The 57,671-nt window shown below is 41.5% G+C and carries 47 protein-coding genes (2 of these 47 running past the window's edge); 24 read left to right on the forward strand and 23 right to left on the reverse strand.

From position 1 onward, the window contains the following. The 3 genes from ACFOSV_RS09310 to ACFOSV_RS09320 all read right to left on the reverse strand — a co-directional run. Positions 1 to 604: the 5' end (the start) of an MBL fold metallo-hydrolase RNA specificity domain-containing protein gene (locus ACFOSV_RS09310; protein WP_377905720.1), read on the reverse strand. 797 nt of this gene lie to the left of the window's left edge; the window shows 604 of its 1,401 coding nt (coding positions 1-604); it begins with the start codon at positions 602 to 604; the stop codon falls past the left edge of the window. Positions 605 to 679: 75 nt separating this feature from the next. Next, the gene (locus ACFOSV_RS09315; RefSeq protein WP_377905722.1) at positions 680 to 2,683 is read right to left on the reverse strand and encodes a PspC domain-containing protein; all 2,004 of its coding nucleotides are present in this window, start codon (positions 2,681 to 2,683) and stop codon (positions 680 to 682) included. Further along, positions 2,680 to 3,009 (reverse strand): PadR family transcriptional regulator, encoded by a 330-nt coding sequence (locus ACFOSV_RS09320; protein ID WP_377905724.1) that lies wholly within the window; start codon positions 3,007 to 3,009, stop codon positions 2,680 to 2,682. The genes ACFOSV_RS09315 and ACFOSV_RS09320 overlap by 4 nt, the downstream gene beginning before the upstream one ends. Before the next feature lie 354 nt (positions 3,010 to 3,363). Here ACFOSV_RS09320 and ACFOSV_RS09325 point away from each other — a divergent pair, with 354 nt between their 5' ends. From ACFOSV_RS09325 to ACFOSV_RS09335, 3 genes are all read left to right on the forward strand, one after another. Next, positions 3,364 to 4,476 carry a putative type IX sorting system protein PorV2 gene (locus tag ACFOSV_RS09325; RefSeq protein ID WP_377905726.1) on the forward strand — a complete coding sequence of 371 codons (1,113 nt, stop codon included), beginning with the start codon at positions 3,364 to 3,366 and terminating at the stop codon, positions 4,474 to 4,476. 2 nt (positions 4,477 to 4,478) lie between these two features. Continuing rightward, on the forward strand, positions 4,479 to 9,491 hold the full coding sequence (gene porU2 / locus ACFOSV_RS09330; protein ID WP_377905728.1) for a putative type IX secretion system sortase PorU2: 5,013 nt from the start codon (positions 4,479 to 4,481) through the stop codon (positions 9,489 to 9,491). Positions 9,492 to 9,647: 156 nt separating this feature from the next. Next, complete coding sequence (locus ACFOSV_RS09335; protein ID WP_377905730.1) at positions 9,648 to 10,793, forward strand: cystathionine gamma-synthase; 1,146 nt, start codon at positions 9,648 to 9,650, stop codon at positions 10,791 to 10,793. Here the strand turns inward: ACFOSV_RS09335 and ACFOSV_RS09340 are convergent, their stop codons facing one another. Genes ACFOSV_RS09340 through ACFOSV_RS09355 form a run of 4 tightly spaced genes read right to left on the reverse strand, consistent with a single transcriptional unit; the run spans position 10,794 to position 18,514 of the window. Then, positions 10,794 to 11,627: a hypothetical protein gene (locus tag ACFOSV_RS09340; protein ID WP_377905732.1), complete on the reverse strand. Its 834-nt coding sequence runs from the start codon at positions 11,625 to 11,627 to the stop codon at positions 10,794 to 10,796. A 3-nt stretch (positions 11,628 to 11,630) separates the two neighbouring features. After that, positions 11,631 to 12,578 carry a Smr/MutS family protein gene (locus ACFOSV_RS09345; protein ID WP_377905734.1) on the reverse strand — a complete coding sequence of 316 codons (948 nt, stop codon included), beginning with the start codon at positions 12,576 to 12,578 and terminating at the stop codon, positions 11,631 to 11,633. Then, a complete protein-coding gene (locus tag ACFOSV_RS09350; protein WP_377905736.1) occupies positions 12,575 to 13,876 on the reverse strand; it encodes a cryptochrome/photolyase family protein in 1,302 nt (433 codons plus the stop codon). Before ACFOSV_RS09350 ends, ACFOSV_RS09345 begins: the two co-directional genes overlap by 4 nt. Before the next feature lie 42 nt (positions 13,877 to 13,918). Further along, positions 13,919 to 18,514, reverse strand: coding sequence for a translocation/assembly module TamB domain-containing protein (locus ACFOSV_RS09355; protein WP_377905738.1), 4,596 nt, complete (start codon positions 18,512 to 18,514; stop codon positions 13,919 to 13,921). Here ACFOSV_RS09355 and tsaD point away from each other — a divergent pair. The 5 genes from tsaD (at position 18,514) to ACFOSV_RS09380 (ending at position 21,825) form a co-directional block, all read left to right on the forward strand. Next, positions 18,514 to 19,527 (forward strand): tRNA (adenosine(37)-N6)-threonylcarbamoyltransferase complex transferase subunit TsaD, encoded by a 1,014-nt coding sequence (gene tsaD / locus ACFOSV_RS09360; protein WP_377905740.1) that lies wholly within the window; start codon positions 18,514 to 18,516, stop codon positions 19,525 to 19,527. The two genes, ACFOSV_RS09355 and tsaD, sit on opposite strands and share 1 nt — an antisense overlap. A gap of 4 nt (positions 19,528 to 19,531) precedes the next feature. Next, the gene (smpB, locus tag ACFOSV_RS09365) at positions 19,532 to 19,999 is read left to right on the forward strand and encodes an SsrA-binding protein (protein ID WP_377905742.1); all 468 of its coding nucleotides are present in this window, start codon (positions 19,532 to 19,534) and stop codon (positions 19,997 to 19,999) included. After that, the gene (locus tag ACFOSV_RS09370; RefSeq protein WP_377905744.1) at positions 19,962 to 20,759 is read left to right on the forward strand and encodes a hypothetical protein; all 798 of its coding nucleotides are present in this window, start codon (positions 19,962 to 19,964) and stop codon (positions 20,757 to 20,759) included. The genes smpB and ACFOSV_RS09370 overlap by 38 nt, the downstream gene beginning before the upstream one ends. A 1-nt stretch (position 20,760) precedes the next feature. Next, positions 20,761 to 21,270 (forward strand): HNH endonuclease, encoded by a 510-nt coding sequence (locus ACFOSV_RS09375; protein ID WP_377905745.1) that lies wholly within the window; start codon positions 20,761 to 20,763, stop codon positions 21,268 to 21,270. Positions 21,271 to 21,390: 120 nt separating this feature from the next. Further along, positions 21,391 to 21,825 carry a hypothetical protein gene (locus ACFOSV_RS09380; protein ID WP_377905746.1) on the forward strand — a complete coding sequence of 145 codons (435 nt, stop codon included), beginning with the start codon at positions 21,391 to 21,393 and terminating at the stop codon, positions 21,823 to 21,825. 52 nt (positions 21,826 to 21,877) lie between these two features. On the opposite strand, the gene ACFOSV_RS09385 is transcribed toward ACFOSV_RS09380, so the two are convergent. Then, positions 21,878 to 22,480 (reverse strand): ribonuclease HII, encoded by a 603-nt coding sequence (locus ACFOSV_RS09385; protein ID WP_377905747.1) that lies wholly within the window; start codon positions 22,478 to 22,480, stop codon positions 21,878 to 21,880. Continuing rightward, positions 22,452 to 25,127 (reverse strand): MGH1-like glycoside hydrolase domain-containing protein, encoded by a 2,676-nt coding sequence (locus ACFOSV_RS09390; protein WP_377905748.1) that lies wholly within the window; start codon positions 25,125 to 25,127, stop codon positions 22,452 to 22,454. Before ACFOSV_RS09390 ends, ACFOSV_RS09385 begins: the two co-directional genes overlap by 29 nt. Before the next feature lie 170 nt (positions 25,128 to 25,297). On the opposite strand from ACFOSV_RS09390, the gene ACFOSV_RS09395 reads away from it, so the two are divergent. From ACFOSV_RS09395 to ACFOSV_RS09405, 3 genes are all read left to right on the forward strand, one after another. Further along, complete coding sequence (locus ACFOSV_RS09395) at positions 25,298 to 26,257, forward strand: glycosyltransferase family A protein (protein WP_377905749.1); 960 nt, start codon at positions 25,298 to 25,300, stop codon at positions 26,255 to 26,257. Positions 26,258 to 26,831: 574 nt separating this feature from the next. Continuing rightward, positions 26,832 to 29,318, forward strand: a complete 2,487-nt coding sequence (locus ACFOSV_RS09400; RefSeq protein ID WP_377905750.1) for a S9 family peptidase — start codon at positions 26,832 to 26,834, stop codon at positions 29,316 to 29,318. Between the two features lie 170 nt (positions 29,319 to 29,488). Then, the gene (locus tag ACFOSV_RS09405) at positions 29,489 to 30,742 is read left to right on the forward strand and encodes a glycosyltransferase (RefSeq protein WP_377905751.1); all 1,254 of its coding nucleotides are present in this window, start codon (positions 29,489 to 29,491) and stop codon (positions 30,740 to 30,742) included. 7 nt (positions 30,743 to 30,749) lie between these two features. On the opposite strand, the gene ACFOSV_RS09410 is transcribed toward ACFOSV_RS09405, so the two are convergent. The 3 genes from ACFOSV_RS09410 to ACFOSV_RS09420 all read right to left on the reverse strand — a co-directional run bounded on the left by ACFOSV_RS09410 (position 30,750) and on the right by ACFOSV_RS09420 (position 34,304). Next, positions 30,750 to 31,511: a class I SAM-dependent methyltransferase gene (locus ACFOSV_RS09410; RefSeq protein ID WP_377905752.1), complete on the reverse strand. Its 762-nt coding sequence runs from the start codon at positions 31,509 to 31,511 to the stop codon at positions 30,750 to 30,752. A gap of 77 nt (positions 31,512 to 31,588) precedes the next feature. Beyond that, positions 31,589 to 32,932 (reverse strand): sensor histidine kinase, encoded by a 1,344-nt coding sequence (locus ACFOSV_RS09415; RefSeq protein ID WP_377905753.1) that lies wholly within the window; start codon positions 32,930 to 32,932, stop codon positions 31,589 to 31,591. Further along, positions 32,922 to 34,304 carry a sigma-54-dependent transcriptional regulator gene (locus tag ACFOSV_RS09420; RefSeq protein WP_377905754.1) on the reverse strand — a complete coding sequence of 461 codons (1,383 nt, stop codon included), beginning with the start codon at positions 34,302 to 34,304 and terminating at the stop codon, positions 32,922 to 32,924. Before ACFOSV_RS09420 ends, ACFOSV_RS09415 begins: the two co-directional genes overlap by 11 nt. A gap of 187 nt (positions 34,305 to 34,491) precedes the next feature. Between ACFOSV_RS09420 and ACFOSV_RS09425 the strand changes: the two genes are divergently transcribed. Beyond that, on the forward strand, positions 34,492 to 34,917 hold the full coding sequence (locus ACFOSV_RS09425; protein ID WP_377905755.1) for an FKBP-type peptidyl-prolyl cis-trans isomerase: 426 nt from the start codon (positions 34,492 to 34,494) through the stop codon (positions 34,915 to 34,917). Between the two features lie 55 nt (positions 34,918 to 34,972). Here the strand turns inward: ACFOSV_RS09425 and ACFOSV_RS09430 are convergent, their stop codons facing one another. From ACFOSV_RS09430 to rsfS, 4 genes are read right to left on the reverse strand one after another with little or no spacing between them, the layout of a single operon-like run. Continuing rightward, positions 34,973 to 35,803, reverse strand: coding sequence for a hypothetical protein (locus ACFOSV_RS09430; protein ID WP_377905756.1), 831 nt, complete (start codon positions 35,801 to 35,803; stop codon positions 34,973 to 34,975). Further along, a complete protein-coding gene (locus ACFOSV_RS09435) occupies positions 35,800 to 36,576 on the reverse strand; it encodes a UDP-2,3-diacylglucosamine diphosphatase (RefSeq protein ID WP_377905757.1) in 777 nt (258 codons plus the stop codon). The genes ACFOSV_RS09430 and ACFOSV_RS09435 overlap by 4 nt, the downstream gene beginning before the upstream one ends. Positions 36,577 to 36,634: 58 nt before the next feature. Beyond that, positions 36,635 to 38,704, reverse strand: a complete 2,070-nt coding sequence (ftsH, locus tag ACFOSV_RS09440) for an ATP-dependent zinc metalloprotease FtsH (RefSeq protein ID WP_377905758.1) — start codon at positions 38,702 to 38,704, stop codon at positions 36,635 to 36,637. Between the two features lie 48 nt (positions 38,705 to 38,752). Then, positions 38,753 to 39,115, reverse strand: a complete 363-nt coding sequence (gene rsfS, locus ACFOSV_RS09445) for a ribosome silencing factor (RefSeq protein ID WP_377905759.1) — start codon at positions 39,113 to 39,115, stop codon at positions 38,753 to 38,755. Positions 39,116 to 39,171: 56 nt separating this feature from the next. On the opposite strand from rsfS, the gene ACFOSV_RS09450 reads away from it, so the two are divergent. Next, positions 39,172 to 39,933: a biotin--[acetyl-CoA-carboxylase] ligase gene (locus ACFOSV_RS09450; protein WP_377905760.1), complete on the forward strand. Its 762-nt coding sequence runs from the start codon at positions 39,172 to 39,174 to the stop codon at positions 39,931 to 39,933. An 82-nt stretch (positions 39,934 to 40,015) separates the two neighbouring features. Continuing rightward, positions 40,016 to 41,335 carry an adenosylhomocysteinase gene (gene ahcY, locus ACFOSV_RS09455; protein WP_377905761.1) on the forward strand — a complete coding sequence of 440 codons (1,320 nt, stop codon included), beginning with the start codon at positions 40,016 to 40,018 and terminating at the stop codon, positions 41,333 to 41,335. A 40-nt stretch (positions 41,336 to 41,375) separates the two neighbouring features. Here ahcY and ACFOSV_RS09460 read toward each other — a convergent pair whose 3' ends face one another. Further along, on the reverse strand, positions 41,376 to 42,173 hold the full coding sequence (locus ACFOSV_RS09460) for a hypothetical protein (RefSeq protein WP_377905762.1): 798 nt from the start codon (positions 42,171 to 42,173) through the stop codon (positions 41,376 to 41,378). A 102-nt stretch (positions 42,174 to 42,275) separates the two neighbouring features. On the opposite strand from ACFOSV_RS09460, the gene ACFOSV_RS09465 reads away from it, so the two are divergent. Further along, positions 42,276 to 43,148 carry an SDR family oxidoreductase gene (locus ACFOSV_RS09465; RefSeq protein WP_377905763.1) on the forward strand — a complete coding sequence of 291 codons (873 nt, stop codon included), beginning with the start codon at positions 42,276 to 42,278 and terminating at the stop codon, positions 43,146 to 43,148. A 52-nt stretch (positions 43,149 to 43,200) separates the two neighbouring features. On the opposite strand, the gene ACFOSV_RS09470 is transcribed toward ACFOSV_RS09465, so the two are convergent. Further along, entirely contained in the window at positions 43,201 to 44,256 is a 1,056-nt protein-coding gene (locus ACFOSV_RS09470) for a PAS domain-containing protein (protein ID WP_377905764.1), read from the reverse strand. Positions 44,257 to 44,585: 329 nt separating this feature from the next. Here ACFOSV_RS09470 and ACFOSV_RS09475 point away from each other — a divergent pair, with 329 nt between their 5' ends. Then, positions 44,586 to 45,317, forward strand: coding sequence for a DUF2092 domain-containing protein (locus tag ACFOSV_RS09475; protein WP_377905765.1), 732 nt, complete (start codon positions 44,586 to 44,588; stop codon positions 45,315 to 45,317). Positions 45,318 to 45,336: 19 nt separating this feature from the next. After that, the gene (locus ACFOSV_RS09480; RefSeq protein ID WP_377905766.1) at positions 45,337 to 46,320 is read left to right on the forward strand and encodes a DUF6515 family protein; all 984 of its coding nucleotides are present in this window, start codon (positions 45,337 to 45,339) and stop codon (positions 46,318 to 46,320) included. Positions 46,321 to 46,378: 58 nt separating this feature from the next. Here the strand turns inward: ACFOSV_RS09480 and ACFOSV_RS09485 are convergent, their stop codons facing one another. Next, the gene (locus ACFOSV_RS09485) at positions 46,379 to 46,873 is read right to left on the reverse strand and encodes a DUF4494 domain-containing protein (RefSeq protein WP_377905767.1); all 495 of its coding nucleotides are present in this window, start codon (positions 46,871 to 46,873) and stop codon (positions 46,379 to 46,381) included. Between the two features lie 143 nt (positions 46,874 to 47,016). On the opposite strand from ACFOSV_RS09485, the gene ACFOSV_RS09490 reads away from it, so the two are divergent. Further along, entirely contained in the window at positions 47,017 to 49,281 is a 2,265-nt protein-coding gene (locus tag ACFOSV_RS09490) for a patatin-like phospholipase family protein (protein WP_377905768.1), read from the forward strand. 8 nt (positions 49,282 to 49,289) lie between these two features. On the opposite strand, the gene ACFOSV_RS09495 is transcribed toward ACFOSV_RS09490, so the two are convergent. After that, positions 49,290 to 49,769, reverse strand: a complete 480-nt coding sequence (locus ACFOSV_RS09495) for an Mpo1 family 2-hydroxy fatty acid dioxygenase (RefSeq protein WP_377905769.1) — start codon at positions 49,767 to 49,769, stop codon at positions 49,290 to 49,292. Between the two features lie 74 nt (positions 49,770 to 49,843). On the opposite strand from ACFOSV_RS09495, the gene ACFOSV_RS09500 reads away from it, so the two are divergent. Genes ACFOSV_RS09500 through ACFOSV_RS09510 form a run of 3 tightly spaced genes read left to right on the forward strand, consistent with a single transcriptional unit; the run spans position 49,844 to position 53,068 of the window. Continuing rightward, entirely contained in the window at positions 49,844 to 50,968 is a 1,125-nt protein-coding gene (locus ACFOSV_RS09500; protein WP_377905770.1) for an NAD(P)/FAD-dependent oxidoreductase, read from the forward strand. A 50-nt stretch (positions 50,969 to 51,018) separates the two neighbouring features. Then, a complete protein-coding gene (nhaC, locus tag ACFOSV_RS09505; RefSeq protein WP_377905771.1) occupies positions 51,019 to 52,485 on the forward strand; it encodes a Na+/H+ antiporter NhaC in 1,467 nt (488 codons plus the stop codon). Then, positions 52,472 to 53,068 (forward strand): 3'-5' exonuclease, encoded by a 597-nt coding sequence (locus tag ACFOSV_RS09510; RefSeq protein WP_377905772.1) that lies wholly within the window; start codon positions 52,472 to 52,474, stop codon positions 53,066 to 53,068. Before nhaC ends, ACFOSV_RS09510 begins: the two co-directional genes overlap by 14 nt. On the opposite strand, the gene ACFOSV_RS09515 is transcribed toward ACFOSV_RS09510, so the two are convergent. Next, a complete protein-coding gene (locus ACFOSV_RS09515; protein ID WP_377905773.1) occupies positions 53,065 to 53,691 on the reverse strand; it encodes an IMPACT family protein in 627 nt (208 codons plus the stop codon). The two genes, ACFOSV_RS09510 and ACFOSV_RS09515, sit on opposite strands and share 4 nt — an antisense overlap. A gap of 80 nt (positions 53,692 to 53,771) precedes the next feature. Here ACFOSV_RS09515 and ACFOSV_RS09520 point away from each other — a divergent pair, with 80 nt between their 5' ends. The 3 genes from ACFOSV_RS09520 to ACFOSV_RS09530 are packed head-to-tail and all read left to right on the forward strand — an operon-like array spanning position 53,772 to position 56,070. Beyond that, entirely contained in the window at positions 53,772 to 54,203 is a 432-nt protein-coding gene (locus tag ACFOSV_RS09520; protein ID WP_377905774.1) for a sugar 3,4-ketoisomerase, read from the forward strand. Continuing rightward, on the forward strand, positions 54,200 to 55,111 hold the full coding sequence (locus ACFOSV_RS09525; RefSeq protein WP_377905775.1) for a GNAT family N-acetyltransferase: 912 nt from the start codon (positions 54,200 to 54,202) through the stop codon (positions 55,109 to 55,111). Before ACFOSV_RS09520 ends, ACFOSV_RS09525 begins: the two co-directional genes overlap by 4 nt. Before the next feature lie 2 nt (positions 55,112 to 55,113). Beyond that, entirely contained in the window at positions 55,114 to 56,070 is a 957-nt protein-coding gene (locus ACFOSV_RS09530; RefSeq protein ID WP_377905776.1) for a glycosyltransferase family 2 protein, read from the forward strand. Here ACFOSV_RS09530 and ACFOSV_RS09535 read toward each other — a convergent pair. Further along, positions 56,067 to 57,338, reverse strand: a complete 1,272-nt coding sequence (locus tag ACFOSV_RS09535) for a M16 family metallopeptidase (protein ID WP_377905777.1) — start codon at positions 57,336 to 57,338, stop codon at positions 56,067 to 56,069. The two genes, ACFOSV_RS09530 and ACFOSV_RS09535, sit on opposite strands and share 4 nt — an antisense overlap. Before the next feature lies 1 nt (position 57,339). Continuing rightward, positions 57,340 to 57,671, reverse strand: partial view of a type IX secretion system outer membrane channel protein PorV gene (gene porV / locus ACFOSV_RS09540; protein WP_377905778.1) — the final stretch only. 880 nt of this gene lie beyond the right edge of the window; 332 of the gene's 1,212 nt are visible here — the last part of the coding sequence; its start codon lies off the right edge, out of view — the gene reads right to left on this strand; its stop codon occupies positions 57,340 to 57,342.

Raw genomic sequence — 57,671 nt, forward strand, 5'->3', positions numbered from 1 at the left:
CCGTTGGAGGATATAGGATAGGATCATGATACCTTCCAAGGTCCCCACTGAAGACGAGTGTTTTTTCTTGGCTGTCTCCTTTGATTTTTATTTTTGCTGATGCTGCACCCAGAATGTGGCCCGCGTAATAAAAAGTGACTTGAATTCTAGGGTCTATTTCGAATGGACGGTTGAATGGCTTTCCAACGAAAAGCGGAAATACAGCTTCTGCATCTTCTTGGGTATAAAGCGGTTCTGGATTTTTATGCCTTGAGTAGCCTTTCTTTTTTGCATATTCGGCCTCTTCTTCTTGGAGCTTTCCTGAATCCAAGAGCAGGATTTTGGCAAGCTCAACGGTGGCTTCTGTTGCATATATTGGCCCAGAAAAGCCTTGCTTTACAAGTTTAGGAAGGTAACCGATATGATCTAAATGTGCATGGGTAAGAACCACAGCCTCCATCTCTGGCAAGGGCATTGGGAATTTATCCCAGTTTCGGTCCCGAAGAGCGCGTCTTCCTTGAAAAAGCCCACAATCCACCAGAAATTCAAAATCGCCAATATCGATAAGGTATTTGGAGCCTGTGACAGATTTTGCACCTCCGAGAAATTTTGCTGTGATATCCATAGTTCTTGATCTTTTGGAGAAGATACAAAAAAAGAGGCATCCCGAAGAATGCCTCTGCTTTGAAGTGGTGGTTTTTTATTTTTTGATGAAATAAGAGTCTGCAAACTTAGCTTTAGTAATGCTGTCTCTGATTTCCTTGGTAATAGCCGCGCTATCAATCTCCATGATTTCCTCTTCGAGCTCCTCGATCACATCAGTTTCTTCGACAACCTCCTCAATGAGCTCCTCATCTGATTCCTTTTCTTCCTCACACGTAAGGCACACAAGTCCTTCTTCATTGAATGCCCATACGGTCTCATAGGAAACATCAGCAGATCTGAAGCCATTTCTGTAAATGGTGTTTCGAAGAATATCCAACAGGGATCGCTCCATAATAAATGGACGGTCATAAGGAATCTCAAGGATCAAATTCAATTTCTGATCTCTGAACACGTCGAGGGATGATATGTCATATCCCTCTTCAAAGGTCACGATAGAATCAAGTAGTGTATACTGATAATCCATCAATTTTGCATTTTCCATAGCTTCAGCCTTGCTTCTCCCTCTTGAGAAGTACTCTTGACGCAAGACCACCATTGAATCCGCACTGCCCTCCAATTTAAGGTTTACGTTATTAAAGGTGGCTTCTTCGCCGATTTCATTCATTTTCAAGATCATCACTCCTTGAGATACGGGGATGACTTCTTCGGTTTTGTACCAGTTCTCAGACTTAAATTGTGCAACGATTCGCGGGATTTGGAAGGCGCAAATGCCAACACACAATAGCCACAGACCTAGAGCTACCAAGCCAAATCGTCCTCCAATGAGATTTTTTTGGGCAAGTACACTGATTCCCAAAAGTATAATTATGATACCTGGAATAATCATGAGCATTGACGCTCCGATAATTAACCAGATTGGTACTAGATTAGAGAACAGCTCAAGTGGAAAATTATCGATTAAGGCTTGATAATCTGGACTTTGTAGGACTCCAAAATAAACCGATAAAGCGAGTAGAGGAGCTATTGTGATAGCTAAACCAAAGATGAATACAAACAGACCGAAAATGACTCGAATTACATTTAGGATAAACATACCCAATGGTCCCAATGCTTGTCCCAAGGCATCAATCACCTGACCAATCACTCGAAATGGTGTCAAGAGTATTTCTCGGGTTCTTGAAGTCTGGGTTGGAGCACGAGGGTTAAGGTTTTCCTTTAGCGTTGTGTCTATATTATCCAGTGTGATTTCACCACCTTTCATTCGAATCCGCTCTGTGATCGAACTCGCCACAGGAGTGATGATCCAAAGGATCAAGTAAATCAATAGACCAGATCCACCAGCGATAATTAGGACGACAAAGGCCAATCGAATGTATAGCACATCGATTCCAAAGTATGCAGCCATACCACTCGATACACCACCTAAGACTTTGTCATCTGGGTTTCGGTAGAGTTTTTTGATATTTTTATCCTCTTCAATATCGTAGGACACAGGTAGGATCAACCATAGTACTACGTATGCTACCACGGCAAGGAACCCTAGTCCAAAACTGAATCTGAAATTATCAAAGGGGAAGAAATCGAAGAAATCGTAATTGAAGTTTAGGTTACCACTGAAAAGCAAAAGAATGGCAATCAATCTTGCCCAAAGTGGGTCAATCGCAAAATACTTCGCAAATCCGGCACAAACTCCCCCTAGGATTTTCTTGTTTTCAAGCCTCATCAGTTTTTTATAGCCTTTTGCCTCAGACTCTGGTGGGGCTACGTATTTGTAGTAGTCTTCAGAATTTTCTTGACTTTCATTCTCTTCTTTCTCACCGACAAGCTCTTCTTCGCTGACCGAAAAATCCTCGATAGTTCCCATCTTCTCGATGAGCTTATCGACATTTTCAGCAGTGATGACTTGCTTGTTGTTTTTTAGATTACTGATAAAAATTTCAGCAATTCTATTTTCGATATCAGAGATGATCTCCTGATTATCCTTATAGGATGAGAAGTGCTTGCTAATCGCTTCGAGATACTTTCGAAGTGTGTCGTATCCATCTTCCTCAATGTGGAAAAGGATTCCGCTGATATTTATGCTTATGGTCTTTTTCATTTCTTTGAGGTGATTTGAGTTGTGGATTGCACGAGTGATTCCCAAGTATTGGCTAGGGTGTTCAAAAACTCCTTACCTGAATCTGTGATGGAATAGTATTTTCTCGGTGGTCCCGATTCGGACTCTACCCATTTGTACTGGACTAGCTCGGCAGATTTCAGCCGATTGAGTAGAGGATATAGCGTTCCTTCCACCACAATCATTTCGGATGCTGTCAATTCCTCTATGAGGTCTGAGGTATACACCTCGCCTCGAGAAATAATGTACAGCACACAAAACTCCAGGAGGCCCTTGCGCATTTGAATCTGTGTGTTTGCAACATTCATATTTTCGTGATTTTTCAGCTTTTGGTGCCAGTATTTTTTCTGGTCGCTCTATTAGTAAAGAAAAATGATACCAGTTTTTTACCTGCTACCTTGCATTACCTAATTCTAGGTAATAAAAAGTCAGAATTGATGCTTTTTTATTGGAAAAACCATGAAATAGATCAATAAGGGTACTTTTGAATTTTTGCCTCGGACTTGAGAATTTTTTTGAACCAAAAAATTTGGGTTTTCCAAAAATGAAAAAATGTTAAATACTGGACAGAATTATGTACGCAGGCGTACACCAGTCTGATCTTTTTTTAATTAATTTTCTCAAGATTTCCCTTGTGGGTCAATTTAGTTTATTTTCGAGTTGTGATTGGGAAAAAAGTATTCGTTCTATGTAGTCTATTTGCGGCATTCAGTCAGCAGTTTACCTTCGCCCAGTCTATTGCTCCAAAATATTCCAATGAGTTCCTAAACATAGGTGTGGGTGCTCGTGCTTTAGGAATGGGAGGGGCTCAAGTGTCTTCTGTTCGTGATGTAACCGCTTCCTATTGGAATCCTGCTGCGCTGATGGGAATAGAACACAAGTATGAGTTTAGCCTCATGCACTCGGAATATTTCGGAGGAGTGGCTCAATATGATTACCTGAGTTTTTCTACCCCTATCAAAACCGAAAGCCAAGTTGCAGTGTCTTTAATTCGCTTTGGTGTGGACGATATTCCTGATACCCGATTCCTATATGATGCCAACGGAGCACTGAATTATAATAATATTCAATTCTTCAACGCTGCAGACTACGCGCTGCTCTTGAGTTACGCTCGAGACCTTTCGGATCATTTTAAAGTGGGAGTCAATGCGAAAGTTGTCCATCGAAATGTGGGCAAATTCGCAAAGGCTTGGGGTTTTGGCCTCGATGTGGGCGCACTCTATGTAAAGGAACGTCTGACGGCTGGGTTAATGCTTCGAGATATCACCACCACTTTCAATGCTTGGTCACACAATGCAGAAATGGTTCGCGATATTTTTTCCCAAACCAATAATGAAATTCCGGTAAACTCCCTGGAGTTGACCTTGCCAAGGGCCATTCCCAGTATCAGCTATCTCTGGACTATGGGAGAGCAGTTTTCGCTTTTGACAGCATTGGATCTTGAGGTTACTTTTGACGGACAGCGAAATACATTAATCAGTTCTTCTTTGATGAGTATAGACCCTAGGGTAGGATTGGAGTTGGGTTTTCAGCGGCTCGCTTTTCTCAGAGCAGGAGTGAGTACTTTTCAATATATCAAAGACTTTACTGGGGAGGAATCCATCAATTTTCAACCCAGCGCAGGACTTGGGGTGTTGATCAATAATCGTTTCCAAATCGACTATGCTTTGAGCGATATTGGAAATGTATCCGAGACGCCCTACTCTCATATATTTAGTGTCAAAGTAAGTTTGGAGCGGTTGGAATCTGACTCTAGGAAATTTAAAGGATGGTAAAAATGAAAAAGGTACTCGTTTTCTTCCTTTGGATCAGCATGCTTGGGCTAGAGGCTGTTGCGCAGGACAACTCCTGGATCAATTTTGAGCAAGTCTATTACAAAATCCAAACTGGCAAGGATGGTATCCATAGAATAGCACCAGATGTGCTCCAAAAATCAGGATTAAATCTCAATAATCTTGACCCACGAAATATTCACATTTTTCATCGAGGGCAGGAAGTTGCTGTATTTATTTCCGGAGAAAATGATGGTCGATTAGACGTTGGAGATTTCATAGAGTTTTATGGGAAAAAGAATGACGCCACTTTGGATTTCCCACTCTATGGATCAGATAGTATTCCGAATCCATATTTTAATACCCATTCTGATACGGTGGCTTATTTTCTAACCGTGGATTCCCAGCCTGGCAAAAGGATGGGGCAACGCCCTACGCCAACAGAACAGATCCCGTCACTAAGTAGATATAAGACTGAAAAGTTACGAGTGTTTAGTGATCAATATTCCCTTGGAGTGGGTTACGCTTTCGGTTTTAGGCTTTCCAGCTATGACAGGGGGCAAGGCTGGATGAGTGGTTTGATTCGAAAAGGACAGGCCTTCACCGTGGAATTTGATGGATTGGGAATTCTTGCTTCTGGGGTTGGAGGTAGGCTTTCAATTGGACTTGTGGGACGGTCGGAAAATTCTCATTCAATCAGAATCTCCGTTGGGCCAAATTCTTCTTCGCAAAGATTACTTGGTACCCGGAATTTCTCTGGCTTTGATTACCCACAGCCTTCATTTGATTTATTGGCTTCAGATTTTGATCCTAGTGGAAAGGTTTTGGTTCAAGTTCTCCCTTCAGGTTCTGAAGATGTCGATAATGTTTCGCTGAGTTTTGTCAAAATTGAGTACACAAAGCAAGTTGAATCTGGAGAATTAATCGAGGAAACGTTTATCACAGGAGCTGGTAATAGCCGAATTTCACTTGGTTCAGTCTCTGATAAATATGTAGGACTTGAAGTATCGGATCCAATAAATCCACAGAAGGTGAACTTCACAACTCTTGCATCAGGAATGTCTTTTCTCGGTTCGGTGGAAGAAGACTCCAGTCAAATTCTCGTTCAAAAAGAATCCGAAATTGTGGCTATTGATACGCTTCAGAGACGGACATTTCGAAATATTCTGGCTCCTGAAGCCAATTATATCATCATTGGGAACAAAGAACTTGAAAAACAGACCACTTTATATTCTAATCCCCTAGAAGCCTATGCCGCACACCGAAGCTCGCCCGAGGGAGGTGGCTTTGATGTACTCACAGTGAATATTGATGAGATTTACGATCAGTTTGCCTACGGGGAACGTACCCCATTAGGTATTTTTCAGTTTTTAAAAGCGTACTATCCCATTCATAGACCCACTCATTTACTGCTAGCGGGACGTGCCATGGCCGTTTACTCTTCAACTAGGAGTGGCGGTGTGACTTCTTTCTACAGAAATAATCCATCCGCATTTACTTTTCAGGATTTGGTGCCTCCAGGAGGATACCCTTTTTCTGATAATTCATATGTCATCGGATTGGACCCTGAAGATCCCAATGCACCGGGTATGGCGGTCGGGCGAATTCCTTCCAAAAATGCCCAAGATCTGGCTAATTATTTAGAAAAAGCCATAGAAAAGGACGCGGTGGGAATCTCTGAGCCCTGGCAAAAGGAAATCACTCATCTGGCTGGAGGAATTTCAGAATTTGAATTGGATAGGTATTTCAATTTTTTGAACGGATTTAAAAACGTCGCTGAAGGTCTCTACTTGGGCGGCAATGTATCCACATACAGAAAGCGCTCTAATTCGGTAGTGGAGGTCATAGATATCAGTGGTGACCTCAATGAAGGTAGGTCTATGGTTACGTTTTTTGGGCACGGAGCGCCCACGATTATTGATATTGAAATAGGTTTTGCGTCCGATCCTACACTGAACTATCAAAATCGTGGTAAGTATCCGATCATGTTATTCAATGGATGTGATTATGGTAGTGCATTCAGTTCCGTATATACGCAGGGAGAAGACTGGGTGATCACTCCGAGAAAAGGAGCTACAAATTTGATGGCAAATACATCCATTGGAGTTGATGTTTATTTGAGGAGGTATTCGGATCTTTTTTACACCAAAGCCTTTTCAGATAGCACTTTGATCTATCGGACGATTGGCGAAGTAAAGCGTGAGGCTGAGGCTGATTTTGTGGCTCGATATGGCTTAGGGGCATTGAGTTATTCGCACATGGAGCAGATGGTTATGCTTGGAGACCCTGGGGTACGGATTTTTCCATCGGCAAAGGCCGATTATGCAGTTCTTGAGGAAGAAGTAGAGATTTCTGGCTTTAATGGAGAGACTTTGAATTCGCTCTCAGACAGTATTCAGCTCACTTTTGTACTTCGAAATATTGGTAGGGTTGATACGGATTCCCTCGATTACCGAATCAGTAGGACTTTGCCTGAAGGAACTGTCCTGAATTATGACCCAGTAGATATCGCCTATATCGCTAGGGCGGATACTTTGCTTTTTTCCCTTCCAAATCAAGGTCTAATTTCAGCTGGAGAAAATACTTTTACCATTGAAGTAAACCCAAGCAGAAAGGTGGAGGAGATGACTTTTGTGAACAACATGGTAACGATCGCTGAGTTCATTCCACTAAGTGGATCATTGAATATCAGTCCCTTGGATTTCGGTATAGTACCAACGGCAGAAGTGAGTGTGATTGCTCAGGTGCCTGGAAAATCAATCGAGGAGCGTACGATTATTCTGCAGCTTGATAGCGTACCCTCATTCAATTCTGCCTTCAGAAAGGAAACTCGGATCAGCACCAAAAACCTCGCAGAATGGAGCTTGAGTTTACCAACTCAGCAGGACAGTGCTACCTATTTTTGGAGATCAAAATTTCAGGATATCCGCGAAGGTGAGGCAGATATATGGACCACATCTAGTTTCTCGGTGATCAAAGATTCTCCCTCTGGCTGGACTCAGCGAATTGTATCGCAGCTCGAGAAAAGCCAACTTGATAACCTCGAAATTGATCCTGCGGATCGACAGTGGAAATACGAAGAGCAGAACTTAGGTGTAGAAGTCTTTACGATCGGAAGTGGAGTCGACACTTTGAGCTTTAGGAATACCCAATTTTATCTCAATGAGATTCCACAGATATTAGATAATGTGAATAATGCCAACAGTCGCCTGTGTCCCAATGGATCGCTTGGACTGGTGGCTTTTCAGCAGAAGACATTGCTCCCATATCTGGCAATCCCAATTCCGGGCTTTGATATTCTGGACCCACGGGCTTGTGGGCGAGTTCCTCAAGTCATTCAGAGTATTCAGAATTCCTGGATTACCACTCCGGGGCAGCGGATTTTGCAAGATTATGTACGCGGTGTTAAAGATGGTGACTATGTGGTGATTTTCACCGTTGGAAATGTGACATTCGAGGATTGGCCAGACCAAGCGTTTGCCAGTCTACGGGAGTTTGGTGCCAACGAGGCAACTTTGCGAAGCTTGAAAACTGGAGATCCATATATCCTTTACGGTAAAAAAGGGATGCGACCTGGTGAGGCAATCGAAATTGTTGGCAATCCAAACTTTGAGGTTCCTTCAAATCAGCAAACCTTATCCTTTGAGACAGATCTATCAGGCTACTTGACGTCAGGTTGGATTTTAACACCTAAAATAGGGCCCGCAAGAAATTGGGAACGGTTTTTCCAAAATGTCAATGCCCGAGAATGGATCAATGAGGAGGAGTTTAGCGCCTTTGAAGTGCTCGGCGTGCGAGACAATGGACAAGAAGATGTGATCCGGTCAGGCTTTTTTGATAAAGAGGTGGATCTTTCTTCCATTTCGGCTCAGACTTATCCCTATCTCAGGCTACAATACCGCATGGATGACCCTGAATCAACGGCCCCTGCCCAGCTTGATCGATGGCAAGTGAATTTTGAAGGTGTACCAGAAGGAGTCCTTACCGTCAATGCAGATAGAGAACAGATACAGCTAAGAGAAGGGGAGGTGTCTAGCTTGGAATTTACCTTTACCAATGTGTCCAATAAAAACTTTTTGGATTCGGTTCAGGTGAACTGGACTTTAAGAAATGTAGACAGTCGAAAGGAAGAAGATTTTACGAGAAAAATCCCTGCTTTGAAGGCGAATGAAAGCTTTACCTTCCGCATCGATTTCAATTCAGTAGGTAATGCTGGGCAGAATGAGTTGCTCGTCTTTGCTAATCCAAGAATTCAACGAGAGCAAACCTATAGAAATAACCAAATCGATATGGGAGCTTATTTTGTGGTAGAGGGGGACAATTCAAGTTCTATTCTCGATGTGAATTACGATGGGGTGTATATCATGGATGGAGATTTGGTTTCTCCCAATGTGTTGATCACAGCTGTGCTGAAGAACGAAGAAACTTTGCTTTTCAAAAAGGATACACTTGGCATGGAAATTTTCCTGAAGCAAGACTGTGATGGATGCAATTTTGAGCGAGTAAACTTCTCCAATCCAAACCTAAATTGGACTCCTGCCAGCGAAGATTCAGATTTTAAAGTTTCCTTTGTGCCAGGGCCATTAGCGGACGGGAGATACACGCTTAGGGTAGTAAATGAGGATTCACCACAGCCCTACGAAATGTCATTTGAAGTGGTCAATGAGTCCCAAATCACTAATTTTTATCCTTATCCCAACCCATTCAGCACGAGTGTGCGGTTTGTTTTCACACTGACAGGCTCCGAGATTCCTGATGAACTTAAGATTCAAATTATGACAGTAACTGGGCGAGTGGTGCGGGAGATTTTGCAGAATGAGCTTGGTCCGATTCGGATCGGAAATAATATCACCGATTTTGCTTGGGATGGTAAAGATGAATACGGGGATCAGCTGGCCAATGGCGTTTACATTTATCGGGTTTTGGTCAGAAAAGATGGACAGTTTTTTGAGCACAGACCCACGGCAGGGGACAGGGCATTCAACAAAGGATATGGGAAAATGTATCTACTTCGCTAAATGAAATCAAAACCTAAGGGTATCATTGATAAAGCTTGTCTTTTTTGCCATCTTTACTCTCCCAATTCGCAAAAATTAGGAACATTTATCAAGCAAAAAGGCTTATTCTATCACCTGCCCAAAGAAGGGGCAATTATCACCTAAATAGCAATTTAAATGAAATTTGGAACCAAAGCGATCCATGCCGGAGTAGAACCTGATCCATCTACAGGAGCTATCATGACTCCTATTTTTCAAACCTCTACTTATGTGCAGCGGTCACCAGGCGACCATCAGGGATATGAGTATTCTAGAACTCATAATCCCACCCGAACCGCCCTTCAAAATAATCTCGCAGCTCTTGAAAATGGAAAGCATGGGATTTGTTTTTCTTCTGGTTTGGGCGCAATTGATGCGGTGATCAAACTATTTTCTCCCGGTGATGAAATCGTAAGTACGAGCGATTTGTACGGAGGAACCTATCGATTGTTTACAAAGGTGTTTGAACGGTACGGAATTAAATTTCATTTCGTTCCCATGGACAATCCAGAGAAGATTGAAGAAAAAATCAATTCCAATACCAAAATGCTCTGGGTAGAAACTCCTACCAATCCCATGATGAATATCATTGATCTAGAACTCATGGGAAAAATCGCTAAAAAACATGGGGTATTGCTTGCAGTTGACAACACTTTTGCCTCTCCATATCTCCAAAATCCTTTGAATTTGGGAGCAGATATCGTGATGCATTCAGTGACCAAATATTTGGGTGGGCATTCTGATGTCGTGATGGGAGCGTTAATTCTCAATGATGACAAGCTTGCTGAGCAATTGGTTTTTATTCAAAATGCTTGTGGAGCTACTCCAGGACCTCAGGATTGTTTTCTTGTGTTGCGTGGGATCAAAACGCTACATCTCCGAATGGAAAGACATTCTCAGAATGGGAAAACCATTGCTGCTTATTTGAAAAATCATCCGAAAGTGGAGAAAGTATATTGGCCTGGATTTGAAGATCATGTGAACCATGAAATCGCTAAAAAGCAAATGCGCGACTTCGGGGGGATGATTTCATTTACCTTAAAAGGAAATAGCTTGGCCGACGCCAAAAAAGTAATGGAAGGATTCAAGCTTTTTGCCCTGGCGGAGTCTTTGGGTGGTGTAGAGTCACTTTGCGGTCATCCTGCATCCATGACTCACGCTAGTATTCCAAAGGAAGAAAGAGAGAAAGTAGGACTTGTAGATTCTTTGATTCGTCTCAGTGTGGGAGTAGAGGATGCTGAGGATCTGAAAAATGATCTTTCGTCAGCCCTTGCTGCGATCTGATCAAACCAATAGTTTGTCAAAAAGAGATTTGGCCTGTCCTTCAGCTTTGAGGGACAGGCTTTTCTTTACCTTGGTGAGATCTTTGAGCCAGTTTACATATTTTGCCGAAGGCCGAGGTTCATGACTGATGAAATAAGTGAGAGATTGCAAGGTAAGATGCGCTTTGTACCAAACTTTCAAGCTATCCTTTAATTCATTGATTTCATCGTGCGTTTCGGATGGGAAAATGGAATTAAAACCAATTTGGATCAGGATGTTTTCCAAAATGATGATCCGACGAATTCCTTGATATATTTCCTTAAGCTTTTGCGTTCCTAGGGTGCCGGTTTGATCTAGATGAAACTGTTCCAATTCCTGCCGCATTACTTGGTTGATACCCGAATTGAGCATTAAGGGTTTTAGCCCTCTACTCGCTTCAAGGGCTACGTCGTGAAATTCATCCCAATGCTCTAGCGTACTGCCCACAATCATATCATAAGTCTTATTATAAAGGTCCTTTTTGTACTCGTCAAGCTGTTTAGAAAAGCGATTATAGTGCTTACCCGTTTCCTTAATTTTTTCTTGTAAGCTGGCTTCTACGAGCTTGTGATGATATATTTTTCTAAGGTTTTTTTGAAGAGGTCTAAAGGGAGAAAAGATATCTTCCTTAATGATTTGCTCGTCCATGTGGACAGAAATCATGAGCTCTGAAAAAAGCTCCAAAAAGCTAACTTTCCCTAGGAGTTCGATAGATTTTTTAGATTTCATCTGCTTGATGAGATGAAAAAATATAGCTTTTGCTTCCGAATGCTGCTTTTCGAAAATTGGAAAAATCGGCGAAAGTCTTTTGGTCATAGACTAGGAAATTCTGACCAGTGTTGCTCCATAGCCCCAGCGGTCTTTCTGAGTATCCTGAAAGTAATTAATATTTTTCATTTGACTCAAGCGCTTGTGAATTTCTTTGCGCAAAACTCCATTGCCAATCCCATGAATAAAGGTAATCTGATCCATCCCCGAGGCGATGGCTTGGTCTAGATTTTTCTCAAACTCTGAAAGCTGAATTTTAAGCATTTCCGAATTACTCATACCCTCAGGTTGTGCCACCAGTTTTTCAATATGCAGATCAATAGAAGCACTAGGTTTAATGATTTTGAGGGCTTCTTGCTTAGGTTTTATGGTTTCTAATTCGGCATTCAAAGAGCGGATGTCAAGTTCTTGGTGATCATCTTGCAAACGGAAAAGATATCCATCCTTATTTAGCATGGGCACCTTAGCGCTATGTTTAAAAAACTGAGTTCCTTTAATTTTTATCGTTTTTTCGAAAGCAGGAGCAGCCTTTTCAAGACGCTCGTGGATAGGAATAGCTTGGACATGAAACGCTGGCCATTGATCCATATCTTGGAGCATGCGATTGTCAAACTTTTGATGCGTGCCAGCGGCGATACGGTCTGCAAAGAGAGTTTGCTTGTTGGGACCATGGATGCCACTGATCATGACCAGAAAGGAGCGTTTGCTTCCATTAATCAGATACACACTGAGTTGCTGATCATTGATGGGGATAAAGGCCAAGGATAAGGAACTTGGCTTACTGTGTGAGCCTGTCGGCTCATAGCTTACGGCTGGGTCCTCTTTAGGTCTGGTTTGAAAATGCTTTTCTTCTGCTTGAGAAATCAAAACCACTTCATTTTTCATCGCGGGAATTTGAAATCCATCCTCGATTTCTACTTCCACTCGATTTCCGGAAATTTTGCGGATTACTCCTTCTTCATTTCCGTGGAGCATTCGCACCCGATCGCCTATGTTCATCTGTCTAAAGCTTCTTTGTAAGTATCTATTGCTCGCTGACGCGCAAATTTGTGATCCACGATAGGTTTAGGGTACTTTTCTGTACCATATTCGGGGACCCATTTTTTTACGTATTCGAGATTTTTGTCAAATTTTTCCATTTGGGAGGTCGGGTTGAAAACCCTGAAATAAGGTTGTGCATCCGTTCCGGTGCCAGCGGCCCATTGCCAACCACCATTGTTGGAAGCTAGTTCAAAATCTAAAAGTTTCTTGGCGAAATAGGCCTCTCCCCAGCGCCAATCCAAAAGCAGGTGCTTGGTGAGGAAGGATGCCACCACCATCCGAACTCGATTGTGCATGTAGCCTGTCTCGTTGAGTTCTCGCATTCCTGCATCCACAATAGGATAGCCTGTTTTGCCCTCGCACCATGCTTTAAAGTCCACTTCATCATGACGCCAAGGAATATGATCATAGGCTGGTTTGAAGGCTTTGTCCACTACCTGCGGATTGTGAGCCAATATCATCATATAAAACTCCCTCCAGATCAATTCATTCAAAAATATTTCATTCAGGCCGGCTGCGCGCTGGGCAAGCTGACGAATAGAAATAGTGCCAAACCTCAAATGAATTCCTAATCGACTGGTCCCATCAATTGCTGGAAAGTTTCGGGTTTCGTCATATTTTTTAATGAGCTTATCGGACGTTTCTGGCGAAGGAATCGGGACATTTGATGTGGCAAATCCCATTTCCTTCAATGAAATCATCTCAAGAGTTTTATCCGGATTGTACAAATTTTTCCAGCTGGGGTTTGACAGAGAGTCAAACTTGAGCTCCTTGAATTTATCTTTCCACTGACGACTAAAAGGAGTAAAAACTTTATAGTGCTCGCCCGAGCCATTTACAATTTCATCTGGTTCGAAAATCAATTGATCCTTGAAGGTCATGAACTCCACCTCCTTTTCTTTGAGTAGTTTTTCTACCGCTTGATCTCGTTCACGAGCGTAGGGCTCATAGTCTCGGTTGGTGTAGACAGTCTCTACAGAATACTCATCTAGGAGGTCCTTGTAAACATCTAAGGGGTTTCCGTATTTTACTAAGAGGCTTCCTCCTTTTTTTTCTAATTCCCCTTTTAGGTAGGTGATTTGATCATGGATAAAATTGACTCTAGCGTCAGTTTTATCTTCAAGTTTATCGAGGATATTTCGGTCAAATATGAATAGAGGGAGCACATTTTTTTCTTGCTGCAAAGCATAGAAAAGCCCCGTATTATCCTGAAGCCTTAAGTCTCTTCTGAACCAAAAAATTGAAATTTTTGACATGGGTTTTATTTTGATAAGTCACAGAGTGATCACTTTGTTTACTTAATTATCACTTTCTGGTGGGATGTTTTTTCTCACATTTTGAAGAGAGTCGTAGCGCTCATCAAGGCGGTCGAGATTGATCGGTTTCCATTCTTGCCCATCCTCATATCGAAGGTAGTCATCATTATCATTGAGGCGTAGTTTGTCTTTTTTCTTCTGTGTGATTTTCTTAAAAAGTTCAGAGAAAGAATTGAAAGAGACGTTTTGCGAAAAAGCGACTCCATAAGTAGCCACATTTTGAGAAAGCGAAAGTGAGGTGAAGGTATTGAAGTTGTTTTTGTTGAAAATTCGGATTCGATAGACTCCATCCTCAGTCAGGGTGTATTCAGCTTGCCAGTCTCCGATGATAGAGGCTGCGTCCGCATTACCATTATTGTCGGTAAATCCTCCATCTCGGGATACTCGGAGTCTTCCATCTAAGAAAGTATAGGCTACGCTCAATTGGAAGGTTTCAAGAGTGTTTTGATCTAGGGCATTTACATCAAAATCTACTTCAAGATTTTTGTCCACCTGTCCCAAAAAGTTATTCAATTGGGCAGATAAAAGTTGACCAAGGCTGGAGGAAATGTTGGTTACTCCACTAAATTGCCCCTCGGGTGAGAAGGATTTGGTCAAAATCACTGAAAACACCTGTCGGTTCATTTCTTGCTCATCATTGGCAATTCTATTTTGGAAGGCGGCAATGGTCGTCTGAAAATCTCCACTGCTTGGAAATTCAGAAAAATCGAAACCAAACTCAATGTCAGGAGAGAGCAATTCACCATTCAGGTCCATAACCACTTTTACGGGGTAGCGTCGCGTATTTTGGGAGCTTTGATCATCAATAGTAGTGGCAGCAAGAATAGGTTGAAGAGATACATTTTCGACGTATTCTGCGGTGATGTCCATTAGGCCTTCGTAGGGATCTCCAAACCACGTAATCCGACCTCCAGGTTGGATATTAAACTGCTTGTTTACCACATTGTAAAGCGAGAAGTTGTAAAGTCCCTGCGTAATTTCATAGGTTCCAGATAGTCCAAAGTTCCCTTGTGTGTCGATATTTAAAGTCAACACTCCTCGACCTCGGCCTTGAATTCCTTCATTGGTTTTTGGGTCGATGATGATCTCCGTAAGCGCATCCGGGGTTATATCAAGCACGAAATTCATCCGAACATTCTGAATATCCAGACGATCTTCCACCTCCAGGATTTCTTGGATACGAACGGTGTCTCGGATATTAATGATTCGAATAAAATCTTCCTGCACCTGAGTGGTACTACTCGACAATGGGATAAAGATCTTTGTATTTGGCTGACTTCTGGCGCGTGCATTTATGTCCAGATTATTTGTGCTTCCGATTACCTCTAGCGTGCCGGTGACATAGGCCTCACCATAAAAACTTTCATTGTCAGACTCTTGTGTGTTGAGGACCTGAAAATTGGTCAGATCAGAGCCGATATTCAGGTTAAAGTCACTGAAATTTTTATGATTAATACCTCCTTGGAAGTTTGCTCTATTTCCGTTGATGTCTAGGAAAATCAATTCTCGGAAACTGATTTGCCCCTCAGTCAAGACAATCCCCCCGTCGATTTGGTAGGTGGTTTGGAGGAAGTTGATCTTCATTTTTCCTTGGGAAATATCGGTGCTTCCTAATACCACTGGAGCATCTAAAGTCCCTGAAAATTCTAAGTTGCCTGTTGTGCTTCCACTAAGGTTGGAGACATATTTTGAAAGAAAAGGCTCCAGTGTGACAAGGTTTGTGCCGTCTAATTTCACTTGAATTGCCAAATCCTTATTCTCAAGACCGACAGACCCTTTCAAATCGAAGGTTTTTTTATTTGATCTTACATTCTCCAAGCTTACAAGCATACGATCTCCTTCGACTTGAGCACTACCTACGATGTCTCCTATCGGAAAAGCATTGATTTCGAGATTTTCGACGCCCAGAGAACCCTCTATTTCCGGATTGGTATATCCATTTTGTAAAGTGATTAAACCATCAGCAATCCCATCAAAGTTTTGAAGAGTAAGTGTGTTAAGAATTGAAATATCAACCTTATTGATGGCCAAATTAAGTTGGTCTTCAGGGTTTTCACTGATTTTCCCTTCGAGTGCCAAAAACTGCTCCCCATTCACAATTTTCAGGTTTTCGATCTGTACTCCTTCCTGTCGAATTTTGATCTCATTTTTAGGATCAAACTCCCAGTTTTTGTTCAAAACTTGAAGGACGGAAGGAGCGAAATTGAAAGTTGTGCTTTCGGAGGAAAATTTAGCTATAGCATTGATCCGAGCTGAACTTTGGGTGGAATCCTGGTCAAGGGAAAAATCCAGATTCATTTGATTTTGATCCCAAATAGCCTCAAAACCCAAATTGGTAAAATCTAATTCATCGCTTAAAGATTGGGACTTGGAGTACACATAGAAAGAGGCCAAAATATCTTCGCTGTTGATGATTTTGGAGGTGTTGAAATCGACATTGATTTCCTTAGCCTTATAATTATCGTAAGTCAATTCGTCAATACTTGTGAAAAAGTTAAATACAGTATTCTCAGGAGTCTGGTAAAAAGCTCCTTCTAGAATTGTGTTTGGTGAAAGCGATAGTTTGGGTTCAAAGAGCTGAATGATAGGGTTGACATCGATAAGTCTTACATTCAAATCAGCACTGTAATTTTCAGAGAAATTCTCTTCAAGGTTTGCTATGGGCTGCTCTTCATTGAGGATAATCGATAAATATTGGTCGAAAAGAATAGGTAGATCCCGACTCATTTGTTCTAGATTAAACTGGCCCGAGGCACCTGCTACCAGGTAATCTGAGTTGATGGATATTGTCCGCGTTCCTCCTGCAAAAAGTGATTGGAAATTGAAATCTCCTATATCCAGAAATCTGCCTTCATAGCCGGCTTGAATATTCTTAAAACGTCCGATTCCCTGGATATCATCCAGCCTAGTTCCTTTGGTATCCAATTCAATATTTCCACTGAGGAAAGCTTCCTTTTCGGATAAATTAATTTGATGTAAGACGGCGGAGTCCACGGATACATTCATGCGGATGGAATCAACTGATGGGTTTAAGTTGACCGATCCATTGGCCGCCATTCTTAAATTAGGATCATTGATTGAAATACTTCCTTTGAAAAGATTTAAGCCATATTCTGCGTCTGTTTGGATGTTGGTGAAGTTGTAGCGATTCAACCCAAGCTGGGAAATATTTGCATCCATATCAATGACAATATTTTCAGCAGTATTTCCCTTCAGGTTGACTCTTCCCTCGAGGCTGATGAGCTGTAATAATTCAGGGTTTTCAGCGATTACCCCAAGATTGAGTCTTTCTACGGACACATTTGTGACCAAAGTGGGAAGATCACCCGTTTCATCAAATCGAACCCTACCTGAGACATTTCCGATGGATGTTTTGAACTCTCCATTGGTGTCAAATCTTCTCAAATAGCCTGCGAAATCCGCATCTAATCTAATTTCACGAAACTTTGCTACTTGTCTTCTGACCGAGTCCGGTAAATATGGCCCCAAATCGCTGGCCAGTACTCTTGAATTCTGGAGAGACAGTCTTATGTAGGTTTCTTCAATATCGGGTAAACCATCCAATTGGAAGGAACCGAAGACTTCTGTTTTTTGCCCTAGTCGAAGCAGAAATTCCTCAGAAGTAAGATCGGAGACCGTACCAGTGACTTCTCCGGTGATAATGATTTGATCTTCTATATTCGGAAGGCTTGGTGCGAAAAGTATCAGGTCACTGAGATCCAAGACGGTTTCTTCCATATTGATCGTAAGGACTACATCTTCGATGAAATTTGAAAAGGAACCTACCGAATCGTAATCAAAGCGAAGATAGTTTTGGATTCGGCTGTTCTCTGACTTGAGATCTAGCTCATCGAAGATCATCTGCCTTTGGGAAAAGGTGAAATTCGTTCTAAACTCTCGGATATTTAGATCGGAATTGATTTCTATGCCGGTGAGCAGTCCGATATTGAGTTTGATCGTTCCATCTTCAAAAGAAAAATCACTTGCATTTGCTGTGATTCCTTCAAATTGGAGGCGATTATAATCTAAACCCTTTTCGATTGGAGGCTGGTTAAGGTTAAGGAGAGCGAATTGCATTTGTCTCAATTCGATCTCTCCAATGCCAAAGGCCGGGCCGCTACCTGAAGAGGAGCTACTTCCAAAGAGTTCGGCAAGCTCTGTAGTCCAACGATTAATGTTCACTAGCGAATCACCTTGATGGGTGATCAATTGTACTTTCCCCGTTTCTATTCGAATTTGGTCAATCAGAATATCTCCGGGAGGAAGAATGGATAGAATATCAAAATCAGCAGTGAGATTTTCAGCGGAAATCATGATACTGTCCCGATGATCTCTGATCGATACATTCTCCAGCTTTAGGACATCCCACCAAGAGAGGGTGATATGGCCGATTTCTGTTTTGAATTCCCCTTTTTGATTCAGATAAGCGGTGGCCTTGTCCACCATAAAATTCTGTACGACCGTAATCTGAAGAGATAGGGCGAAAAGAATGAAAAAGAGAATCAGTGAAAAGACGACACGGAGTAATACTCGAAGGGCTTTATATAAAAAATCCGTAACTTTCGAGTTCTTTTCCAATGGGTACCAAAGATATTTCTATTCTAGCGATTGAGTCTTCTTGCGACGAGACTTCTGCCTCCATAATCGTGAATGGCAAAGTACTTAATAATATTGTCGCCACACAATCAGTCCACGAAAAATATGGCGGAGTTGTTCCGGAATTGGCCTCACGGGCGCATCAAGAAAATCTAATCCCTGTGGTTCAGGAGGCGGTTTTTTCATCGGGCATAGCGAAGGAAGATTTGTCTGCTGTTGCATTTACTCGAGGGCCAGGGTTGATGGGGTCATTGCTGGTAGGGGTGAGCTTCGCAAAAGCCTTTGCTTACGGTCTAGGAATCCCAATCATTGAGGTGAATCACATGCATGCGCATGTCTTGGCTCACTTTATCGATGAACCAAAACCCGAATTCCCTTTCATTTGCTTAACTGTGAGCGGTGGACATACTCAGTTGGTTTTGGTGAAGAGTCATTTGGAGATGGAAGTCATTGGTGAAACTCGTGATGATGCCGTAGGGGAGGCTTTTGACAAGACTGCCAAACTATTGGGTTTGCCTTATCCCGGTGGGCCACTTATCGATAAATATGCAAAGGCAGGCAATCCACGAGCATTTGAATTTCCAATCACTCGAATGCCTGAGCTTGATTATTCTTTTAGCGGGATTAAAACTGCCGTGCTTTATTTTCTTCGCGATCAATTGGCTACAAACCCCAATTTCATCACAGAAAATCTAAATGATCTTTGCGCCAGCATTCAATACAGCCTGATCAAAATGCTGACCATCAAGCTGGAAAAAGCGGTGAAAGATTACGGAGTGAAAAATGTAGCAATCGCAGGGGGAGTTTCGGCAAATTCAGGCTTGCGTCAGACTTTGGATGAGCTTGCTCGTAAAAAAGGATGGGAACTATTTGTGCCCAAATTTGAGTATTGTACCGACAATGCCGGGATGATTGCCATCGCTGCCCATTACAAGTATCTGGCAGGAGATTTTACCACTATGGATGTGGCTCCGCTAGCCAAAATGAAGATCTAGTCGTATGTCTAAGCCAAAGAAGTTTGACAAAATTGTCAATATCAAAAATAAGAAAGCGAGTTATCAATTCGAGTTCATCGATACGTACATCGCTGGAATGGTCCTCAAGGGGACTGAGATTAAGTCTATCCGTGAAGGTAAGGTATCATTGACGGAGGCATTTTGTGTTTTTATTCGTGGGGAGCTTTTTGTACGTCAAATGCACATTGCCCCGTACAGCATGGCGGCCTCTTACAATCATGAGGCGATCCGAGATCGTAAGCTTTTGTTGAATAAAAAAGAACTTGAAAAATTGCAAACTAAGTCCGCTGAAAAGGGGCTTACTATGATTCCGGTTCGTATATTTATCAATGATCGAGGTCTGGCTAAAATGGAGATAGCTCTCGGTCGAGGTAAAAAATTACACGATAAAAGAGAAGATCTGAAGGAAAAAGATGCCAAAAGAGAAATTCAAAGAATGGCCTTTAATTGACGCATACGGCATTTGTAGACTTTCTATTTTACCGGTTTATTCGGCGCCCACATTCGAGTCAGCACTCACCAGTCAATTGCTTTTTGGGGAATGCTATCTAGTCACTGCACTAACTCCTGATCGGAATTGGTTCAAAATTTTCCAAGAAGACACAGGAATCAAAGGCTGGATCACCAGCGACGCTTTAAAAGAAATTACCGCACAGGATTATTCCAGATTTAGTAGTGCTGACTATCAGGTGGTGAATAGCCCAATCGCGGCCATTGAATACCTAGGGACGAATTTATATCTCTTGCCAGGTAGTAGACTTCATTTTTCGGAGATCGAATTATTCAACTGGAAGGATCATGTGGGCTTCACTGGTTCTGTTCGAAGTCATATTGTGAAGGCATCACGAGAGGAATTGATCGATATTGCTTTGAAATTTCTCAATACTCCTTTCCAACATGGCGGTAGAAGTATTTTTGGAATGGATCATCAATGGTTTTTTCCTTTGGTGTTTTCTGTGGGAGGTTATTCCTTTGACCACTCCAAGATTCCGGGAAAAATTATCGAGGGGGATGAGGCTTTACCAGGCGATTTTCATTTGGTGAAAGACTCAAATGGAGAAAGGCTGGGCTTAGCCTTATATTTAGGAGCTGATGAGGTCCTTTGGATAAATAATAAAGTCATGGTATCCGATTGCTACGAATGGGAACGCCTAGTGACGAACAATTACGCCGAGGATGCGGTTTGGGAAACAAAGTCTTTTTTAGAATAGGATGAAGAAACGCGTTTTAGTGCTCAATTTGGATTATTCGCCGGTTGCGATAGTATCGGCACAAAAAGCGATCGTACTTTGCCTAATGGATAAGGCAAACTGCCTTTCTACGTATGAACTTCTGCAAATTCGAACTGTCAGCAGAAGCTTCGATTATCCTGCAGTAATCCGGCTCAATGCCTATAAAAACATTCCCTACAAGGGAGTGATTTTGAATCGGAATAATCTCTTTCGCAGAGATCAAGGGGTCTGCCAATATTGCGAAAGCACGAAGCAACTTACCATTGACCATGTAATTCCTAGATCCAAAGGAGGAAAAAGCAACTGGACTAATCTGGTGACAGCCTGCCATCGATGCAATGTCAAAAAAGGAGATAAGCTTCCTGAAGAAGCCGGAATGCGATTAAAGCGAGAGCCGTTCAAGCCTTCACTTTCTTATTTTTTGGCAAATTATGCACAGAGTAGTGCCGAAGAATGGCTGCCGTATCTATCCGAGAAAGTGGTTAGCTAAAGGGTTAACTATCGTATGGCTTGATTCAATATCCTTTAAATCAGGGGTTTAGTTCGAAATCTCTTCAGTCTTTTGTTTTTTGGCAAAGAAATTGCCCTATGGGCATCTATGAAGATATCTATGCTAACTACACTGCTTTTGTGGCTCACGATGAGTACGAGCCAGATCCAATACAGCGATCTCGTGGGAGAATGGCAATTGGTTTATTTTGATGGAATTGAGAAGGTGAAAGCCTCGCCTCAATACCGGAGTAGTGGCCCCGAATTTAGAAGTGGAGTAGAGGCCAAAATTAATTTTCGACTTGAAAACACGGTCTATAAGTTCAAGACAGGTGATATTTTAGAATACACTGATTTTGAAAAATTTCAAATCGTGTTAAAGCAAGCAAAAATTGAGTTGGCTGATGGGAATATCATCACTATCCATGAAAAGGATGAAATCAAGAAAGCACAGATCGTAGAATTGGACGGAAAGCGACTCGTAATCCAACCCATAGGCGAGGAGGCAAGTGGAGGCAAGCTCGTATTTGAGCGAATCCAGCAAAAGAAAGAATAAATATACCCTTTGAATAAAATGATGAGCGACGGAATTTCCGTCGCTTTTTTATTTATAAATCTAAAGTCATTTGCTTACTGAGCAGACGAAACGACTTTCGATGCCAGATACAAGCTCCATGAGCTAAAATTCCCTCGCGATGTGCACGGGTTGGGTAACCTGCATTACTTTCCCAAGCATAGTATGGAAACTCCTCAGACAGCTGTTCCATAAATTTATCCCGGGCGACTTTGGCTAGAATAGATGCCGCGGCAATACTGGCGTATTTTCCGTCTCCTTTGACCACACAGGTAAATGGGGTTTTTAAGTCTGATTTCCAACGATTACCGTCGATGAGCAGATGCTCAGGTTCAGTTTTAAGTTGTAAAACAGCACGCTTCATTGCCAAAAATGAGGCATTGAGAATATTTATCTCGTCAATTTCAGCAACGGAGGCTTCGGCTATTGCCCAAGAAAGTGCGGCGCTTTTTATTTCATCGACTAGGTGTTCTCGATTCGACTTTGAAAGCTTTTTAGAATCATTGATCCATTCGTTGGTGTAATTCTCTGGTAGGATCACAGCTGCGGCCATCAAAGGTCCGGCAAGGCATCCCCTGCCCACTTCATCACACCCAGCTTCTAGTCGATTAGCTTCTAAATAAGGTAGCAGCGCCATGATGAATTCGCTCGTTTGATGGACGATAGTATTTGTAAATCATCTCCGCCACCAATCCCGTCCATCCGGTTTGATGAGAAGCTCCTAGGCCTGCTCCTGAATCTCCGTTGAAGTACTCATAAAACAAGATGTAATCCTTGAAATGTGGGTCTTCCTGCATCTTCTTATTGGTTCCATAGGCAGGTCGATGTCCCTTTTTATCTTTCATAAAGATCTTCATACAGCGCAGGGATAATTCTTTCGCAATCATATCCATAGTCATGTAATTTCCTGATCCTGTGGGGTGCTCAATGGAGAAGTCACCACCGTAGTAAAAATCAAAACGCTTGAGAGATTCGATAATCAGGTAATTAATTGGGAACCAAATGGGGCCACGCCAATTACTATTCCCGCCAAACATTCGTGTGTTTGATTCCCCTGGGGTATATTTCACCGAAAGAATCTCTCCATTGATATTTACAGAATAGGGGTTTTCTTGGTGATATTTCGATAAGGAGCGAATTCCAAAATCACTTAAAAACTCATCTGAGTCGAGCATTTTTTTCAAAACGCTCTTCATTCTGTGTCCCCTGAGTAGTGAAAAGAGTCGTCTTTTGTCCAATCCAGGTTGTACCCAGCTGGAAACTAAGGCCGCCAAGGCCGGCTTTTCACGCATGAAGAAGTCTAGTCGCTTTTTGAACTCAGGAAGCTCGTTGAATAACTCCTCCCGAATTGGCTCCACCGCAAAGAAAGGAATGATACCCACGATGGATCGAACTTTCATCTTTTTTGACTCATTGCTAGCCAAATGCAACACATCATAGAAGAACTGGTCTTCTTCATCCCAGAGGGATATACCTTCATTGGAAATGTTATTCATCGCACCTGCGATGTAAAGGAAGTGCTCGAGAAATTTGGTCGCTGAGAACTGATAAACCTTATTAAACTCGCATAGGTCTAGGGAAATCCGAAGCATGTTTAGTGAAAACATCGCCATCCAGGATGTCGCGTCTGCTTGTTCGAGTTTACCATGGAATTTTTGAACATGACTACGGTCAAAGACCGAAATATTATCTAAGCCTAGGAAGCCACCTTCAAAAATATTTTTCCCATCGCTGTCTTTTTGGTTTACCCACCAAGTGAAGTTGAGCATGAGTTTATGGAAGGCTCGCTCCAAAAACTCTCGGTCACCTTTACCACCGTTTCGTTTTTTGTCAATTTGATAGACACGCTCCACGGCGTAGGCATGGACAGGCGGGTTTACATCGGAGAAATTCCATTCGTATGCGGGAATCTGTCCATTTGGATGCATGTACCATTCATTAAGCAGCAAGAGGAGCTGATCCTTGGCAAACTCAGGGTCTAGCCTAGCGAGAGGAATGGTATGAAAGGCAAGATCCCATGCGGCGTACCAGGGGTACTCCCATTTATCTGGCATGGAGATGATGTCATAGTTTTGAAGATGTCGCCAATTGCCATTTCGTCCTTTTTTTCGTTCTGCTGGCGGTTTGTATCTCCCAGGATCGCCTTCAAGCCAGCGCTCCACATCGTAATAGTAAAATTGCTTTGACCAGAGCATCCCGGCAAAAGCCTGTCTTTGGATATTCCTCAAATCCGGATCTACCACACCTTCTTGAAGCTGGGCATAAAATTCATCCGAGTCTTTCTTTCTGCGGGTGAGGCATTGATCACAAATATCCAAGGGATTATCGCTCGCTTGGTGTTGCATCCGGAGTTTGACTTGATATTGTCCTCCGGCCGGAATGGTCACTTTGTAAATCGCAGCTGCCTTGGTGCCATAGTTTTCTGGATTGAGGTGATTCTCATTCCCGGTGATTACGTAATTATTGATTCCATCCTTAAAATAGGACTTCTCATTTGGAATCTTGTAGAGTCGTTCCCGATTGGTCTCGTTGTCACAGAATTTCAGTTCTGGCTTACCGTCAAATGTGATGGTGTAATTCCCCGACTTTGGATTAAAGGCCTTCATCGAGTTATCCGTCAGTTTATTGATTTTTGGCATGAAGGGCTCATGTCCAGTAAACCAAGTCTTTCTGAACCAAATAGTAGGCATGATCCAGATTTCAGCATCTTCTGGCCCACGATTGTGTATAGTCGCTACTGCAACGATGTCCTCAACGTCTTGCTTGGCATACTCAATGAAGATATCGAAGTACTTGTCTTCGTCAAAAACACCGGTATCCATGAGTTCATATTCAGGAGCGGATTTACCGATCTGACTGTTGATGTATTGCAGTTCGTGGTACGGAAATTCAGCTTGAGGATACTTGTAAAGCATCTTCATATAGCTATGAGTTGGAGAGGAATCAAGGTAATAATAGAGCTCTTTGACGTCTTCCCCGTGATTTCCTTGATTACCTGTTAGCCCAAATAATCGCTCTTTAATAAAGGGATCTTTTCCATTCCAAAAGGCCCAAGCCATGCAAAGCTTTTGCTTATAATCCGAAATTCCTGCAATTCCTTCCTCCCCCCAACGATATGCCTTGCTTCGTGCTTCATCATGAGTCACGTTTTCCCATGCAGATCCATCTGAGCTATAGTCCTCGCGCACGGTTCCCCATTGCCTCTCGGTGAGATAGGGTCCCCATTTTTTCCAGTGCTTTTTAAACTCCTTGTCTTCGCGTAATCTTTTTCTCTCTGCTGACATCTACAAATAGGCTAAGCAATAAGCGGCGAATTTATCAATTCCCGAATATAAAGCCCAAAGGAAGGGATTCTGTTTGAATAAATGTGGAGTTTTTTGGAGAAGAAAGCGAATGACATTTAGGATATGCAAAAAAGTGATACTTATATTCGAAATTCTAAAAATCGAGTCAAATGCTTATTTCTGTGATCCTAGAATGGGAGAATGCACTTATGTCTGAATTAGGTCGAACTGAATTAATGTTGTCGTCCCTTTACAGGCAATCGGTTAAAGTTTCTGATGATTTTGAGTTGATAATAGTATTTGACCCCAACAAGGTTAAAAAAGATTTCATCAAGAAATTTGTACTGAAGGAAATTCCAACAGAATCAAAATTCAATCAAGATTGTATTCACTTCATTGAACGACAAGGGCTTCATTATTTTAGTTTTAAAAACACAGGTGTTCAAGAAGCCCGAGGGCAAGCCGTCCTATTGGTGGATAGTGATGTGATTCCCGAGGAGGACTGGCTACCAAAACTTCTAGAGGCTCATTATCAACATTCCGATGGTTTGGTAAGTGGTTTGACCTATATAGATTTTTCAAACTTTATAGGGAAATGTTTCGCACTTTGTTGGTTTTTTCCACTTCCTTCTTCAAGTCAATCTCTGGTCCCAACAGATTTGATTTTCTCTAATAATTTTCTTGTCTCCCGAAACATATTGCTTCAAAATCCATATCCAGAAATGCAAGAGGGTGTGACAAGAGGAGCAGATACTCTTCTTTGGAAAAGGATGAGAGAGAAGCATATTCCATTTTATGTACATCATGGAGCTCGTGTCTCCCATCCTGCACCGAATGGAGTTTCCCATTTTTTTACAAGAGCTCTTGCCGAAGGCAGGGATGATTACTTGAAATTCTTCGAGAATGAATTTAAAAGATCCAATCCACGTATAAGTTTCATCAAAACGTATTTGCTCCGTTCTTGGAAATGTATCCAAAGAACGCTAAAAAATAGAAGAGTGGTGAATGTGAACTGGTGGCAAAGCCCCTTCGTGATTCTCACGATGCTTACCTATTATCTGACCTATTTTGTAGGTGGCGTATGTACTATGATTCTTCCTCAACATGCAAAAAAGGCCTGGCAAATATAAAACTAGGTTATTGTTTTATAATTAGAGGGATATTTTCATGGGTTATGAATTGGCCTAGGATCTTTAGAAACAGCTTTGTGTTATTCTTTTCTCTCTGCTTACATCTACAAATAGGCTAAGCGATAAGCAGCGAATGTATCAATTCCCGATTATAAAGCCCAAAGGAAGGGATTTTTGAATAAATGTGGAGTTTTTTGGAGAAGTGTAAAATAACCTTCTACTGAAATTGGATCTTCTTTCTACGGACATGGTAATCCTCTAGAAATGAAATCGACCATTTATCCTATCCGAAGAATTATAACAGTACCCGACCTCAGTAGAGGGAGCGCTCTTGACCAGCTAATGGGCTATTTAAACTATTAGTTTTTAAGTTTTTGCTATCAATCGGGGAAGTTTTGCTTACAAAATGATCTGAATGTTAGAGTTAGGTTAAAAATCATGTCGAGTACGTCCTTTATTCTTATTTGTGGGGTCTCATTTGATCCGAAATCCAATAAGATCTTCAGCCCACATTTATACAAGTGGTTGGTGTGCGAAGGAGGTTTGAATTAGTTTTGATCCAAACTAATTTGAAATGAAACAGATCAACACTTTAATTTTGATGATACTCCTGGTGGGCACAGGATACTCTCAGGAAATAAGCTATTCTGGGAACTATGAGCTTGCCTCTCGTTTCTCTCCAGACAAGATTCGGAAAATGGTTTTTTCAACCCGTGTAGACCCGCATTGGATGAAGAATTCCGACCGCTTTTGGTACGAATATGAAACGAGCGAAGGCAGAAACTGGTATGTAGTAGACCCTAGCAGAAAGACCAAAACTCCACTTTTTGATCGAGACAAATTGGCGGCTGAAATCACCAAAGTGGTGAAGGATCCTTATGATGGTCAACACTTGAAGTTGAACAATCTGAAGTTTCTGGAAGATGAGAATGCTATTCGATTTGAGGTAGAAAGCTCCACAGAAATGGTCATGAAGAAGGATTGGGCAGAGATCAAAGAAAAGAATAGCAATGCCAAGGACTCATTGGAAAAAAAGACCTTTTTCTTCAGATATACCATTGGTAACCAGCAGCTTGTAGAAATGCTAGACGCTGAAAAAGATCCAAAGCGTCTTTCTTGGGCTAATATTGCACCTGATTCATCGCGGGTACTTTTTGTGCGAAACCACAATCTGTATATGATGGATAAAGCTAATTTTCTTAAGGCCGTAAAAGATGAAAAGGATAGTACGATTGTGGAGATTCAACTCACCACCAACGGTGAAGAAAATTACTCCTACACCTACGATGGAAGAGGGGATGACAATGTGGAGGCAGAAAAATCAAAGGATGATCGCAAGCCCGTGCGGGTGCTATGGAATAAGGCTGGGAATGAGTTTGTAATGACCCGAACAGATCAACGCACAGTGAAAGATCTTTGGGTGATTCACAATACCCGTGATCCTAGACCCACTCTGGAAACTTACAAATACGCCATGCCTGGCGAAAAGGAGCAACCCAAAACTGATTTACTCCATTATTCCTTCGAAAGCAAGGAAATGCGACAGCTTCCTATTGCCACTTTTAAAGATCAGACAGTGGGTGTATGGTCCGAGGACTATCCGATCAGCAGTCGTGACGATGATTTTAGACCCTCTTTCTGGTTGGGTGACGAAGATGAAGTGTATTTCTCAATTACTTCAAGAGACCTGAAGCGAGTGGATGTATGTCGTTGGAATTTAGCCTCCAATACCAAAGAGGTGGTCATTGAGGAAAGAAGCAACACATATATCGATTTTATTGAGCCTAAACTTATCAAAAATGGTGAAGAGCTCATCTGGTGGTCAGAGAGAGACGGATGGGGACATTTTTACCTATATGGGAAAGATGGGACTCTGAAGAGACAACTGACTTCAGGGCCATTTCATACAGCTGGTGTTGAGCGAGTGGATGAGCGAAATGGTAGATTATTCTTTGCTGCCAACGGTCGCGAAAAAGGTGAGGATCCTTATTATGAGCATTTGTATAGCGTAAGCCTTTCAGGTGGAGCGATTTCCTTGCTGAATCCAGGAGATTTTAATCATCAAATGTCTGTAAACGATAATGCAAATTTCGTAGTCAATACTTACTCACGTGTGAATACAACACCAGTTTCAGTTCTTCTGGATCGTAACGGTAACAAAGTTATGGAACTGGAGACAGCGGATCTGAGCCAGCTTTTTGCTGCTGGATTTCAATTTCCAGAGCCTTTCAAGTTTAAGGCTGACGACGGAATCACGGATCTGTACGGAGTGATGTACAAGCCTTTTGACTTTGACTCCACTCGAAAATATCCACTGGTGCAGTACGTTTACCCAGGCCCACAAACGGAAGCGGTTGACAAGTCCTTTAGTGCTAATATGGACCGAACCGATCGTTTGGCGCAGTTTGGTTTTGTAGTGGTCACTTTAGGAAATAGGGGAGGACATCCTTCCCGCTCGAAGTGGTACCATAACTATGGATATGGGGATTTGAGAGATTATGGGCTTGCGGATAAAAAAGCTGCAGTAGATCAATTGGCAGATCGATTTGATTTTATAGATAGATCAAAAGTAGGTATCCATGGGCATTCAGGTGGAGGTTTTATGTCCACAGCAGCGATGCTAGTTTATCCTGACGTATTTAAGGTGGCGGTTTCCTCGGCAGGCAATCATGAAAACAATATTTACAACCGTTGGTGGTCAGAAAAACATCACGGCGTGAAAGAAGAGATCTCTGCAAAAGGAGACACCACTTTCGTGTACCAAATCGAGAAGAATCCGGACTTAGCCGCTAATCTTAAAGGACATTTGATGCTTTCTACGGGAGATGTGGATAATAACGTACATCCTGCAGGTACGATTAGAATGGCAGAAGCTTTGATCAAAGCCGGTAAGCGTTTTGAATTTGTGATACTACCAGGCCAGAGACATGGCTATGGTTCGATGCGAGAGTATTTCTTCTGGAAAATGGGAGACTATTTCACTCGACATTTATTGGGTGATAATACTCCACCTCCTGTGGATATGATCGAAATGCAACGAGATAAGCCCAAAGACAATTAAATAATTGAAGTCCGATTCAAACGAATCGGACTTTTTTTATGATCCAGGAGATGATTATTCGGTCAATTTTATATCGGATAAAGAGAGCTTTTCTTTTTGGCGAGTTGTCATTTGAAAGATAATTTGGGTTACTTTGACCTTGATCATTCCTGTTTTATTCTAGAAAATTCATGAAGGTAGTCATCGTTATTTCAGGCCTCAGAGGGGTATTTTATGCCAGTCTTGAGATTGCCAGAAGGCTATCTTTGAAAGGAACTGAGGTGGTTTTTGCCTCCGCTACAGATCTTGGTGATCGGCTTCAGCCATACCCTTATGATTTTCACAAACTTCCGGAAATGGGAATCCCGAAGTCCTTCGAGGTGGATTTTCATTTGTCTTTTTTACAAGCAATTGATGATCTGAACGGAGACACTTATTTGATTGATTTGGAATGCCCCATTTACGTTATGGCCTGCATTGCATTAGATCGAAAGGTTCTTATTCTAAATCATTTTTTACCAATTCCTACGCACTCGGATTTGCCTATTCCGAATAGAGCTATCATTCCTGGTGAAGGTTTTTCTGGCCTGGGCCTAATGGTTCGTTTGAGTTGGTTGAGTTCAAGGAGCAAACATTGGATTAAAGCTTGGGTTCAAAGATTGAAGCAAAATTCCACTGATCGGCGAAGCTTGTTAATAAAGCTTAGTAAAGCGATGGGATTACGGACTCGGAATTTCTTGTTTAGCCGAACCTTGCTTCCAGGGCCTTATTTGTACTTTTCAAAAATCCCGATGCTCCATATTACTTCATCTGAATTGGATTTTGAACATCAGCTAAGGCCAACTGAGTATTATGTAGGGCCCATGATTTTTAAGGATCGATTGGATCCAGTTGATTCTAAAACGGTAGGGCAGATTGAAAAGGTTATTAATGATGCCAAAAAGAGAAATCAAAAAATTATTTATTGTGCATTAAGTTCTTTGAAGGCAATAGAGCAGACATTTCTGTCAAAGCTTGTGGAAGTCTTCAGATATGAAGAGGAGATCCAAGTAATAGTAGGACTTGGTGATAAAAGTCAACCACCAGAAGGGAGCTTACCAGAAAACATACATTTTTTTTCATGGGTACCCATGCAGCAAATCCTACCCTTTGCGGACTGTGCATTGATTTCGGCAGGTTTTCATACCATTCATGAGTGTATTTCTTATGAGGTGCCTATGCTTGCTTTCAGTCTCGGAACCACCGACCAAAATGGCTTTTTAGCGAGAATCAAATCCAAAAAAATAGGCTTAGCCATTGCGATGAGTAATTCCCCTCAAGCCATCAATATGAAGATGCATGAGCTTCTGCAGAGTAAAGAGGTCAAAGAATCGCTACTACTGATGAGGGCAAACTTTCAGAAGTACGAGGAACAAGAAATTCTCGAGAAACTGCTGCTAGACTGAAGCAATGTTACTTTCCTCCTTGGATAATGAACTCATCTATCGAAAGCCCATAAGTGGGGTATTCATTGTAGAGATGATGCTTTTCCACATTAAATCCTACGCTTTCTAGACGATCAAAATAATCTTGACCATAAATCCTGACATGATCAAACTGTCCAAATCGCTGCTCTTTTTCTGAAGGGTTGGTCAAAGTAAAATCCTCATCTGTTTTCTCTGAATTCAAAGAAAGAGGAACCTGTAAAATGGCTTTGCCTCCTGGTTTTAACACCCGAAAGAGTTCTTGCATGGCAGCTCGATCATCCGGCACATGCTCTAAAAGATGATTACAAATAATCAGGTCAAAGTAATTTTCTCCAAATGGGATATCTAATACGTTCATGTTACGGACGTAGTCTGGATAGAAATATCCTTCAGTAAACAAATCACCACAAACGTACTCTTCAAAACCAGTTTTGAACAATACTTTTGAAAGTGCCTTTTCCGGGGCAAAATGAAGAATCTTTATTTCCTTATTTTGAAAAATCTGGAGTTTTTCTTTCAGAAAAACAAAGACAAGCCGATCTCGATCTGTGGATCGACAACTATGGCAGCCTGCATCTCTACGCTTTGAACCCACCACTTCTTTTTCTTCAAGAATCGGTAAGTCATGTCCCAAAGAATAGAGGCTTTTGGAGTCGTAGCCACACATAGGACAATGGTAGGTATTTCCGGAATAAACCCGAAGTTTGATTAGTTGCCTTAATTTTTGAGGGATGAGGGCTTTGACCATTATTTTCAAGAAAAAGAAAAGTATAGTCTCTAAGGTAAGAAGTTTCAGCTACGAACAATCTTCAAAAAACTAAATCCTCAACCGTTAAAAATCAATTTGAAGGTAGTTCCTTCACCCGGAATAGATTTGACTTGAATATTACCTTTATGACGTCTCATGATTTGCTTGGATAGGCTTAGTCCAATGCCAGATCCTTTCTTCTTTGTGGTGAAAAAAGGAATAAAAATTTTGCTCAATGCCTCTTCATCAATTCCCTTTCCACTGTCCTTTACTTCCAAAATAATCTTACCGGCTTCATCGATGAATGCACACAGCCTGATTTCTTTCTCATCACAATCTTCTAGTGCTTGAATGGCATTTTGGGTTAGATTGATAAGAACTTGCTCGATTTGAGTTTGGTCCCCAAAAAGAATGAGTTCGGAAGGGTTGAGTTCTTTTCTTAAGGTAATATTCTGTTTTTCAAGTTGATGATGAAGAAGTACCTCAAGTGAGTCAAAAAGCTTTGAGATGGAGATACTGGTGAATTTAGGCGCTGGGATGTGGGCTAAGCTTCTAAAATCTGACACGAAATTTGTGAGCCCTTCGCTTCTTTTTTCGATAGTATTGATTCCCATAAGATAGTCTTCCATATCCTGTGGGCTGATTCGCTCGATGTGTTCGAGTTTAGATTGAATATCCTCCCGTATGGTGCCAGCCAAAGAGGAAATTGGGGTGATTGAGTTCATGATTTCATGAGTCAAGATCTTTACCAGGTTTTGCCAAGCCTCCATTTCCTTCTCCTCCAGTTCGGATTGGATGTTTTGAAGGGATACCAATTTGAATTTCTCTCCCCGCATCAAAAGCTCAATGACATACACCGATAGCTGCATGATCCCATCAGGATGTGCAATTTTAATCAACTCACTTCCACCTGTGCGCAGATTGGAAATCGCCAAATTCAACTCCTTGTTGATGGATTCGATTTCTGAGATATTCTTCAGTTCCGTGACACTGAGAATTCGCTTTGCAGCAGTATTGATGAGTTGGATTTCTCCGCTTTCGCCAAATGTGATCAGTCCTATGCTCAAATGTTTGAATACCGATTTGAAGTATTGAGAGCTCGCTTCTTTTTCGGATTGATCTTCTTTCAGCTTCGCCAAAATGGCATTAAACTCAATATGGAGATCATCTGTCTCGGTTCCGTCAAATTTGACAGGATAAAGCTGGCTGTACTTATCCTCTTTTATGTTGTCTAAAAAGACTCGAACTTTTTTAAATGAGCTTTCGGAGTACCTCAGCAGAAATACGATTTGGATGATAACCAGCACGAGAAATAGGGAAATAATAAAGCCTCCCCATGAATCAAAGATGGTGTACGCCAATCCGAAAAGGGAAGCTGCCAAAAGGGCAATCCTCCCAAGCATGCCCACTTTATAGTCCATACTTTTCCAATCTTCTGTAAAGTGATGCCCGGGTCAATCCGAGCTCTTTGGCAGCCTTAGAGATATTACCTCCATTCTTGTCAATGGCCCGCTGTATGGTAGTACGTTCCATATCATCAAGGTTGAGTGTGGTGGAAGTTGGGGCCTTGTCCGAAGCTGGTTTAGCCGAAAGGAAAAAGAAATCTCTGGAATCTAATTTATCCCCTTCAGCCATAATGATGGCTCGCTCGATAGCGTGCTGAAGTTCACGAATATTTCCTGGCCAAGGGTATTTTTGAAGGAGATCCATAGCAGCATCGGTGAATCCCTCGAAGGTCTTGCGGTATTTTTGACCATACGTCTTGAGAAAATGATTGGCAAGCAGCGGGATGTCATCTGTTCTTTCTCGAAGAGGGGGAAGGAAAATTTCCACCGTATTGATTCTGTAGAGCAAATCCTGGCGGAAAGTATTGTCCATAACCATCTCATGCAGGTGCATATTGGTGGCACAAATTAATCGGATGTCCACTGGAATAGGCTTATTGGTACCGATTCGAGTCACCTCTCTTTTCTGAAGGACGGTAAGTAACTTCGACTGCAAGGGCAGCGATAGGTTCCCTATTTCATCTAGAAAGAGTGAGCCTTGATCTGCTACTTCAAAACGTCCAGCGCGATCTTCTTTTGCATCGGTAAAAGAGCCTCGTTTATGTCCAAAAAGCTCGCTTTCGAAGAGACTTTCTGTGATGGCTCCCATATCCACTCCCACGAAAATCTCGTCTTTTCGCATGGATCGATCATGAATGGCTCGGGCGATAAGCTCCTTTCCTGTACCATTTTCACCAAGAATCAAGATGTTGGCATCGGTCTGTGCCACCTTGTCGATGATAGAAAAAATATTCTTCATCGAGGCACTTTGTCCAATAATGTCCGAATATGGTTTTTTGAGATCAGATTGGAGTTGGCGCTGCTTTGTATTCAGTTTTTCTACCTCATTATAGCTTTCTTTTAGCCTAACTGCCGAAGATAGCGTGGCTATAAGCTTCTCGTTTTGCCAAGGTTTTAGAATAAAATCAGTGGCTCCCTCTTTCAAAGCTTGAACCGCCATTTCCACATCTCCAAAAGCGGTGATGAGAATTACTACAGCGGATGGATCAATAGCCTTGATTTCCTTTAGCCAGTGAAACCCTTCTTTTCCCGAAGTGGTGTCTTCTCGGAAATTCATATCTAGAAGAATTACGTCATATGAGTTGTTATTCACCAAAAAAGGAATCCTTCTTGGATCTTTTTCAATCATGACCTCTTTAGCGTGCTTTTTCAAAAGCATTTTTGCAGCAAAAAGTAGATCCTCGTTATCATCAATGATTAGGATTCTTCCCAGATTTTGACTTTCCATGGTTGTTGTTTTTAAGTACTAGTAAGCAAAACAATGCCAAGCCGAATATACGCCTTTGAGAGGGATTTTGGAGATGATTGTGTGCAAAATCGTACACTTTTATCACATGAACGCACACTTTTGGTTTAAACTTTTGGTCTCCATGAATAATCCATACCTTTGTTCTTCACAAAAAAACAATACAATTATGCAAGCGAAGAAAGGCGATGCCGTTCAGGTGCACTACACGGGAAAATTAGAAGATGGAAGCGTTTTTGATTCCTCTGTATCACGTGAGCCCCTAGGCTTTACCGTAGGCGATGGAAATATGATTAAGGGCTTTGATGCTGCTGTACATGGAATGGCTGTTGGAGATAAGAAAAGCGTAACTATACCTTCTGCGGAGGCTTATGGCGAGCGCAGAGATGACATGCTTATTGACGTGCCGATCGAGCAAGTACCAGCTGATATTAAGCCAGAAGTTGGACTTCAGTTGACCTTGCAGGGTGGAAATGGCCAGCCAATGCCGGTGACTGTAACGCATGTAGATGAGCAGAAAATTACTTTGGATGCCAATCATCAGTTGGCGGGGAAAGATCTAATATTCGATATTGAATTGGTGAAAATCAATTAAAGGAGAAGTAATCCTATAAAAGTGGAGGCGATTTGAATTTTCAGATCGCCTTTCTTTATCTTAAATTTCGAATCCAAAAAGGCAATGGATAAAGCGTGATTTTATTTTTTCCTATCAAGGTCATCCGAGTCTGGCCCATCTGCAAGTATTCAAATTCTTGATTGGGTAAAAGAGCCATTTTTAAGATTGCCTGAGTAGAAAGCGAAAAGGCCATTAAGTATTCTCCTTGAATCCAAAAAAGGTATTCCTTGTAGAAACACAGCTTCTGGTCAATTTTCAAACTAATTTTTTGAATAAGATTGCCTTGATTATCAAACATAAAAATCCCTTCAGAGGGAATGTTCATAAAAAGTCGATTTTTGAATTCTCGGATTTCGCTTACCCTAAGGTCATTATTGCTCAAAATCAGATTAAGAGGTTGACTTTGGATGATCAGACTCCGTAGATAATCAAGGGACTTGAGACTGAGATCTGATTCATCCCAAACCCAGACCAAATTATTGTTTCCCAGTGTGGCGGCTTTGGCCAAGGTTATTTCACTTTGCGAAAAGCCCTTCACTGCAAGTGGATTCAAAAACCTATCGAAAATTCGGTACTCCTGAAGATCTGCTGAGAATGAAAAAATATTTACTGTCCACGATGCCTCAAGTTGATCAAGCCTTCCCTGTCTCTCTGGGGAATATAAATTGATTTGCTTTCCTTCCGAATCAAAAAGGTAAATATCACCAGAGGTATTGGATACAAAGATTTGGTCTTTGGTATCCAAAGAAACCAAATCCAAGTATTCAACTGGGATTTCAGCGATTGGGTCCGGCAGGGATTGTTGACTTTTAGCCTCCCAAGCGAAAAGAATGATCAGAGCAAATGCCGAGAGACCACTTTTCATTTTTCGAATTTCAAGAGTTCACCTTTCACTCCATCAAAATACAAATAAGTGTACTGACTTACCCACTCTCCAAGATTGAAGTAGGTAGAAGCTTCACCTACAGGAAGCTCTAAAGGCAAATGCCTATGGCCGAAAATGTAATAGTCGTGGTGTGTTTTTATTTCGACTTCTTTGCAATATTGCCAAAGCCATTCATCCTCTCCCAGAAACTTTCCTTCGTCCTTTTCCAGATTGGCCACACGGCTATGACCGGACCAAGCTTTTGCGATTTTGATCCCAATGTCGGGATGCATCCAGCGAAAAAGCCACTTAGCCACGGGATTGGTAAATACTTTTTTCAGAAATTTGTATGAATGATCGCCAGGCCCAAGTCCATCTCCATGTCCAATAAGGAGATTTTTTCCCTCACAAAGAACTTCGATGGGCTCATGAAAAACTGGGATTCCAAGCTCTTGAGTGAAGTAGTCCTTCATCCAGAGATCGTGGTTTCCTGTGAAAAAGTAAATTGGAACACCTTGACTTTTTAGAGCCGTGATTTTTGAAAGAAAGGGTAAAAAACCCTTTGGGATGACCTGTCCATACTCAAACCAAAAATCAAAAATATCTCCTACCAAAAAAATGGCGGCTGCTGAATCTGAAATTTCATCGAGCCAGTGGATGATTTTGTTCTCTCTTAATTTGGAGGATTCAGGATCTGGAGCCCCCAAATGAAAATCCGATGCGAAATACAATCGCTTACCTTCTAGGGAAATCTCCAACGGGGTTTTACTCATGCCTAAAGATAGGTTAGCCACTGAAAATAAAAAAAGCCCCAAAATGGGGCTTTGAAAATTAGTCTTTCTTGACTTCGATTTCGGGCACCTCCGGTTCTGCTTCAGCACCCTTGGTGTCTACCGGTTTTTCTTCGGTTGCTTCTTTTACCTCAGCCTTTACATCCTTCACCTTTTCTGTTTTGTTTGTAAACGCCTGATAGGTTGTCTCCCTATCGAATGGTCGCTTTCCGATAAGCTTTTCCAAATCAGCCTGGAATAGGATTTCTTTCTCAAGGAGTTCCTGAGCTAAGATTTCCAATTCGCTCTTTCGTTCTTTCAAAAGGGCTATGGTACGCTGATAAGCAGATAGAACTAGCTTTCGAACTTCCTCATCGATCGTTTCCGCAGTGGTCTCGGAGTAAGGCTTGGTCATCTTATACCCATCACTCTTTGAGTCGTAGAATGATACATTTCCAATCTTGTCATTCATCCCGTAGATAGAGACGATGCTGTAAGCCATTTTGGTCACTCTCTCCAGATCACTCAAAGCGCCTGTAGAGATTTTACCAAAGATGATTTCTTCCGCCGCTCGGCCTCCCAGTGTCATGCACATTTCGTCCATAAGCTGTTCGGTCTGATACAGGAATTGTTCCTTCGGTAGGTATTGGGCGTAACCCAAGGCAGCTACTCCGCGAGGAACGATACTTACTTTCACCAATGGATCTGCATGCTCTAAATACCATCCAGCTACTGCGTGGCCGGCCTCATGATAGGCTACAATTTTTTTCTCTTCTGGAGAAATGATCTTGTTTTTCTTCTCAAGACCACCAATCACTCGATCGACTGCATCTTGAAAGTCCTGCATATCTACTGCAGTCTTGTTTCTTCTTGCGGCGATTAGCGCGGCTTCATTACAAACATTCGCAATTTCAGCACCTGCAAAGCCAGGAGTCTGAGCAGCAAGCTTCTTTGCATCCACATCGTCAGAAGACTTGATTGGTTTCAAGTGTACTTTGAAAATAGCTTCACGACCCACAATGTCTGGCTTATCAATAGAGATCTGACGGTCAAATCGTCCTGGTCTTAACAAAGCGCTATCTAAGACGTCTGGTCTGTTGGTTGCGGCGACTACGATAACTCCAGTATCTGTACCAAATCCATCCATCTCCACTAGAAGGGAGTTCAATGTGTTTTCTCGCTCGTCGTTGGAGCCGGGCATTTGTCCTTTTCCTCTCGATCGACCAATCGCATCAATTTCGTCAATAAAAATGATACAAGGTGCTTTTTCTTTGGCTTGCTTAAAGAGGTCTCTCACCCTAGCTGCGCCAACACCTACGAACATTTCCACGAAATCAGATCCTGAAAGGGTAAAGAAGGGGACACCAGCTTCTCCAGCCACTGCTTTTGCTAAGAGGGTTTTACCCGTTCCCGGAGGTCCTACCAAGAGTGCACCTTTAGGGATTTTACCTCCTAGTTTGGTGAATTTCCCTGGGTTCTTCAGGAATTCTACGATTTCTTGAATTTCTTCTTTTGCCTCGTCAAGTCCAGCTACATTATCGAAAGTAATTTTGACTTTATTCTCAGCATCGAATAATTGGGCCTTGGATTTACCAACGTTGAAAATTTGTCCTCCAGGACCCGATGGTCCGGACATTCTACGCATCATAAACCAGAAGAATACAAATAATAGGATAAGGAAACCAAAGCTACCGAAGTAACTTGTCCAATTCTCCTCAGTAGTTACTGAATAGCCGATCCTTTCACTTTCGGGCCTGGTTTCTTCCAGAGCTGCATAATCATCTGCGAAAGTTTCCTTGGAAGCTAATTGTAAGGAGTAATGTGGCCCACTTGGGTCATAAAATGCCGAATTGGCCTCAAGCTCGTCTTTATATTTCTGTTTGCTCAGGGCAGATGGTTTCAGACTGATATCTACCCGATCCATATTTTTGATTATGGTCACCTTGGCGATGTCATCATCCTTGTACATCTGCTCAAAGCGGTTTTTAGTAATATCGATTACTGAATTTCTTTGCTGAATCCATGTAAGTCCTAGCAATACCACCACTGCACCTACTATCAACCAAATCTGGAAGTTAGGTTTTTGTTGTGGCGTCTTTGGGACGAATTTTTTATTTTTTTTGTCGCTCATTTTCTCAATTCTGTACTTATAAACTTATGCTAAAACGCTAAAGGAGGTCTAAAGTTTGCGCGAAGATTGGATTCGGGTGACTTTGGCATCTCCCCACAATTCTTCCAGTCCGTAAAACTCTCTTTGATCTTGAAGGAAAAGGTGTGCTACCACATTCACGTAGTCAATAATGATCCACTGAAGATTATTTTTTCCTTCGATTCTCCAAGGTTTGGATTCTCCAGCTTTAATCACCTCTTCCTCGATGGAGTCTGCAATGGCTTCAAGCTGTGTATCCGAATTTCCGGAGGCAATGACCATGAAATCTGTCACTGAATTTTTTACTTTTCTGAGATCCATCAATACAATGTCGGAAGCTTTTTTTTCCTCCATTCCTTTGATGATAATTTTGCTCAGCTGATTTGCTGTCATTTTAAAACTTTAAATTTGAGTTGGATTTATCAATCATTCCAACGGACACAAAATTTATGTATAAAATCCTTGCCAACACGATTTTTTTAGGGAAAGATGTCCATTTTCTGCCAGAGTGTCACTCCACAAATGACATTGCACTGCAACTTATCAAAAATCGACAGGCTGCAGAGGGTACTTTGGTGATTACCGAAAATCAGACTAAAGGGAAAGGGCAAAGAGGTAATGTCTGGCAAACTGCAGCGGGTCAAAATTTGACTTTTTCATTGATTCTGAGTCCGAAATTCATGGATATCTCGGAGCAATTTTATCTCAACATGATGGTTTCTAATAGTATACGATCGTTGCTTGTTGAGTATTTGCCGGAGTTAAAAGTAAAATGGCCCAATGATCTGGTGATTCCGGATTGCGGTAAAATCGGTGGAGTTCTGATTGAAAATGTCTTTGGTGCCAAGGGTTGGGAATATGCAGTGGTTGGCGTTGGAATAAACGTCAATCAAATTACGGGTCTTCCAGATCGCGCCATTTCTATGAAAAGCATGACAGGAAGTGTTTTTGAACTTAAAGAACTTTTACAATTACTAGTCACTCAGATCGAACAGGGCTATCTCAAATTGAAAAAGAGAAATTTGGAAGTGATACGATTAGAATTTGAAAGGCATATGTTTCAATTTGATCAATGGAAATCCTATCAAACAGAAGATGGAAGGTTCAAAGGAAAGATAACCGGAGTGAGCAAAGAGGGACACCTTTTGCTCGAAACGGATAAAGGGGAGAAAAACCAATTCGGAATTAAGGAGTTACAATTCCTATGGTGAAGCGCATATTTTCACTTCCGAGATTAATGCGATACCTTTGCATTCGAATTCATAGAAATTACTAATCTAATACATACTGATCATGTCAGAAACTACATCTGCGAAGTACATTCCGTACAAAGTAAAAGATATCTCCCTTGCTGAGTGGGGAAGAAAAGAAATTTTATTGGCTGAAGCAGAAATGCCAGGTCTAATGGCTTTGAGAGAGGAGTTTGGTCCTTCACAGCCTTTAAAAGGTGCTCGAATTGCGGGTTGCCTTCACATGACAATTCAGACCGCAGTTTTGATTGAAACATTGACCTCTCTTGGAGCAGATGTTACTTGGTCTTCTTGTAATATTTTTTCTACTCAAGATCACGCAGCCGCAGCTATTGCAGCAGCTGGCATCCCAGTTTATGCATGGAAAGGCATGACTGAGGAAGAGTTTGATTGGTGTATCGAGCAAACCATCTTTTTTGGTGAAGATCGACAGCCATTGAACATGATCCTTGACGATGGAGGTGACTTGACTAATATGGTGCTTGATCACTATCCAGAATTAGTTTCTGGTATCAGAGGACTTTCTGAAGAAACGACCACTGGAGTGCATAGATTATATGAGCGCATGAAAAATGGAACGCTTCCAATGCCTGCCATTAATGTGAATGACTCGGTGACTAAGTCAAAGTTTGATAACAAATATGGCTGTAAGGAGTCTCTAGTGGATGCGATCCGTAGAGCTACCGACGTGATGATGGCAGGAAAAGTAGCCGCAGTGGCTGGTTATGGCGACGTAGGTAAAGGTTCTGCAGCTTCGCTAAGAGGCGCAGGAGCACGTGTCATCATTTCAGAAATTGATCCAATCTGTGCGCTTCAAGCGGCGATGGATGGTTTCGCTGTGAAAAAGATGGCTGATGCTGTGAAAGAAGCAGATATCATTGTAACAGCAACTGGAAACAAGGATATTATCAGTGCGGAGCATTTCAAGTCTATGAAGGATAAGGCGATCGTCTGCAACATTGGCCACTTCGATAATGAAATCGATATGGCATGGTTGAACAAAAACTATGGTTCTACTAAAAATGTAATCAAGCCTCAGGTTGACCTTTACGATTTAGACGGTAAGCAGATCATCGTACTTGCTGAAGGAAGACTTGTGAACCTAGGTTGTGCTACAGGTCACCCTTCTTTTGTGATGTCAAATTCATTTACAAACCAGACCTTGGCTCAGCTGGAACTTTGGGAAAATCATGAAAATTATAAGCCAGGAGTTTACGTGCTTCCAAAGCACCTAGACGAAAAGGTGGCAGCACTTCACTTGTCAAAGCTTGGGGTGGAATTGGATACGCTTTCTTCTGATCAGGCCGAATATATTGGCGTAGAAGTACAAGGCCCTTACAAGCCGGAGTATTACAGATACTAAGAAATCTAAAAAAATTAAGAGGGGCTTTTGGCCCCTTTTTTTATGGATTCAAGATGAGGACTCTCCCATCTGACAACTGCATTTTGGCAACGGTTTCACAGATTCCTGTAGATTCATAAGAAAGCCTATGGGAAACGCTATTTCTATTTCCTCTTTCTATTTCCCAAGTTTCACTACCAGATGTAGGGAGGTCTTTTTGACTTAATTGACAAGAGCGTACACTTAAAATCTGTTCGGTGATATTCATAGAAACTGATCTGCCGATAGGGTTTTTCCCCGTGATTTGACCTTTAGTAGAGATTAAAGAAACAGAAGGGCCAATGATTGGAGGTTTGGTATGGGTGAGTTCGCCTTGCAGTACAAAACTTGCATTTTGGGCTGATGTCACTTTTAGGTTTTCAAATGACTGATTTATGACCTGATTTGAAATCTTTTTAAAAATTTTTATTCCCTTTAAAGTATCTCCTTCATAGCTGTAGTTGGCGAACTCCACAAACCATTCTTGGCTTCCGGATTCTTGTAAGGCCAAATCTAAAACAATGCTACCTGTACGCACTTGGCTCCCTTCACAGTCTTCGGCTTTAGAATAGTTGAGGGTTACACGTTTTGATTCTTGTTCTAAGACCAAAGTTGGACATCCGGGTAAAGAAGAAGGATCGATTGAAGTAAACTCCTCCCAAGTGGTCAAGGCAAGAAAAAGATGTTCATTTTGGATTTTTGATACTGAAAAAATTTGCTGAGCCTCTGTTGGAAGATCAGTTCTCAGGTTTTGATCATCTTCTTCTCCACACCCGATCATCCAAAGGATCAAAATCCAAATCCAATTTTTAATCTTCATTTCAATTTAAATTACAAGTATTTCTTCTGTTCTAATCCCAAAATTAGCTTTCAATTACTGCGCCGTTTTTCATATCTTCGAAGCCATCTCAAAATAAAACATATGAGTTACACAGAAGGAATGCTTAAGGAAGGTGCCCTCAAAGGCAAAAATATTTTAATTACCGGTGGAGGAACAGGCCTAGGTAGATCCATGGGTGAATATTTTTTAGAGTTAGGAGCAAACTTGGTGATAACCTCACGAAAATTGGATGTCCTGCAAGAAACTGCAAAGGAAATGATGAGTGCCAAGGGCGGTAAAGTAGTCGCGCTGGCTTGTGATGTCCGAGATATAGATCAAGTGGAGGCAATGTGGAAGAATGCCATATCAGAACTCGGTTCCATTGATGTGGTACTGAATAATGCGGCTGGTAATTTTATTAGCCCAACCGAAAGACTATCTACGAATGCCTTCAATACGGTCCTGGATATTGTGCTTAAAGGTACCTCTCAGGTCACACTTACTGCGGGTAAAGATTGGATTCAGAAGAAACAAAAGGGGACATTCTTAAATATTGTAACCACTTATGCTTGGACTGGTTCTGGATATGTGGTTCCTTCAGCGGCTGCTAAAGCTGGCGTTTTGGCGATGACGAGATCCTTGGCAGTTGAGTGGGCCAAATACGGGATTCGATCCAATGCCATTGCTCCTGGACCTTTTCCAACAGAAGGAGCATGGAGTCGGTTATTGCCTGGAGATTTGGTGAAGAAATTTGATCCAGCGAAGAAGGTGCCTGTCGGACGAGTAGGTGAGCATCAGGAACTAGCCAATTTGGCAGCCTATTTGGTCTCCGACTTCTCTGCATATGTGAATGGAGAGGTGATGACCATTGATGGAGGCGAGTGGCTTATGGGAGCTGGAGAATTTAATAATCTTGATAAGATTCCTCAAGAAATGTGGGACATGCTAGAAGCTTCAAGAGGAAAAAAAGCATAAGCCCCAAAGTGATTTGGGGCTATTTGAAGGCAAAATGGAAAATTCGTAATCTTTAGATCAACTCCGAGGTGATGTTTTGACGAAGTAAGGAGTTGTTTTTTTGTACACTTTCAAGAATGCTCTTTTTAAGGATTGTGTCAAGTTTTCCTGTTTCCTCTTTCATTACTTCGATCAGTCTTTTAACCTCCTCAGTATCTTCCTCTATTTCGATAATCTCAAATAATCCGAGTAAATTTGCGACTTTAGATCTAAGCGAATGAGACTGATCATGGACAAGTCCTTTGAGGAAATGCTGATGATCCTTCATCCAAAGTTGTTGCTTTTTGCGTTCGGTAATATCAATCATGCAGCCTTGCATGAGTACGGGATTTCCCTCCTTATTCCATTCTGTCGTTTTGCCAAAGCAATAGACCCATCTGAGTTGATTGCCCTTGCTCTGAATTCGAAATTCACATTTGAATGGTTGGGTACTGGTAGATTTATAGTGGATAGAAATAAGTCTTTGTAATTTTTTAATGTCTTCTGGGTGAATATGTTTGCCAAAGGCAAGCTTTGATTTATGAAGCTCTTCATTATGGTATCCTAACATTTTGGCCAAACCTTGACTCATGGTATTGACTGATTTTGAAAAATCATATTCCCAAAAACCTAGTAACCTATCCTCCAGTAAACCGGATAACACTTGATTATTGTCTTGGCTAGATTGATCAAAGTAATCGCCGAATCTCATATCATACGGGTGCTTATCGATGATGGGATGGCCGATTCCCAGACAGGTACCAAAATCTTCCGTCATAAAAAAGAATTCCCATTTGGTGGGTACGGTGTCTCCCTCAGGATGAACAATCTTTTGAAGGGTGACAACGAAGGATTGCTGAGAGTTTTTCCAAGCTCTAATTCTCTTGTTTTCATATTTGGTCCAGTCGGAGGCCAAAAAGCAATCCTGAAAGCCAAGAGGAGTTTTGTGTTGCTCAAAAAGTGTAGGCATAGGACCAATACCTGAATCTGATGAAATCACATTGCCATGCATATCAATGGTGGCCTGAAGAAAATATTCAGATGTGATGGCCATCTCACCGAGGGTTTTAAGTGCAGTAAAATCAATCATAAGGGTGAGTCAATTACCAAACAAAGATATGTATAAAACAAAAATTAATGTTTAAAATACAAAAAAATAGATTTGAAAATCAAATTCTTTGTTTTTTTTATTAACAGGGATCCTTAAGAAGTCAACCTGTTCTCATCATTTCCAGAGTTTTTTCCTAGAGTGTTCAAAGAGATTTATATTAATTAAATCTGATTTAGGTAAAGAAATATTATTGTTTATTTCTGGAATAGCCTGTAAGGATCAGCTGGATTTTGTCAACATTTATGATTCTACGACCTTATTATTTCTCCTAAATAGATATTTTTATGATCTTCCTAAAAAAAATTAATATGATAAAACGAATGTCTTTTGGTTTGTTTCTACTGTTTTGGACGGTTACCGCTCAAGCACAGGAAATAAAACTTGATACAACTGCTCTTACCATTTTGGATAATATGAGCGAAATGTTTGGACAGCTTAAGTCCATAGGCTTTAAGTCAAACATTGCAAGGGATGTGTCCTTTTCCAATGATGTCAACATAAAGCAATTTTCATCTACTGAAGTCAAAATTCAAGGTCCAAATAAATTCGTAACTAGGGTCCATGGGGAGGAAAAGGAAGAGGTGTACAAATACAATGGTGAGCAGGTGTATTATTTTTCCTTTACCAATAATCTTTTTGCGGTATCTGATGCTCCCGATAATTTGATTGAAACGATTGACTGGTTGTATACAGATTTTGGGATTGAATTTACAGCAGCCGATATCTTTTATCCCAATTTTTCCAAGGACTTGGCTGATAACATGAATTTCATTCAGTTTATCGGTGTGGTTCACATAGACGGAGAGCGATCGTTCCATATTCTGGCCCAAAATGAGTCTATTTCGGTGCAATTCTGGATCAAAGATGATGTCTATTTATTACCCTCAAAAGTAGTTTTGACCTATTTGGATAAGCCCTTTTTTCCTCAATATGAGGTTGAGTTTTCCGGTTGGGAGTTGAACATGGAATACCCAGAAGCAATTTTTGAGTTCAATCCGCCGCCATCATCTAGGCAAATAACTTGGATGAAAACTAATTGAAACCCTTAGCATTGAAATTATGAAAAACTTAAAAACATATGTTTTGGCATTCGGAGTCTTAGTCATGCTCTTCGCTGCCGATAATTTAGAGGCACAGCGGATGCGTGGAGGAGGAAGAGGTTCGGTCCGGCCAGCGACTAGCAGGCCTGCACCAAGTCGTACTTCACAAGCAAGACCTGCTTCACGTCCGACAAATTCCCGCGCCACAACCTCTCGGCCTAGTTCGTCGAGTACGAGACAGATTCCAAAGAACTCTAGCTCCAAAGCAACGGTAAATGGTGGTTCTTCTCGGGTCACTAACCGAAAGGAATCAAATAGCAAAGTGAGTTCTGTTAAGGATAACCGAGTTGGTAATAATAATATCAACTCTGGAAACACGAATATCGGCAACAACAATCGCGTAAACATTGATAATAGCCGAAATATCAGTGTGAATGTAAGAAACACAAATAATCGGGCTTATAGACCCCCATACCGACCTTATCCACGACCACCCTATTTTTATGGGGGCTTTGGTTTCTCTTGTTTTAGACCCTATTACTACCATCCATACACTCCATTTTATTGGGGGCCCGTATGGCATCCTTGGGGCTTTTTCGTAGCTACTCTTGCTGTAACCGCGGTAGTGGTTTCGGTAAATAATCAGGACTATCACTATGACGAAGGCGTCTTTTATGTTCAAGATGGTGACGGCTATGTGGTTGTAGAAGCTCCTCAAGGAGCCACCGTGAAAGTAATTCCTAGCGATGCAAAAGAGGTGGAGGTAAGCCCCACGGTGAATAATTACTACTATGGAAATACGTACTATGAAAAAGCTGATGGAGGATATACCGTGGTACCACCACCAGCAGGAGCTGTAGTAGACGCACTTCCAGAGGGAGGTGAAGAGGTGAAAATAGGCGATGAAACCTATGTAAAAATCGGAGACACCTATTATCTACCTGTTCAAGTAGATGGAAAAAATATGTATGAAATTGCCTCGGTCGAACCAGCGGAAGAATAGGTTCATTTAGTCAAATAAAAAGGCTCCGCAAACCTTTTATCGTTTGCGGAGCCTTTTTTTATTCCTCCAGATCTGTTTCCGAAACTGGCCTGAAATTACCTTCCGGGAGTTGTTCTGCTACTTCGTCCTTTTCGTAAGGAAAAACATCCATAATTGGGCTTTCTACCACATCTGGAATTCGAAAGCTGACAAGCATAGAACTTAGACTTTCCTGAATTCTATCATAAGCTGATTTCACGTCGAAACCAGTTACCAGCATGAATTGATTCACCTTTTTTTCTTTACCAGAGTCTGAGTCGGTGATCATATAAGAGACTTTGCATTTGTACCAAACATCTGCATCATCGTAAAAAAACACGTCCACGATATTGCTTTTGCTCAGGCTAGTCACCTGAAAGTCACCTCTGATCTGTGACCCAAGACGATCAAAAATAATGGCCTCTGCTTCAGTAAATGAGACTGCATCGACTAGAAATTGCTCTGAAATATTTTTCAGAAGGCCTTCTTCATTTTCTTTGGCGTATTTTACCTTACACAAAAACCAAGTTCTCATAATTTTTCAATTTGGCCTCGAAGGTAAAAAGTATCTTTTGAAGGGCAAATTCCAAAAGAGCATAATTTCTATTTAAAATTCTGAAGGCTTGAAAAAGAGATCGAGTGGAGAAAAATCTCTAAATTTTATACAAATTGCTTTTAATGATTAAACAAGTCTGGCACAGTTTTCCAATCCAATTGTTGGTTTTGCACCTGCAAAAAAACCTAGCTTTGATTATTATTTGGGGTATACTGCTGGGATTTATCGTGCAAGACCTTGGAGTGACCTTAGGCATTCCCTTTCTTTTTCTAGACCCGGAATATTTGCATGAAGTGTCTTGGTTGAGTTTTATGCTCATGGGGATCGGTGCAGCTATCCTGACCATGGCATTTCATATGACCACCTACATTATGGATGGTCGAAGGTTTTCTTTTTTAGCTATCCTAGATCGACCTTTTATTCATTTTTGTGTGAATAATTCGATTATTCCGCTGATATTTTTTCTGGTTTACATCTTGAGTTTTGTTTCCTTCCAGATGAAAAATGACCTCGAAAATCCATGGGAGGTCATTCATTTTTTTCTTGCCTTTTCTGCGGGCAGTGCGGGTATGTTTGGTTTGATTTTCGGCTATTTTGCTCTAACGAATAAAGGTTTCTTTGTCCTTTTTGCGGGGAATTTGGATAAGAGACTCCGTAAAGTACGTTTGACCAGATCGAGAGCCATAAGTCAATACAAGGAATTAAAAAATCAAAATAGACAAGTCGATGTCTACTTAGATTTAAAATTAAGACCAGTTGCGGTAAGGGGGGATATTTCTCGATTTGAGGCCGCAAAGCTTTTAAAGGTTTTTAATCAAAACCACTTGAATCTGTTCTTTATACAGCTATTCTTGATTTCTCTGGTTTTGATATTAGGGTTTTTCAAGGAGCTACCTGTGTTGCAATTACCGGCCGCAATGAGTGTGATGATCTTGGTATCAATCTTAGTGATGGTTGTGGGTGCAGTGAGCTTCTGGTTGAAAAATTGGACTACTTTGGCAATTATCGGTTTCCTTGTGGTAGTCAATTATTTCTCCAACTTTGATTTTCTCAATCGGCCACATGAGGCTTTTGGGATGGACTATGAGCGGGAGCCAGCTGAGTACACGCTAGCTCGACTGGATGCGCTTTTGCATGAAGATACCATCCGAAAGGACCGAGCCCAGTTTGAGGAGATCTTGAATAATTGGAGGTCTAAATTTACAGATAGCGTTCCTCCAAAACTTTTTATCGTCACGGCGAGTGGAGGAGGGCAAAGGGCGGCCCTTTGGACCTTGCATGTCTTGCAGAATATTTACCGAATCGATTCTGGAAGCCTGATCAAAAATGTTGAATTAATGACAGGGGCATCTGGTGGAGTTTTAGGTGAAGCACTCTTTCGCGAGATTTATTTACAGTCTTTGGAGGATTCCAAGATTGATCCTGGATCCACCGTTTATTTGGATCAGCTTTCGGCAGATAATCTTAACCCAATTATCTTCACTCTTCTGGTCAACGATCTTTTGATTCGAAACCAATATTTCGAATACAATGGAAGAAAGTACCTGAAGGACAGAGGGTTTGCGTTTGAAAAGCAATTGAATGAAAATACGCTTGGTGTATTGAATAAGCCTCTTTCTGCTTATCGTGATCCTGAAGCTTCAGGACAGATCCCGCTATTGCCAGTGACTTCTCTGATTACTAATGACGGAAGAAAACTTGTAATCTCTCCGCATTCCATGAGTTTTCTGGGTGCCTCAATGCTGGGACTTACCGGGATAAATGAAAAACCACAAAGTGTTGATTTCACTCGTTTTTTTGCAGATCATGACGCGATGGATCTGAGGTTTCTTACCGCCTTGCGCATGTCGGCCACTTTTCCCTTCATCACTCCAAATATTGAGCTACCATCCGAGCCTAGTATGGAAACCATGGATACTGGTCTCTCAGATAATTTTGGGATTCAAGATGCCTTACGTTTTATCTATGTGTTCCAATCTTGGATCGCTCAAAATACCTCGGGAGTGGTGCTCGTAACAATCAGAGATTCGGAAAAATCTAGTGAAATTCCAGCTACTGACCCTCCCAAAATACTCAACAAATTATTTACTCCACTTCGAAATATTTACTCTAATTGGGATAATGTACAGACCATCCAAAATGAAGTTTTGCACAACTACATGAATGAAAGTATGCCTTTTGAGATAGAAAAGGTTGAATTTGAATATAGTCTGGAGGAGATGCAGGAGGATGATTTGACAGAAAGTCAGGAAAATCTACAAAGAGCCTCATTGAATTGGCGCTTGACTGCGAGAGAGAAGCGATCCATTTTGGAAAACATTAAAACTAAAAAGAATCAAGCCGCTTTGAAGCGGCTTGAAGAATTGGCGGTAGAAATAAAAAAGTAGGATTTCAATCAATATGCTAATCCGAATTTCTTATAAATAAAATGCATCAACCAGGCGGGTCCAATCATTAGAAATTGCACGTCCTTGAGGAATGAGGGCTTTTTTCCCTCAATTTTATGACCATAAAACTGGATCACCCAAGCTATCACAAAGATTCCAAGGCTGATCAACCATAGATTGCCTGGGAAAGCTAAATTCAATGAATTTGCGATAGCAAGACAAATGGCTGAGAAGAAGAACATTCCTAAAGCCAATGGAGCTGACAGGGTCACATAGTAGATTAATACCAAAACCAAAGAAACTGTGGCCCAGTTGGCAAAGTTACCTAGGAAGGGAAGTAGCTCAGGGAGTGGTCCCGGAGGGATGCTATAGATCAAGCCAACCACGCTAAAAAAAATAGCGGGGACACAAAACCAGTGGATTAATTTATTGGTCGAATTTTGGTGACTAAGGCCATATTCATGGAGAAGTTCATCTATTTTGCGCATAGTAATCAAGGGTTAATGTCGGATTGTAGGATAAATTAAGTATTTCTAACTAAAAATAAACTGAGCAAATCGAAATGTTGAGCTATTGGGAAAAAAAACACTTTTTAAAATCTGATTTATTGGTGGTAGGCGCTGGTTTCGTAGGGCTTTCTACAGCGATTCACTTCAAAAGATCTTTCCCAAATAAGCAGGTTTTGGTTTTAGAGCGTGGTGCATTTCCTACTGGAGCCAGTACGAAGAATGCGGGTTTTGCATGTTTTGGAAGTCTCACTGAGATCATTGACGATTTGACCATAATGGACTCGTCAGAAGTACTGCGATTGGTGGAACGCCGTTTTCAAGGCTTGAATAGCATTCGGAAGGAATTTGGTGACGAAAATCTTGATTTCCGAGATTCCGGAGGATTTGAATTGTTAGAGGCTACTCAAATGAGTGCCATGGGCCGACTTGACGAGATCAATAGCCTTCTTTATCCTTTATTTCAAAACGATGTTTTTTCTGTACAATCTGGTCATCAAAATTTTGGCTTTTCGGATGAGGTTCAAGCAGTGATCAAAAACCAATTCGAAGGCGAGCTTGACCCTGGGAAATACATGAGTAATCTTTGGCAGAAGGCTACTCAAGAAGGAGTTAAGATTTTGACAGGAATCCAAGTACGCGAAGTGGATAAGGATTCTTCACGGGTTAAATGTACTGATGCGATGGATAGAAAAATCGATTTTTCGGGTGAGCAGCTCGCGATTTGTACCAATGCATTTACCAAAACTCTTCTACCACAAACTGAAGTCACACCGGGAAGAGGTTTAATTTTGCTGTCTGAAAGGCTTGATTTCGATCTTCCATGGAGAGGTTCCTTTCATGTGGATAAAGGCTATGTGTATTTTCGAGAAATAGATGGCAGGCTACTTTTAGGTGGAGGAAGAAATATTGATTTTGAGGGGGAGAATAGTGAAAGTTTCGAAGTGAATCCCAAAGTCAAGCATTTTTTGGATCAGCTAGCACGTGAGAAAATTTTACCAAATAAGAAGTTTTCTTGGGAAATGGAATGGACCGGGATAATGGGCTTCGGCAAAAGCAAGTCACCCATTGTACAGGCCATTTCATCGCAGTCGGCGATTGCAGTCAGGCTCGGAGGCATGGGAGTAGCGGTTGGCTGGCAAGTGGGAAAGGAAATGGCTGAGCTTTTGGCTGAAATGTAATCTAAACTTTTTTGATTAGATTCGATCTTTTAATCACCAAAACACACTAAATGGAAGGACTGACTCGTACGCCAAAAGTCATTGATGCGCTCATCCCACTTATCTTTTTGATTGTCCTTCTAGTAGTAAATATTCAAGTTTTTGGGACGGATGGGCTGTCTGGCTCTAATCAAATTGTATTGATTCTTTCCGCAGCGGTAGCTGGAGGTGTTGCCATCTTTAGACTGAAGTATAAATGGGAAACGCTTCAGGATGGAATGGTGAAAAGCATCAGCTCAGCCATGTCTAGTATTTTGATTCTTTTTCTAATTGGTGCCTTAGCAGGTACTTGGTTGATTAGTGGGGTTGTACCCGCGATGATTTACTACGGGCTCAAAGTATTAAATCCGACCATTTTCCTTATAGCAGCATGTTTTGTAAGTGCGGTGGTTTCTCTCGCTACGGGAAGTAGCTGGACAACGGTGGCGACGGTAGGTGTAGCCTTGCTAGGAATTGGTAAGGCTTTAGGGTTTGAAGAGGGGATTATAGCTGGTGCGATCATTTCAGGAGCGTATTTCGGGGATAAAATGTCTCCACTTTCGGATACTACAAATCTAGCTCCCGCAATGGCAGGAACCGACCTTTTTACGCACATCCGTTACATGGCTAGAACCACCATACCTTCCATTGCCATTACATTGATCATTTTCGGGGTTATCGGTTTTAACTATAGTACAGAAGGAGGATTGGATGATGTGTCCGTCATTTCGGAGGCGATCCTTACCCGCTTTAATATAACGCCTTGGTTATTTTTGGTTCCGGTTGCTGTATTAGTCATGATTGTGAGAAAGGTGCCAGCTATTCCAGCATTATTCTTTGGGGCCATTTTAGGAGCGGTGTTCGCTTTGATTTTTCAGCAAGAGATCATTGTTACCATTGCAAATGAAACCGGTTCATTTGCTTATCAGGCTTTCAAAGCGATCATGATGGCACTATACGGCGAGATAGCTATCGTAACCAACAACGACATTGTAAATGAGCTTTTGATTACCGGTGGTATGTCGGGAATGCTGAATACCATCTGGTTGATCGTTTGCGCAATGGTATTTGGGGGGATAATGGAGGTGACTGGGATGCTCAGGGTACTGGCAGAAGCAGTAATCCGTCAGGTACACAGTGTTGGCTCATTGATTGCGTCTACTGCAGCCACATGTATGTTTTTCAACGTTACGACTTCTGATCAATACTTGGCAATTTTGGTCCCTGGAAGGATGTATGCGGATGTGTACAAGAAAAGACGACTTAAGCCTGAAAACTTGAGCCGAACACTTGAGGATTCGGCCACCGTCACATCGGTGCTCGTACCTTGGAATACCTGTGGGGCGACCCAGGCTTCTGTTTTAGGTGTCGCCACGCTTACATACGCACCCTATTGTTTTTTCAATATAATCAGCCCGTTTATGACGATTCTTTTTGGCTACCTTAAACTTGGAATTCGAATGTATGATGAAGATGAGATAGAGGATGATACCGTTTAAAATATCAAAGGAAGAAGTAAATGAGCTTCCACTAGCTCAATTTGAAGGGGAAATATTTTTGGTGACTGAGGAGGAGGATATCGAAGAAATCACTGACTTTTTATCCAAGCAGTCTATCATTGGCTTTGACACGGAGACCAAACCTTCATTCAAAAAGGGGCAGAAAAATGAGGTTTCTTTGCTTCAGCTTTCTACCTCTACGCAAGCATTTTTGTTTCGATTGAATCATACTGGTTTTTCTATTCCACTTAGGAATCTAATGGAAAAGGAATCTGTCATCAAAGTTGGAGCAGCTGTCCATGATGATTTGATTGGCTTAAAGCGACTTACAGATAGCTTTTATCCTCAATCCTTTTTTGATTTAAATGATCAATTGAAAAAGGTGGGTTTCCACAACGTGGGTGTTCGAAATCTCTGTGCCATGGTCTTGGGGATTAGAATTTCCAAATCCGAACAAGTCTCTAATTGGGAAGCTGAGGAATTGACAGAAAAACAGCGGCGCTATGCTGCTACGGATGCCTGGGCCTGCCTCGAGATTTATGAGAAACTCAAGAAAGAAGGATACCTGGAAGGTTTGATTTAGGAATTTAAAATCTCCAAACCCCCTATTTGCTCAAGAGTCTCCAACACCAAGCCCTCTAAACCTTCTCGAAAAGAAAGCACCATCCTACAATCAAGATGAAGTTCTTGGCTTACAATGGTCAAGTCGTATGCCTTTACAAGCTTCATCACGTCATTCATTTGAGGATACTCAAATTTGATTTTAACCTGAGACATGACATACTCTCTGATGATCTCATTTGATTCTAGGGCAAGTTGAGCGGCCGTTTTATAGGCGTTAATTAGTCCGCTCACACCCAGTTTGGTTCCCCCAAAATATCGAATGACTACCACCAAGCAATTGGTCAGACCAAAGGACCGAATTTGACCTAGGATAGGATCGCCAGCTGAATGGTTGGGCTCACCATCATCTACTGCTCGGAAATATTCTTGATTTCGACCAATAATGTAAGCGTAGCAGTGATGTCGCGCATCATAGAATTGCTTGCGAAGCTGGTCTAGCCTGGCTTTGATCTCTTCCTCATTTTGGACAGGGAAGGCATACCCATGAAACTTGCTATTGCGATCTTTAAAAAGAGAGGAACTTTCAAATCCAATAGTTAAAAAACTATCTTCATGATCGCTGTCCTCTTCCACATCACTCATTTGCTCAAGTTTTTTAAATGAAATGGAAAATTAACCTTTCTCTAACTTTAAAGAAGTATGAATTGTCTTAATTTTAACTCATGCTCACTGACGAACAACATGCATCGATAAAGTTGGGAATTCCTTTTCTTTTTAAACTGAAGGGCGTAAATCAATCGACTGGCAATTTGAGCTATTGGGAAAACAATGAGATTTTCCCTGATGGGATTCAGCGTTGCTTTTGGGTGTATGATGTAGAACCTAGAGAAAGTCGTGGTAATCATGCTCATTTTTCTGAAAGTCAGGTTATTGTCGCTATGAACGGGCAAATTCACGTGAAAGTAGAGAATGTACTTGGAGAAGAGTTTTTCTTTGAGTTAGATCATCCTTCCGTAGGTCTATTTTTACCGCCCAAAAATTGGATAACCACTCGCTTTGAGCCTGGGTCCGTATTGTTGGGGATGTGCAATGAGACTTTCAAGGAGTCGGATTATATCCGAGACTTTGAATTGTTTAAAAGCTTATCCAAATGAATCAGGACGGATACAGACTGCTGATAACAAAAAAGCCGGAATTTAAACCCGAGTATTTATTCGACACCCACTCAACCGAATTTTCTGACGAATATTTGATTTATCAATGGGTGAAAAAGCAAAAAATTCGTGCTTCAGTTGTTTTTAGATTAGACGATTCGCAAGTAGCAATCTCTTTGCCTCGAGCTCCTTTTGGGGGAATCAAAACCCAAGGAAGATTACATTCCGAAGGAGTGGATCAGTTTATTTCGGAAGTTGTTTTAGACTTAAGAAATAGAGGCGCCAGTAAAATCGTGATCACTCAGCGCCCAAAGCCCTACGAGGATTTTGCTGAACTGATTCAATATCTGCTATATAAACATGGATTTCGAGTAGATAGAATTCTAAATCATCAGTTTTTTATCGGTAAAAAGAAAATCAAGCACTGGATAAAAGAGGAGGGAGGACGATTTGAAAAAAAGCGGAAGGAGCAGGGGATAGAAGTGGACAAAGGACCAATCCGTAATTTTCAATTTGTGAGTAAAATCAGCGAATGGAATAGCTTACGGGGCTATGCAGACAATCTAGACCAGAATTCTATCGTGCAGCAAGTTTCTTTATTTCCGGATCGATATTTTGAACTTTCCCTTAGAAAGGATGGAGCGATCATCGCAGCGGCACTCCTTGTGGGTCTGACCCTAGATTCACTTTATTATTACAAGTCAGGGATCGACCCTAAAACGGATTTCAAACAACTTGGGGATATTTTATTACATCAACTTTTTTTAATGGCTGCTGATTTAAAGGTGAATTTTATAGATTTGGGTTCTTCTGATTTGGATACAGGAGCAAACCATCAACTAATTTTCTTTAAATCCCGGTTTACCAACGATCAATACAATAAGATCAGTTGGAGTTTGAATTGCTAATTATGAGAGTTTCAGACCGTGTTACGGTGATTTGCATTGCATACAATCATGCTGAATGGATTGAGGAGACTCTGGAAAGTGTTCGCCTACAGGATCACTATTCCAAAGAATTGATCGTAGTAAATAATGGCAGTACGGATGAAACGCGGGAAAAAATTGAAAATTGGGTAAGAAAGCTTCCAGGAAGTCTCCCCGTGAAAGTGATTCATCACAAAGAAGAACTTCCTTATTGTAAAGTTTTTAATCAAGTGTTGGCGGAGGTGGATAGCCCCTATGTGGTAGATCTTTCGGGTGATGATGTGATGTACCCAGAGCATCTTTCTCAATCTATAAAAAGACTCAAGCGGGTCAATTACGCTGCTTTTGTTTTTTCTGACGCTTACATCTTGAATGAAGAAGGAGAGGTTTCCACCTATTATAAACGGAATACTGCCGGGGAATTGGTCGATAATATGGAGGAGCTAGGTGATATTTACACCACTCTGGTAAGGCAAAATTTCATTTGTTCACCCACCATTGTTTTTCAAACAGAAATTTTGAAGAAGGAGGGAGGGTATGACGGTTCGCTCAGCTATGAGGATTTTGACATCCAAATTCGTCTCGCTCGAAAGTATCCTTTAGCATTTTCCAATCACCTTGGAATTCTCAAGCGTAAGCATCCAAAATCTCTATCATCAGGTCAGTATCAACGTTACCAGTCCATTATGCTCCCAAGCACCGTTGAGGTTTGTCGTAAGATTAAAGAAATGAATACTCATGAATCAGAAGACGAAGCCTTAGGAATTCGAATCATGCATGAGCTGAAACATGCGCTTTGGAGTGCAAACTTTGACCCAGCAAAAAGCCTCGTAGAACTAGGCGAGCAAATTGGTCTTTCTGGCTTTAAGTATTGGCTATATAAGTTTTGGCTACGAAAACGCTGGGATATGTCTTGGCTTTATATCAAGATTAAAAATTAACCCACTGTAATCTGAATTTCAGGTTCTTGGCTGAAGTATTTGGCACCTACTTCCAGCATGTCTTCGGCTGTGAACACTTTTAAATAGGCCAGTTTATCCCTGTAAAACCGCATACTCAGATTATTTCTATGGACGGACTTAAATCGTTCCATCAAATCGAAGGAGTTGCTGAATTGGGAAATCATATTTCCAATGGAGTAGTTTCTGACAGTCTCAAGCTCATCTGAGTCAATCTTCTCATGGACCAACCGATCAATTTCCTGCTTGACTTCGAAGATCACTTCTTCCTTAAAGTTTCGCTGTACTTCCGCTCCAATCATCCAGTAATCGTACTGGTCAATAACTTGTAAACTGGAGTAAATTCCATACGTATGTCCTTTGTCCTCACGAATATTCTTGATCAATCTTGATCCAAAATATCCCCCTAAAAATGTATTAAAAACACTCAGAGCAAAAAAGTCAGGGTGAGTCATTGGGAGAGAGGGACCACCCATTCTCAAGCTACTTTGCATCGCTCCCTCCTTCGTTATGTTTAGGCGTTGATTTTCGGGGTTCAGTCCCCATTCTTTTAAAGGCTGTGATTTCCTATTGGGGAGAGCTTCTAAGCTTATGATCAAGTCTTCCAGTTCTTGGGAAGTTAGATCTGCAGAAAGAAATATTTCCAACTCGCTCCAAAGGCTGTTGGTATAGTATTCACGTAGCTTGGATGTGGTGAGACCGTCTACGTTGTCTTCAAGCGCTTCGAATGCAAAGGGATGCTGACTCCCAAATAGTGCTTCCCGAAATAGCTGATTTGCTTTACTCGATGTTTTTTCTCGTTCGATTTTTAGCTGAAGCTTTTTTTGGCTTTTCTTTTTCTCCAAGAAATCCTCTGGAAAAGTGGCTTCTTCGAAAAGTGATAAAAATAATGGATAAACGTTCCAAAACTGTTTTTTAGTACTGAGTAGCCTCAATCCTTCATGGCTGAAAGATGTCAAAGGGGTCACTTCTGACGCATTGAAATCCAAAATATCAGAGATCTCTTCAGAGCTGTGCTTTCCAGTCCCATCCAAAAGCATTTGTAGACAGAATCTTGGCACCATCTGGTCTATTAAGTCCAAATTCAAACGTCCTGACGCACCGACTACATCCAGCTTTACAGCCCTGATGTTTGGGGTTTTGAAAAAATAAAGGGTAGCTCCATTTTTCAGGAAGTATTTTTCAGGATCAGTCACCACAAAGTCCTCGGGGACTTTGAATGCCGGTGCTTTCGACCGATCTAATTCCATTTTAATTGGGGATAGTGTAAAGTAGAGTGAATCGAAGTGTTTCCGCCAAAGGATGATTTTGAGTCTGTGGCACTAAATAGGAGAAATCAAACCCTACTCGCTTTAGGTCAAATCCAAGACCCATAGTGAAGTACCTACGGCCACCTTTGTTCGGGTTCTCATAAAAATACCCCGTTCTCAACGCAAATTTCTCATTATACATGTATTCCACTCCAAAGGAAATCATCACTTCTTGAAGCTCCTCTGAGAATCCATTTGGCGCATCTGCAAAAGAGCCAAACATCCCAGAGATCAAAGGTCTATTCGGGTCCTTGCCTGCTGCAATGATTAGAT

Source organism: Algoriphagus namhaensis, assembly GCF_042649705.1.
Classification (GTDB): domain Bacteria; phylum Bacteroidota; class Bacteroidia; order Cytophagales; family Cyclobacteriaceae; genus Algoriphagus; species Algoriphagus namhaensis.

Coding starts and splice junctions, on each gene's coding strand:
- ACFOSV_RS09380 (WP_377905746.1), top strand. CDS start 21,391: ATGCTAACTACACTGCTTTTGTGGCTCACGATGAGTACGAGCCAGATC.
- ACFOSV_RS09510 (WP_377905772.1), top strand. CDS start 52,472: ATGATACCGTTTAAAATATCAAAGGAAGAAGTAAATGAGCTTCCACTA.
- ACFOSV_RS09480 (WP_377905766.1), top strand. CDS start 45,337: ATGAAAAACTTAAAAACATATGTTTTGGCATTCGGAGTCTTAGTCATG.
- ACFOSV_RS09390 (WP_377905748.1), bottom strand. CDS start 25,127: ATGTCAGCAGAGAGAAAAAGATTACGCGAAGACAAGGAGTTTAAAAAG.
- ACFOSV_RS09340 (WP_377905732.1), bottom strand. CDS start 11,627: ATGACCAAAAGACTTTCGCCGATTTTTCCAATTTTCGAAAAGCAGCAT.
- ACFOSV_RS09320 (WP_377905724.1), bottom strand. CDS start 3,009: ATGAATGTTGCAAACACACAGATTCAAATGCGCAAGGGCCTCCTGGAG.
- ACFOSV_RS09525 (WP_377905775.1), top strand. CDS start 54,200: ATGAATCAGGACGGATACAGACTGCTGATAACAAAAAAGCCGGAATTT.
- ACFOSV_RS09425 (WP_377905755.1), top strand. CDS start 34,492: ATGCAAGCGAAGAAAGGCGATGCCGTTCAGGTGCACTACACGGGAAAA.
- ACFOSV_RS09460 (WP_377905762.1), bottom strand. CDS start 42,173: ATGAAGATTAAAAATTGGATTTGGATTTTGATCCTTTGGATGATCGGG.
- ACFOSV_RS09370 (WP_377905744.1), top strand. CDS start 19,962: ATGCCAAAAGAGAAATTCAAAGAATGGCCTTTAATTGACGCATACGGC.
- ACFOSV_RS09395 (WP_377905749.1), top strand. CDS start 25,298: ATGCTTATTTCTGTGATCCTAGAATGGGAGAATGCACTTATGTCTGAA.
- tsaD (WP_377905740.1), top strand. CDS start 18,514: ATGGGTACCAAAGATATTTCTATTCTAGCGATTGAGTCTTCTTGCGAC.
- ACFOSV_RS09350 (WP_377905736.1), bottom strand. CDS start 13,876: ATGTCAAAAATTTCAATTTTTTGGTTCAGAAGAGACTTAAGGCTTCAG.
- nhaC (WP_377905771.1), top strand. CDS start 51,019: ATGGAAGGACTGACTCGTACGCCAAAAGTCATTGATGCGCTCATCCCA.
- ACFOSV_RS09375 (WP_377905745.1), top strand. CDS start 20,761: ATGAAGAAACGCGTTTTAGTGCTCAATTTGGATTATTCGCCGGTTGCG.
- ACFOSV_RS09530 (WP_377905776.1), top strand. CDS start 55,114: ATGAGAGTTTCAGACCGTGTTACGGTGATTTGCATTGCATACAATCAT.
- ACFOSV_RS09420 (WP_377905754.1), bottom strand. CDS start 34,304: ATGGAAAGTCAAAATCTGGGAAGAATCCTAATCATTGATGATAACGAG.
- ACFOSV_RS09495 (WP_377905769.1), bottom strand. CDS start 49,769: ATGCGCAAAATAGATGAACTTCTCCATGAATATGGCCTTAGTCACCAA.
- rsfS (WP_377905759.1), bottom strand. CDS start 39,115: ATGACAGCAAATCAGCTGAGCAAAATTATCATCAAAGGAATGGAGGAA.
- ACFOSV_RS09410 (WP_377905752.1), bottom strand. CDS start 31,511: ATGGTCAAAGCCCTCATCCCTCAAAAATTAAGGCAACTAATCAAACTT.
- ACFOSV_RS09475 (WP_377905765.1), top strand. CDS start 44,586: ATGATAAAACGAATGTCTTTTGGTTTGTTTCTACTGTTTTGGACGGTT.
- ACFOSV_RS09500 (WP_377905770.1), top strand. CDS start 49,844: ATGTTGAGCTATTGGGAAAAAAAACACTTTTTAAAATCTGATTTATTG.
- ACFOSV_RS09515 (WP_377905773.1), bottom strand. CDS start 53,691: ATGAGTGATGTGGAAGAGGACAGCGATCATGAAGATAGTTTTTTAACT.
- ACFOSV_RS09430 (WP_377905756.1), bottom strand. CDS start 35,803: ATGAAAAGTGGTCTCTCGGCATTTGCTCTGATCATTCTTTTCGCTTGG.
- ACFOSV_RS09465 (WP_377905763.1), top strand. CDS start 42,276: ATGAGTTACACAGAAGGAATGCTTAAGGAAGGTGCCCTCAAAGGCAAA.
- porU2 (WP_377905728.1), top strand. CDS start 4,479: ATGAAAAAGGTACTCGTTTTCTTCCTTTGGATCAGCATGCTTGGGCTA.
- ACFOSV_RS09535 (WP_377905777.1), bottom strand. CDS start 57,338: ATGGAATTAGATCGGTCGAAAGCACCGGCATTCAAAGTCCCCGAGGAC.
- ftsH (WP_377905758.1), bottom strand. CDS start 38,704: ATGAGCGACAAAAAAAATAAAAAATTCGTCCCAAAGACGCCACAACAA.
- ACFOSV_RS09385 (WP_377905747.1), bottom strand. CDS start 22,480: ATGGCGCTGCTACCTTATTTAGAAGCTAATCGACTAGAAGCTGGGTGT.
- ACFOSV_RS09450 (WP_377905760.1), top strand. CDS start 39,172: ATGTATAAAATCCTTGCCAACACGATTTTTTTAGGGAAAGATGTCCAT.
- ahcY (WP_377905761.1), top strand. CDS start 40,016: ATGTCAGAAACTACATCTGCGAAGTACATTCCGTACAAAGTAAAAGAT.
- ACFOSV_RS09335 (WP_377905730.1), top strand. CDS start 9,648: ATGAAATTTGGAACCAAAGCGATCCATGCCGGAGTAGAACCTGATCCA.
- ACFOSV_RS09485 (WP_377905767.1), bottom strand. CDS start 46,873: ATGAGAACTTGGTTTTTGTGTAAGGTAAAATACGCCAAAGAAAATGAA.
- ACFOSV_RS09520 (WP_377905774.1), top strand. CDS start 53,772: ATGCTCACTGACGAACAACATGCATCGATAAAGTTGGGAATTCCTTTT.
- ACFOSV_RS09435 (WP_377905757.1), bottom strand. CDS start 36,576: ATGAGTAAAACCCCGTTGGAGATTTCCCTAGAAGGTAAGCGATTGTAT.
- smpB (WP_377905742.1), top strand. CDS start 19,532: ATGTCTAAGCCAAAGAAGTTTGACAAAATTGTCAATATCAAAAATAAG.
- ACFOSV_RS09415 (WP_377905753.1), bottom strand. CDS start 32,932: ATGGACTATAAAGTGGGCATGCTTGGGAGGATTGCCCTTTTGGCAGCT.
- ACFOSV_RS09470 (WP_377905764.1), bottom strand. CDS start 44,256: ATGATTGATTTTACTGCACTTAAAACCCTCGGTGAGATGGCCATCACA.
- ACFOSV_RS09345 (WP_377905734.1), bottom strand. CDS start 12,578: ATGAACATAGGCGATCGGGTGCGAATGCTCCACGGAAATGAAGAAGGA.
- ACFOSV_RS09405 (WP_377905751.1), top strand. CDS start 29,489: ATGAAGGTAGTCATCGTTATTTCAGGCCTCAGAGGGGTATTTTATGCC.
- ACFOSV_RS09400 (WP_377905750.1), top strand. CDS start 26,832: ATGAAACAGATCAACACTTTAATTTTGATGATACTCCTGGTGGGCACA.
- ACFOSV_RS09490 (WP_377905768.1), top strand. CDS start 47,017: ATGATTAAACAAGTCTGGCACAGTTTTCCAATCCAATTGTTGGTTTTG.
- ACFOSV_RS09315 (WP_377905722.1), bottom strand. CDS start 2,683: ATGAAAAAGACCATAAGCATAAATATCAGCGGAATCCTTTTCCACATT.